This window comes from Dehalococcoidia bacterium (genome assembly GCA_040902535.1).
Taxonomy (GTDB): domain Bacteria; phylum Chloroflexota; class Dehalococcoidia; order DSTF01; family JACRBR01; genus JBBDXD01.
In genome coordinates, this window is record JBBDXD010000002.1 from 1 (window position 1) to 54,697 (window position 54,697).

Annotated in this window: 46 protein-coding genes and 1 pseudogene; 14 read left to right on the forward strand and 33 right to left on the reverse strand. The window is 65.7% G+C overall.

The features are described 5' to 3' along the window. Positions 1-172: 172 nt before the first annotated feature. The 8 genes from WEB52_01020 to WEB52_01055 form a co-directional block, all read right to left on the reverse strand. Entirely contained in the window at positions 173-859 is a 687-nt protein-coding gene (locus tag WEB52_01020) for a methyltransferase domain-containing protein (protein ID MEX2225010.1), read from the reverse strand. After that, positions 856-1,719, reverse strand: a complete 864-nt coding sequence (locus WEB52_01025; GenBank protein MEX2225011.1) for a class I SAM-dependent methyltransferase — start codon at positions 1,717-1,719, stop codon at positions 856-858. Before WEB52_01025 ends, WEB52_01020 begins: the two co-directional genes overlap by 4 nt. Before the next feature lie 15 nt (positions 1,720-1,734). After that, positions 1,735-2,961 carry a glycosyltransferase gene (locus tag WEB52_01030; protein MEX2225012.1) on the reverse strand — a complete coding sequence of 409 codons (1,227 nt, stop codon included), beginning with the start codon at positions 2,959-2,961 and terminating at the stop codon, positions 1,735-1,737. After that, positions 2,958-3,983 (reverse strand): lysylphosphatidylglycerol synthase domain-containing protein, encoded by a 1,026-nt coding sequence (locus WEB52_01035; protein ID MEX2225013.1) that lies wholly within the window; start codon positions 3,981-3,983, stop codon positions 2,958-2,960. Before WEB52_01035 ends, WEB52_01030 begins: the two co-directional genes overlap by 4 nt. 14 nt (positions 3,984-3,997) lie before the next feature. After that, positions 3,998-4,855: a hypothetical protein gene (locus WEB52_01040; GenBank protein ID MEX2225014.1), complete on the reverse strand. Its 858-nt coding sequence runs from the start codon at positions 4,853-4,855 to the stop codon at positions 3,998-4,000. Beyond that, positions 4,845-5,885 (reverse strand): glycosyltransferase family 2 protein, encoded by a 1,041-nt coding sequence (locus WEB52_01045; protein ID MEX2225015.1) that lies wholly within the window; start codon positions 5,883-5,885, stop codon positions 4,845-4,847. The genes WEB52_01040 and WEB52_01045 overlap by 11 nt, the downstream gene beginning before the upstream one ends. Positions 5,886-6,010: 125 nt before the next feature. Then, positions 6,011-7,978 (reverse strand): hypothetical protein, encoded by a 1,968-nt coding sequence (locus tag WEB52_01050; protein MEX2225016.1) that lies wholly within the window; start codon positions 7,976-7,978, stop codon positions 6,011-6,013. A gap of 187 nt (positions 7,979-8,165) precedes the next feature. After that, positions 8,166-8,561, reverse strand: a complete 396-nt coding sequence (locus WEB52_01055) for a hypothetical protein (protein ID MEX2225017.1) — start codon at positions 8,559-8,561, stop codon at positions 8,166-8,168. Between the two features lie 258 nt (positions 8,562-8,819). Here WEB52_01055 and WEB52_01060 point away from each other — a divergent pair, with 258 nt between their 5' ends. After that, positions 8,820-9,413, forward strand: coding sequence for a hypothetical protein (locus tag WEB52_01060; protein ID MEX2225018.1), 594 nt, complete (start codon positions 8,820-8,822; stop codon positions 9,411-9,413). A gap of 66 nt (positions 9,414-9,479) precedes the next feature. On the opposite strand, the gene WEB52_01065 is transcribed toward WEB52_01060, so the two are convergent. From WEB52_01065 to WEB52_01120, 12 genes and pseudogenes are all read right to left on the reverse strand, one after another. Then, positions 9,480-10,592, reverse strand: a complete 1,113-nt coding sequence (locus WEB52_01065; protein ID MEX2225019.1) for a nitronate monooxygenase family protein — start codon at positions 10,590-10,592, stop codon at positions 9,480-9,482. Between the two features lie 52 nt (positions 10,593-10,644). Then, the gene (locus WEB52_01070; GenBank protein ID MEX2225020.1) at positions 10,645-11,838 is read right to left on the reverse strand and encodes an acyl-CoA dehydrogenase family protein; all 1,194 of its coding nucleotides are present in this window, start codon (positions 11,836-11,838) and stop codon (positions 10,645-10,647) included. 64 nt (positions 11,839-11,902) lie between these two features. Continuing rightward, a complete protein-coding gene (locus WEB52_01075; protein MEX2225021.1) occupies positions 11,903-12,121 on the reverse strand; it encodes a hypothetical protein in 219 nt (72 codons plus the stop codon). Positions 12,122-12,259: 138 nt separating this feature from the next. After that, positions 12,260-13,075 (reverse strand): crotonase/enoyl-CoA hydratase family protein, encoded by an 816-nt coding sequence (locus WEB52_01080; protein MEX2225022.1) that lies wholly within the window; start codon positions 13,073-13,075, stop codon positions 12,260-12,262. After that, positions 13,072-13,389, reverse strand: coding sequence for a hypothetical protein (locus tag WEB52_01085; GenBank protein MEX2225023.1), 318 nt, complete (start codon positions 13,387-13,389; stop codon positions 13,072-13,074). The genes WEB52_01080 and WEB52_01085 overlap by 4 nt, the downstream gene beginning before the upstream one ends. A gap of 45 nt (positions 13,390-13,434) precedes the next feature. Then, a complete protein-coding gene (locus WEB52_01090; protein ID MEX2225024.1) occupies positions 13,435-15,039 on the reverse strand; it encodes an acyl-CoA synthetase in 1,605 nt (534 codons plus the stop codon). Positions 15,040-15,060: 21 nt separating this feature from the next. Beyond that, on the reverse strand, positions 15,061-16,218 hold the full coding sequence (locus tag WEB52_01095) for a thiolase domain-containing protein (protein ID MEX2225025.1): 1,158 nt from the start codon (positions 16,216-16,218) through the stop codon (positions 15,061-15,063). Continuing rightward, a complete protein-coding gene (locus tag WEB52_01100) occupies positions 16,218-17,273 on the reverse strand; it encodes a thiolase domain-containing protein (GenBank protein ID MEX2225026.1) in 1,056 nt (351 codons plus the stop codon). Before WEB52_01100 ends, WEB52_01095 begins: the two co-directional genes overlap by 1 nt. After that, a pseudogene (locus tag WEB52_01105) lies at positions 17,273-18,207 on the reverse strand (OB-fold domain-containing protein). Before WEB52_01105 ends, WEB52_01100 begins: the two are co-directional and overlap by 1 nt. A gap of 103 nt (positions 18,208-18,310) precedes the next feature. Further along, positions 18,311-19,156 (reverse strand): amidohydrolase family protein, encoded by an 846-nt coding sequence (locus WEB52_01110; GenBank protein MEX2225027.1) that lies wholly within the window; start codon positions 19,154-19,156, stop codon positions 18,311-18,313. A gap of 10 nt (positions 19,157-19,166) precedes the next feature. After that, positions 19,167-20,174: a Rieske 2Fe-2S domain-containing protein gene (locus WEB52_01115; GenBank protein ID MEX2225028.1), complete on the reverse strand. Its 1,008-nt coding sequence runs from the start codon at positions 20,172-20,174 to the stop codon at positions 19,167-19,169. Next, positions 20,171-20,842 (reverse strand): TetR/AcrR family transcriptional regulator, encoded by a 672-nt coding sequence (locus tag WEB52_01120; protein ID MEX2225029.1) that lies wholly within the window; start codon positions 20,840-20,842, stop codon positions 20,171-20,173. Before WEB52_01120 ends, WEB52_01115 begins: the two co-directional genes overlap by 4 nt. A 161-nt stretch (positions 20,843-21,003) precedes the next feature. On the opposite strand from WEB52_01120, the gene WEB52_01125 reads away from it, so the two are divergent. Next, positions 21,004-23,469 carry a PAS domain S-box protein gene (locus WEB52_01125; GenBank protein ID MEX2225030.1) on the forward strand — a complete coding sequence of 822 codons (2,466 nt, stop codon included), beginning with the start codon at positions 21,004-21,006 and terminating at the stop codon, positions 23,467-23,469. Here WEB52_01125 and WEB52_01130 read toward each other — a convergent pair. After that, on the reverse strand, positions 23,450-24,190 hold the full coding sequence (locus WEB52_01130; GenBank protein MEX2225031.1) for a response regulator transcription factor: 741 nt from the start codon (positions 24,188-24,190) through the stop codon (positions 23,450-23,452). The two genes, WEB52_01125 and WEB52_01130, sit on opposite strands and share 20 nt — an antisense overlap. Positions 24,191-24,458: 268 nt before the next feature. On the opposite strand from WEB52_01130, the gene WEB52_01135 reads away from it, so the two are divergent. From WEB52_01135 to WEB52_01150, 4 genes are all read left to right on the forward strand, one after another. Further along, positions 24,459-24,974, forward strand: a complete 516-nt coding sequence (locus WEB52_01135) for a DUF2231 domain-containing protein (GenBank protein MEX2225032.1) — start codon at positions 24,459-24,461, stop codon at positions 24,972-24,974. Between the two features lie 158 nt (positions 24,975-25,132). Further along, positions 25,133-26,233, forward strand: coding sequence for a DNA topoisomerase IB (locus WEB52_01140; GenBank protein ID MEX2225033.1), 1,101 nt, complete (start codon positions 25,133-25,135; stop codon positions 26,231-26,233). Positions 26,234-26,399: 166 nt separating this feature from the next. Beyond that, complete coding sequence (locus WEB52_01145; GenBank protein MEX2225034.1) at positions 26,400-26,906, forward strand: response regulator; 507 nt, start codon at positions 26,400-26,402, stop codon at positions 26,904-26,906. Positions 26,907-26,923: 17 nt separating this feature from the next. Then, positions 26,924-27,517, forward strand: a complete 594-nt coding sequence (locus tag WEB52_01150; GenBank protein ID MEX2225035.1) for an SRPBCC family protein — start codon at positions 26,924-26,926, stop codon at positions 27,515-27,517. A gap of 76 nt (positions 27,518-27,593) precedes the next feature. On the opposite strand, the gene WEB52_01155 is transcribed toward WEB52_01150, so the two are convergent. The 4 genes from WEB52_01155 to WEB52_01170 form a co-directional block, all read right to left on the reverse strand. After that, the gene (locus WEB52_01155; GenBank protein MEX2225036.1) at positions 27,594-28,460 is read right to left on the reverse strand and encodes a D-alanyl-D-alanine carboxypeptidase family protein; all 867 of its coding nucleotides are present in this window, start codon (positions 28,458-28,460) and stop codon (positions 27,594-27,596) included. Positions 28,461-28,682: 222 nt separating this feature from the next. Next, positions 28,683-29,777 carry a hypothetical protein gene (locus WEB52_01160; protein ID MEX2225037.1) on the reverse strand — a complete coding sequence of 365 codons (1,095 nt, stop codon included), beginning with the start codon at positions 29,775-29,777 and terminating at the stop codon, positions 28,683-28,685. Between the two features lie 368 nt (positions 29,778-30,145). After that, positions 30,146-30,781 carry a PRC-barrel domain-containing protein gene (locus WEB52_01165; GenBank protein ID MEX2225038.1) on the reverse strand — a complete coding sequence of 212 codons (636 nt, stop codon included), beginning with the start codon at positions 30,779-30,781 and terminating at the stop codon, positions 30,146-30,148. 111 nt (positions 30,782-30,892) lie between these two features. Continuing rightward, positions 30,893-31,330: a hypothetical protein gene (locus WEB52_01170; GenBank protein MEX2225039.1), complete on the reverse strand. Its 438-nt coding sequence runs from the start codon at positions 31,328-31,330 to the stop codon at positions 30,893-30,895. A 231-nt stretch (positions 31,331-31,561) separates the two neighbouring features. On the opposite strand from WEB52_01170, the gene WEB52_01175 reads away from it, so the two are divergent. The 4 genes from WEB52_01175 to WEB52_01190 all read left to right on the forward strand — a co-directional run bounded on the left by WEB52_01175 (position 31,562) and on the right by WEB52_01190 (position 36,136). Then, positions 31,562-32,098 (forward strand): zinc ribbon domain-containing protein, encoded by a 537-nt coding sequence (locus tag WEB52_01175; protein ID MEX2225040.1) that lies wholly within the window; start codon positions 31,562-31,564, stop codon positions 32,096-32,098. A 31-nt stretch (positions 32,099-32,129) separates the two neighbouring features. Then, positions 32,130-33,062 carry a YihY/virulence factor BrkB family protein gene (locus WEB52_01180; GenBank protein MEX2225041.1) on the forward strand — a complete coding sequence of 311 codons (933 nt, stop codon included), beginning with the start codon at positions 32,130-32,132 and terminating at the stop codon, positions 33,060-33,062. Positions 33,063-33,405: 343 nt separating this feature from the next. Beyond that, the gene (locus WEB52_01185) at positions 33,406-35,793 is read left to right on the forward strand and encodes a transglycosylase domain-containing protein (GenBank protein ID MEX2225042.1); all 2,388 of its coding nucleotides are present in this window, start codon (positions 33,406-33,408) and stop codon (positions 35,791-35,793) included. A gap of 133 nt (positions 35,794-35,926) precedes the next feature. Further along, positions 35,927-36,136, forward strand: coding sequence for a hypothetical protein (locus tag WEB52_01190; GenBank protein MEX2225043.1), 210 nt, complete (start codon positions 35,927-35,929; stop codon positions 36,134-36,136). Positions 36,137-36,207: 71 nt separating this feature from the next. Here the strand turns inward: WEB52_01190 and WEB52_01195 are convergent, their stop codons facing one another. The 5 genes from WEB52_01195 to WEB52_01215 all read right to left on the reverse strand — a co-directional run bounded on the left by WEB52_01195 (position 36,208) and on the right by WEB52_01215 (position 45,604). After that, the gene (locus tag WEB52_01195) at positions 36,208-36,918 is read right to left on the reverse strand and encodes a response regulator transcription factor (GenBank protein MEX2225044.1); all 711 of its coding nucleotides are present in this window, start codon (positions 36,916-36,918) and stop codon (positions 36,208-36,210) included. Continuing rightward, complete coding sequence (locus WEB52_01200) at positions 36,918-40,130, reverse strand: PAS domain-containing protein (protein MEX2225045.1); 3,213 nt, start codon at positions 40,128-40,130, stop codon at positions 36,918-36,920. Before WEB52_01200 ends, WEB52_01195 begins: the two co-directional genes overlap by 1 nt. Positions 40,131-40,290: 160 nt before the next feature. Further along, the gene (locus tag WEB52_01205) at positions 40,291-41,661 is read right to left on the reverse strand and encodes a M28 family peptidase (GenBank protein ID MEX2225046.1); all 1,371 of its coding nucleotides are present in this window, start codon (positions 41,659-41,661) and stop codon (positions 40,291-40,293) included. Beyond that, on the reverse strand, positions 41,658-42,206 hold the full coding sequence (locus WEB52_01210; GenBank protein MEX2225047.1) for a DinB family protein: 549 nt from the start codon (positions 42,204-42,206) through the stop codon (positions 41,658-41,660). Before WEB52_01210 ends, WEB52_01205 begins: the two co-directional genes overlap by 4 nt. Positions 42,207-42,217: 11 nt before the next feature. Beyond that, on the reverse strand, positions 42,218-45,604 hold the full coding sequence (locus tag WEB52_01215) for a carboxyl transferase domain-containing protein (protein ID MEX2225048.1): 3,387 nt from the start codon (positions 45,602-45,604) through the stop codon (positions 42,218-42,220). Between the two features lie 204 nt (positions 45,605-45,808). Between WEB52_01215 and WEB52_01220 the strand changes: the two genes are divergently transcribed. Continuing rightward, positions 45,809-47,308 (forward strand): glycosyltransferase family 39 protein, encoded by a 1,500-nt coding sequence (locus tag WEB52_01220; protein MEX2225049.1) that lies wholly within the window; start codon positions 45,809-45,811, stop codon positions 47,306-47,308. 118 nt (positions 47,309-47,426) lie between these two features. Further along, a complete protein-coding gene (locus WEB52_01225; protein ID MEX2225050.1) occupies positions 47,427-47,978 on the forward strand; it encodes a cupin domain-containing protein in 552 nt (183 codons plus the stop codon). 320 nt (positions 47,979-48,298) lie between these two features. On the opposite strand, the gene WEB52_01230 is transcribed toward WEB52_01225, so the two are convergent. Continuing rightward, the gene (locus tag WEB52_01230) at positions 48,299-49,105 is read right to left on the reverse strand and encodes a radical SAM protein (GenBank protein ID MEX2225051.1); all 807 of its coding nucleotides are present in this window, start codon (positions 49,103-49,105) and stop codon (positions 48,299-48,301) included. 166 nt (positions 49,106-49,271) lie between these two features. Further along, a complete protein-coding gene (locus WEB52_01235; protein MEX2225052.1) occupies positions 49,272-50,684 on the reverse strand; it encodes a hypothetical protein in 1,413 nt (470 codons plus the stop codon). Between the two features lie 403 nt (positions 50,685-51,087). On the opposite strand from WEB52_01235, the gene WEB52_01240 reads away from it, so the two are divergent. Next, entirely contained in the window at positions 51,088-51,912 is an 825-nt protein-coding gene (locus WEB52_01240; protein MEX2225053.1) for a type IV toxin-antitoxin system AbiEi family antitoxin domain-containing protein, read from the forward strand. Beyond that, entirely contained in the window at positions 51,909-53,087 is a 1,179-nt protein-coding gene (locus WEB52_01245) for a nucleotidyl transferase AbiEii/AbiGii toxin family protein (GenBank protein MEX2225054.1), read from the forward strand. The genes WEB52_01240 and WEB52_01245 overlap by 4 nt, the downstream gene beginning before the upstream one ends. 273 nt (positions 53,088-53,360) lie before the next feature. On the opposite strand, the gene WEB52_01250 is transcribed toward WEB52_01245, so the two are convergent. Continuing rightward, the gene (locus WEB52_01250) at positions 53,361-54,506 is read right to left on the reverse strand and encodes a hypothetical protein (protein ID MEX2225055.1); all 1,146 of its coding nucleotides are present in this window, start codon (positions 54,504-54,506) and stop codon (positions 53,361-53,363) included. Positions 54,507-54,697 lie beyond the last annotated feature (191 nt).

Below are 54,697 nucleotides of genomic sequence, written 5' to 3' on the forward strand. Positions count from 1 at the left end.
TGATGAACCGTCCTCTGATTGGTCGATATCGCCGGGTTGCGCGGCGATGCGCGCCGCAATCGCGCGACCGCGCTTGCTACCGGTGGCATAACAACGGGGACCAACATCAATACGAATCCGACGATGCGCGCCATCGCAGATGTAAGAGCCGTACGTTCAACGCGTTGATAAGTCATGCCGGTTGCTTCCGCAGCGTGACTACGAACGAAGGGAGCGCCCAGCGGAGCGGCGCCAGGTCGGGAAGGACTCTACCGATTCCCGGAAGCCTTCTGCGTGCCACTTCCAACGAGCAGTCGTCGAGCGCCAGGCTCGCTGTGCCGGCGAGCGCGCCAAGCTTTCCGAGGGTGAGCGGCTGTACGTCGAAGCGCGCTCCGCGTCGCGCCAGGCGGACGTACCGGTCGCGCAGCGATGCGGGCAGCCACGAAAGGATTGGCAACTTGAAATGCGGTTCGAGCAGCGCAAACCGGTTGGGTGTCGCGAGATAGGCGATCCCTTTCGGCCGCATCACACGCGCGATTTCCCGCAGGTGCAGCAGCTGATCGTCGACGTGCTCGATCACGTGATTCGAGAGCACGACATCGAAGGTTGCGTCTTCGGCGGGGAGCTTCTCCGAAGAGATTCGCCGAAAGTCGAAGTCTCGAACGACGCGCTCGTCTACAACATCGACGCTCACGAGCGAACGCGATCTTCGAACAAAGTACGATGCGATGTAGCCGGAGCCGGTGCCAATGTCGAGCACGTCGCCAAGACTAGTGGTGCGCGTGGCGAGAATGGCTTCGATGCGCCGTGCCTTTGACTCGCGCGACGCTTCGTTGGCATCGGCGTGAGACTGCTTTGCGACGGTATGTCCGGCGATCATCGTGCCGCCTCCTCGCGCGGCTTTTCGAGCAGGAATCCCGTGATGCGCGCTGTTCGCGGCGGGAGGAAGCGGCAAACGTCCTCGATGGGATAGCTCACCGCGACGGCCGCTCTCAGTACCACCCGCTTCGCACGATCAGCCGCCGTGCTTCGTCCCTGCTTAAACGCGCCGATCTCGTGGCGAGCCCGCGCGCCGTTCGCGACACGATGCACCCGGCTGAGCATCCGCAACAGCGGGATGTAGTGGTCGCCGATGGTGCGATGGACCGTCAGTCCGTGCTGCGCGAACTCTGACTGCCAGGCCGCGGCGGGCCATGGGAAGACGTGTGGGGCGTCGTCGTGCATGTCGGTCACTTCGAAGAGCACTACACGGCCGCCGGGGCGCAGCACGCGCGCGATTTCGGCGATCGCGCGTCGCTTCATCTCGTGCGGTACGTGCTGGAGTACGGTGACAGAGTTCACTACGTCGAACGACGCGTCGTCGAACGCAAGCGAATCGACGGACATCGTGTTGTAGGTTGGGCCGGCGCCGAGCGAACGCGCACGTTCGAGCCGTTCGGGTTCGATGTCGATGCCCGTGACTCGTGCATCAGGCCAGGACGCGTACCACCGCGCCCAGCGCCCAACACCTGTTCCGACGTCGAGGACGTCGCAATCGGCGAAGGACTGGTCGTGGAGCAATCGCGAGAACGCCTTCATCTGATATCGGTGGATGAACTTGTTGAACCATGGCGGCATGCCCGCGTAGCAGATCACCTCGAAGCCGTCCTCGCTTTGCTGCAGATGACGGCGGCTCAGGTCCTGCCAGTACGCTTCCAAGGCATCCCGGTTCATCCGCAGTTGCTTGCTTTCGGTCGCCATCTTCATTCCCTCCCGCTACGCCGCCAGGCGCTCGATGATGTCCGCGTACGATCGATGGATGCGCATGTGATCGAACCGCTCGCGCATTGCGCGAATGCCGCGAGCGCGCGCTGCTGTGTGTACTTCGCGATCTGATAGCAGTGCGCACACAGTCCTGGCAATCGCGTCGCAGTCGCGCTGCGGGACCATGCGCGCGAATTCGCCGTTGCCGGTGACGTCGCTTACGCCGCCGACATCCGTCGCTACGACGGCGCACCCGCTCGCCATGGCCTCGGCATAGACGACGCCAAATGACTCCGTATCGCCGTTTTCCTCGACAACGGATGGGCCAACGAACACGTCGGAGGACGCGTAGTAGGCCGGGAGATCCCGGTTCGGCACCGCGCCGAGAAAGGCTACGTTGCGTTCTACGCCGAACGCGCGCACGAGTTCTTCGAGCATCCGCCTTTCAGGTCCATCGCCGATTACGAGTAGGCGTGCATCGGGATGTGCGGCGGCGATCTCTGGCATTGCCTTGATGGCGTACCGCGCGCCCTTCTTCTCGACCAGCCGTCCTACGAAAAGCAGCACAGGTCCGGCTGGATTCAACATCGCGCGAAGCTGCGGGGAGCTTGCGTCTGGCGTGAAGCGCGACGTGTCAACCCCCATTGGCAGAACGTCGACGCGGCGCTCATCAATGCCCAAAGCGACGACCTCAGCCTTCAGCGCCGAACTGACGGCGGTGACGCGATCGCTCGTGCGCAACGCGAATCGCTTCGCGATCAGCGCCGCACCATCACGTAATGCGTAGATGTCGCCGCCGTGTGTCGTGATGACAACGGGCACGCCGAACCGGCGCTTCAGCAGCGACGCGACAAGCCCTTGCGGGATCGCCCAATGTGCGTGAATGATGTCGAAGCGCTCGCGCCGCATCAATCGCCACGCTGCCCACAGTTCACAGAGAACGAACAACGGTACCTGCGCGAGAAGCCAGCGATTTCGCTGAATGTTGGGCAGGATCGCGCCATTCGCTAGAAGCTGCGCTCGGGAGGGCCATGCGTAGCGAAAGCGTCGCACCGTAAAGCCGTCCCAGGCCTCGAGGGATTTCGCGCGATGGGCGCCGGGCGCAAGCACGGTGACATCCATGGTTGTCGCGAGGGAGCGGCACAGGTCGGCAACGAAGACCGGGCACGTGTCGTCCTCCCAGCGCGGGAACGTGCTGGTGAGGACCAGTATCTTCAAGCGAGCGCCGTTTTCGTTCACGCCGGCCTCCCATCGGTGACCGCAGCCTCAGCGCCGAAGGGCGCCTTAGCCGGTCCTGGCGCGGGTCGGTCGCGGCGGAAGGCGCCGGTGATCACACCGGCGCCGCTCAGCAGGTCGGCGGCAAGCGCGATCGCCACCAGTGTTATGTCGGCGACGATAGTGACGGCGCGAACCAGCACCGCGCCCAGCACGGCGAATTCGACGGCGAATCGCGTCGACAGCAGTGCTGTGAGCACACCGTCGCGCACACCGAAGCCAGCCGGAGCCAGCACGACGATGATTCCAGCCACGCCCGCGAGCGAGAGCGCGCCCGTCACAAGGAGCAGATCGGCGAAGCTTGCACCCGTGATGCAGCGCATCACAAGGAGCATCGCGACTCCGTTGAGGCACTGGTTTACAAGTGTGAGTGCGGATGCGAGGACGATGCACGGCATCGATGGGAGCGCTCCCTGCGGCAGCGGCTCGCGGCCGAATGCTCGCAGTGCGCGGTCCGCAAGCCTGCCGAAGATTGCCGGGTGGAGCGCGACGAGCCCGACTCCCGGCACCACCGCGAGCGCGGCGTACGCGCCCGCACCAGCCGTGAGTCCGAAGGCCAGCGCGATGCACATCGCGCCGAACGTGCCGCTCACCAGCACCTCGAGCAGGTTCTGCACGCCGGTTGCGAGCGCCACCTGCTTGGTCGAGTGGCCGGCGCGCTGGCCCAGGTAGACTTTGCCGGCGAAGAATGGGACGGTTCCGGGCACGTAGCGCACCAGCCATGCGTAGACGAACGCGAGCATCAGAGCGGGCCGCCGCCCTCGTCGGGGCGAGACGTCTTCGATGAGGACGATCCAGGCCGCGCCGAGCAGCAGCGTGGCGAACGCGGACATCGCAAGCGCGAGCCCCAGCATCGGTGCGCTGTCAACAATCGTCGATGCGTCGAGCGACGATGCGTCTCCTGCGAGGCGGCTGCCGGCGAACCAGACAATCGCGCACAGCAATCCCGCCGTGACGGCAATGCGAACCCATGCGTGATGGAGCACGCGCATCCGCATGGCTAGGCCGCGCGCTCTGTGTCGACGTCGTCCGCCTGCGCGACGCGGCGGAGCGGTGCCGCGATGATGCCGCCCGCCGCCGGGTGCAGCAGCGCGTTCACGCGGTCTGCCGCGCGCAGGACCTCCATCTCGACGCCGGCGCTGCGCGCCAGGTCGATCAGCGACTTACTGTCTTTTGGCAGGCATTTGCCGCTATACCCCCGGTAGCCGGCGTCGTGGACGTCCATGTGCGACGCGCCGATCCGCGCGTCCGCGGCTACGATGTCGCGCACCTGCGCGTAGTCGATACGGAGCCGCTGGCACAGGTCGAAAATCTCGTTCGCGTAGCTCACCTTCACCGCAAGGAACGAGTTCGCGACGTACTTGGCCATCTCCGCCTCGGAGGCGGGGCAGATCAGCTCGAAGGGCGCGCGCGGCATCATCGCCAGCACGCGCGGCCCCTCGCTCGCGCTCTCGACGGTCACGCCGACGATCTGGCGGTCCGGCTCGACGAAGTCCCGAAATGCGCTTGCTTCGCGCAAGAACTCCGGGTTGAAGATGAACCGATGCAGCGGGTAGCGCGACTGGAGCAATGCCGTCGTGCCGGGAAGCACCGTCGACTTGATGACGACGGTCTTCGAGCCCTCGATGCGTGCGACCGCGTCGAGCAGTTGCCGGTCGTCGAAACCGCGGCCTTGTGAATAAGGCGTCGGCACGCAAAGAAAGATCGTCGGAGCTTCATTCACAGGCCCCATGTCCGAATGGCCCTTTGGCGGGTCGTAGACGCGCACATCGAAACCACCGCGCTCGTGCAGATAGGCCCGTAGCGATCCGCCCACGACCCCCGCCCCGATGATCCCGATCAACTCACTAGGCTGCATCTTCGATCCTTCCGTCTGCTTGCTCCGGGTCCTCATCGGCGGGGTTCTGCACGCGCAGGACGGCCTTCTTAGGCGACCGTCGTAGCGCCGCCGCGCTCTCCGCGCGCTCTTCCTTCATGCGCAGGAGCACTTCCTGCATCATGCGCCGGTTCCAGCCGATCGCGACGGCAAGCAGCCCGGTGATGAACATCTGTCCACCGACGAACCAGAGCGCAGAACCGATGACCAATGACTGCACGTGGCCCTGGCCTTCGCCCTGCGCCACGAACCAGCCGTAGCGGGCAAATGGCACCGCGCCGAGCAACAGCAGCGCCGCACCCAACGCGCCGTACACCTGCATCGGCTTGTACAGCAGAAAACTCCTCAGAATGACGCCACCAGCGCGAAGCACGTGGCTCGCGATGCCGTGGATCAGCCGCGACGGCCGTTCGACGTGGCGCGCCGCGATGGGCACGTTCGCCAACGTCATGCGCTGATCCAGGGCGTTGATCAACGTCTCGTGCGTGTAGGTGTGGTCTGAAAGCACGTTCAGCTTCATCGCCGCTTCGCGCGTGTACGCGCGAAACCCCGTCGAGACGTCGACGTCGGGGATGCGTAACAGCCGTTGCATGATGTAGTTGGCCGCCTTGTTGCCGTATTTGTTCGCCGCCTTCATGGGCAATTCGTCGATCAGCCTGCTGCCGATGGCGATATCGGCCTCTCGTGCCAGCAACGGCGCGACCAGTTCCGGAATGCGCGCCTGGTCGTAGTGATTGTCCGCGTCGGTGTTGACGATGATGTCGGCGCCGCGCACGACAGCTTCCTGGAGCGCAAGCTTGAAGGTTGCGGCCAGCCCGCGGTTCATGGGATGCGAGACGACGTAGTCGGCGCCCGCGCGCAACGCTTCTTCGACCGTCGCGTCCCGGGAGCCGTCGTCGAGGACGAGCACCTCCACGCGGTCCACGCCCGGGATCGCTCGCGGGATCTCGCGAATCACATCGCCGATAGTCGGCGCTTCGTTCAGCGCCGGGATCGTGACGATCAGCTTCATGGCGGCGGGATCCTTCCTTGCGGCCGAATCGGCGGACGACAAGCCAAGTTTCGCGCGAAGCTGCCGCGATGACACTCAGCAATCCCCCTACGCACGCGGGGAGACCTCCCGAAGCGCAGGTTGAATTAGCGTGTGCCCGCCGTCACGGCGGCCTGCTCTTCACGTGGCGAGAGCCCCGCTTCGAGATCGCTCAGCCGCACCGGCACGCCCAGCTTCCCTGCCAGCGACGGCGGCGTCAGTCCGCTCTCACGCTGCAACGCGTCGTAGCTGGATGCGCTCGTCGTCATCGGGTAGTCGATGATGCCCAGCCGCGCACGATCGACGCGGTACACGAAGAACTGATCCGCCGCCGACCGCGCGTCGTGATAGATCAGTTCGAACGCCGGATGTGCGCTGAAATACGACGCATACGCGAGCGGACTGAACGTCACGTCGTCACCGCTCACGGTCACGTAGTCGATCTCGCGCGCCGCGACGTAGTCCATCAACTCGCCCTGCGAGAGCGCGATCCAGTACGCCTTGCCGGGATACTGGCGCAAGTACAGCCATCGATCGTCACGCGCGTACGGCCGAACATCGTGCTCGCCCCATCGGAAGAGATTCGACCGCGGCGTTAGCATCTCCCGTGCCGATGCATCGACATCCACCCGCACCGTGGGCACTTGATATAGCCGGAAGCGCGCATCCGTCTGCACGTGCAGGCTCGTGAAGTACAGCCGGCTTGTGAGGACGTGCGAACCCGCGGGCAGGTGCGCCGACATCCACGCGGCGTTCTCGCGCACGAACTCGTTGTCCCACGAACCCGCATCGACGCCCATCGCCGCCGCGGCGACGTTCTCGTCGCGGAACGTGCTTCCCTGTTGCACAACGAAGATCGTGCCAAGCACGGCGAGCGACGTCATGAGCAGCGGTTCCGCCGTCCGGTGCGCCAGCGTGCGGGCGAGCGCTTTCACGCCCCAGGCCGCTGCGAGCCCCAATGCCAGGTACGAGAGGTACACGAGCGGCAGCGCATCGCGGAGTTGTAGCGCCCGGTTGGCGGCGTGCATTGTGAATGCCAGGAAGAGCGTCGCGAATGCGAAGATCAATCGGGCGCTCTCGTCTCCACGCGCAGCGCGCCACGCCAGCCACGGCCACGCCAGCGCCAGCGCGAAATAGGGCTGCGCTTGCGGCGCCACCGTCAGCAGGTAGTCCGGCACCGTCCGAAAGTACGCTACGTCGGCCTTCCATCCCGCGGAAGCCTCGAGCCCATATAACACCAGCCCGCCCCAGGCGGCCACGAGCAGCCCAGCCGCGGGCATGGCTGCCCGGTCAATGCGCATGGCGCGCAGTGCGGGCGCTCTCGCGAGCCATGCCGTTGCCGCTACGAACGCCGCGATGATCAGCGAACCGGCGACAAGTGCGAAATGCGGCGCGGCGCCGCCGAGCAGGTAGATCGATGAGTCATGCACCCAGACCCAGGCCCACCACGGCGCGACGGCCGCGGCGAATGCGCCGGTGAACAACGCAGCGCCCAGCGCGCCGTCTCGCGTACGCAGGGACGGCACGGCGAGCCACGCGACGGCGCCGAGCGGCGCCCACTGGACGCCGGCCTCCTTCACGAGCAGCGCGGCACCAATGCACGCACCTGCGGCGGCAAACCATCGCGCGGTGTGGGAGCGCGTCGCCTCGTGCAGTGCTAACAGCGCCAGCAGCATAAACGTGCATTCGAAGGGATCGAGATATAACGTCGTGCCCAGACCGTTCAGGTACGACGCGGCCGCCGTCGTTACGCCCGCTATCGCACCGGCCAGCGCGCCGCCCATGCGAAACGCCAGCAGCATCACGAGCAGCGCGTTAACGACGACGATCGCTCTTGCGACGGCATAAGCCCCGTCAGCACCGGCCATGCGGACGAACGGCGCGAGCACCGCCGGAAACAGCGGCGCCCGATGCACCACCGCATCGCCCGACGGATAGGTCACGCCTTCACCATGCGCGATGTTGTACGCCTCGGCGAGGTACAACGACTCATCCGACGTGAGGTTCGCAGGCGCCGCCGCGAACAACGGCACCGTCAACAGCAGCACGACGACCGCGACCAGCGGCAACGCCATGCCGCGTGCAGTCGAACGAAGCGGCCTGGACGAGGCAGATGCGGGAATGCTGACGGCCACGAATCCTCCGTGCTTGCATGGTGCGGGCGCGGTGATCTTCTGGTAATCGGGAGGCGCCCGCATATGCGGACGCGAAGACGGCCCCGGCAGCTTGCCGGGGCCGTCTCGCATCTTGCCGATTTGGCGGTTAGCTGCGGCGGCTCCCCACGACCGTCGCACCGGCGCCCACGAGGGCGACTCCGGCCGCGGCCAGGACCAGCACCAGCATGTCCATGCCGCCATCCTGCGTACCGACGCCGAATCCGGCGTCAGGAAGCGCACCGGCTGCCGGGTTAGCACCGATGCCGCCCGGGGCGCCCGCGTTCGGGTCCGTCGTGCCGGCCGGCGTACCGCCCGGGTTCGTTGCCGGCGGCTCCACCGGCGAAGCCGGCGGGTTCGCGGCCGGCGCCTCCAGCGGGTAGTCCGGCGGTGTGAAGTCGGTGGCAGCGCCTGTGGTAGCCGTCACACCCAGCCCTGCGACAAGCAGGACGGAGGCCGCGACGACCGCGGCGATACCGACGACCGCGTTCTTCGACTTGATCATTCCCTGTACCTCCATGCGTTTGCTGGGCCCCTGAAGTGGCCGCCTAACGCGCCCCAAGAGGAGACCCCAACCGGTCTCGTGAGATGGTCGGCGGAGTCATGCCGCCACTTTAGGGCTGCACCGAAGCTGGCGAGTGAAAAACACTCCCACTTCGAACCTGTCACAGATTCGAGAAATCCCCGTTTGGATCGACGAGACCGGTCTACCGGACTCGCCATCGACCCGGCCCTCCTATACTGCCCCGCCAGGCAGCAGGAATTGTCCAGAATCGACGGATTTGCAGCCGCGCGAGCGGCGGCATTCGGCATCTTTTGCCTGTCTTCAGTCGCCTTCGTCGCCTGCGGCTCGATCCCCTACGCGGGCGATCCGGCCGCTGGTTATGTCTATAACTCCGGCGCGCCGCTCCACGTCGCCGTGGTCGACGAGACGGGCGGCAACGACTGGTCTCCCTCCCTGCAATCGGCAATCGACCAGTACGCCGGCGCCACGCCCCACCTGCGGTTCCAGCCCGCGCGCGCCGGCGCGAACATCGTCATCACGGTGCGCCGCTACGACGACGCGCGTCCGCCCGAACTGCGCGGCTACCGATTTCAGCCCGGCGTCGGCGGGTTCGCTGCGGTCTACGACGCCGACGGCACCGCATGCAACTTCCCGCCTTCGACGGTCCCGGTCGCGTGCAGCGGCGAGATCGCCAGCGCCCAGATCTATCTCAACGACATCATCCCCGCCGGCGAAGACATCGAGGCGCGACGGCTGCGCCTGATCCTGCATGAACTCGGACACGCGCTCGGTCTGACGCGGCACAGCCCCGAACTGGGCATTCCGCAGCTTACGCAGCGGTATGGGTGGTAGCTGGTGGCTGGTGGCTGGTGGCTGGTGGCTGGTGGACGTTACGTCCATCGTCCTGCCAGCAAAAACCTAGCTGTGTGCGGCGGCGGCGGTCGCGTTCAGCCGTTCGGTGACAGCGATGCACTCCTGCACCATGTCGAAGATCACGTCGCGCGCGGAGCGCACGCTGTTCATGCTGCCGACGATCTGACCGACCGGTGTCGTCGCGAGATCGCGCGCCTGCTCGAAATGCCGCATCCGCACCTGCGCGTCGGCGGTCAGCATGTACTGCAGCGGCATCGGCAGCGTGCCGGGCGATTCGGGGCCGTCCCACGCGTCGGTCCACGCCGTGCGCAGTTGGCGCGCCGGCTTGCCGGTCATCGACCGCGATCGCACGGTGTCACGCGATGTCGCGCCCAGCATGCGGTCGACGAGGAAGTCCGCCGTATCGGATTCCTTCACCGTCAGCCAGATCGATCCGGTCCACACGCCCTCGGCGCCGAGCGCGAGCGCTGCCGCCATCTGGCGGCCGCTGCCGATGCCGCCGGCGGCGAGCACCGGCGTCGGGGCAACGGCGTCGACGACTTCCGGCACCAGGACCATTGACGCCACCTCGCCGGTGTGGCCGCCGGCTTCGTAGCCCGACGCGACGATCACGTCGACGCCGGCTTCCTTCTGCTTGATCGCCTGCTGCGCGCTGCCTACCAGCGCCGCCACGACGACGCCCTGGCCGTGCGCCTTCTCCGTGACATCGGGCGGCGGCGGGCCGAGGGCGCTCGCGAGCAGCTTGATCGGATGCGACAGCGCGATATCGACCTGCGGCCGCGCGTTGTCGTACGTCCAGCCGAGCAGCGCCATCGGCGCCGGTGCATCTTCGGGCATTTTGGGCACGCGGTGGCGGTCCATCACCGACTCGACGAAGTCGCGATGCGCCTGCGGGATCATCGCCTGGAAGTCGGGCTCCTGCGCGCCTTCGCCGCCGACCGACGAGATCGGCATCACGACATCGACCCCGTACGGCTTGCCGTCGACGTGCGCATCGATCCACTTCAGTTCGATCTCGAGTTGCTCAGGCGTGAACGCGAGCGCGCCGAGCACGCCGAGTCCGCCCGCGCGGCTCACCGCTGCGACAACATCGCGGCAGTGGCTGAACGCGAAGATCGGAAACTCAATGCTGAAGGTGTCGCAGATCCTGGTCCTCATGGTGGTCTCCTGGTCGCTCGTCGTTGGTCGCTGGTGGCTGGTTGGTGGCCGGTCAGTACGACCTTGGCAACCCCAGATTCCATTCGCACACGTAGTTCAGGATCATCTCGCGGCTGACAGGCGCCGTCTTCAGCAGCCGCGCGCCGTACCACAATTGCACGATTCCGAAGTCCTCGGTGAAGCCGTTGCCGCCGTGCGTCTCCAGCGCCGCATCGACCGCCTTGACGGCGAGGTCGGCGGCGAGGAACTTCGCCATGTTCGCCTGGGTGCCGACCTCCAGCGGGTTGCCGCCCTGATCCGACGCCCACGCGGCGCGCATCATCATCAGCCGCGCCGCTTCGAGCTGGATCTTCACCTCCGCGAGCGGATGCGCGATCGACTGGTAGGCGCCGATCGGCGTGTCCTTGAACACGCGCCGCTCCTTGGCGTACGCCACCGACTTCTCGAGGCACTGCTGCGACATGCCGTTGCAGATCGCCGCCGCGAGCACGCGCTCGCAGTTCAGCGAGTTGAACATCGCCTGCACGCCCTGCCCCTCCTGCCCGACGATCTGATCCGCAGGCGCTTCGACATCGTCGAAGAAAAGCTGCCACTGCGACTGCCCTTCGTTCGACGGCGTGTTGACGCGTGTCTTGGTCAGCCCGTTGGACTTCGTATCGACGAGAAAGATCGAGATGCCCTCGGACTTCGGGCGGCCTTCGCGCGCGAGTTCGTCGGCGGGCGTCGTGCGCGCGACGAGCAGCATGTAGTCGGCGTGCTCGACGCCCGTGATGAAGATTTTCTGACCGTTGATGCGATACACGTCACCGTCGCGGCGCGCGACCGTCTCGATCTTGAACGTGTTCGTGCCGGCGTTCGGCTCTGTGACGGCGAAGCAGAGCTTGCAGGAGCCATCAGCGACCTTCGGCAGGAAGCGGCGCTTTAGCTCTTCGGAGCCGTTCTTCGTGATGCAGGCGGAGTCCATCGCGGTCACGAGCATGAGTCCCGGCAGGAAGCCCTGCGACGTCAGTTCTTCGAAGCCGACGGTCAGCGGCTGCAGTCCCATGGCGTTGCCGCCGTACTCCTCCGGGATCAGGCAGCCGAGCAGCCCGATGCCTGCAATATCCTCCCAGAGTTCCTGCGGGAAGACCTGCTGCTTCATCATCTGGCGATATTCGTCGCGGCGCGGCGCGTATTTCTGCAGCATCGACCTGACGGACGTGCGGACGAGTTCGTGCTCTTCGTTAACGGCGAAGTTCAACGCCATGGTGCAGCTCCAGAGAGTTGTAAGTTGTCAGTTTTAAGTTGTACGTGAGCCAACGGGAGCGCGATCATGCTCCGGCGCGTGGGCCTCTCCTGACGCGCTCCAGTCCCCACATTCCGGCAGGGATGACCACGGTGCCAGCGAGCCCGAGATAGATGAGGCCTACGACACTCGTTATCTCGTCGTTCGCGCTGTCCGCGAACCAGATGAGGTTTGCGATCAAGGCAGCGACCGCGACGTGCCAGACGACCGCAATCGCGCAACAGGCGCGGGCCAAAAGATCCATGGGCCAATTCTACGTTCGACGGGCTACCGGCCACATGGTTGGAACCTGCCGAAGTGCGTAGTCCGAATGAACCACCGTTCGCCGTCCCGGCGTCGAAGGCACTCCGCGCGCACGCGGTGTTCGATTCATACGCAGCCATCACCGCCCCTTGTACACCGGCTTGCGCTTCTCTTTGAACGCCTTCGGGCCTTCGCGGGCGTCCTCCGTCGCGTAGACCTGCATGCCGATCTTGAACTCCACGTCGAGCGCGTCCTGCTCGGCGAGGCACTCCGTGGCGATCACGGACTCCTTGATCTTCTGCACCGCGACGGGCCCGTTCGACGCGACGCGTTGCGCGACCTGCTTCGCGTGCGCGAGCGCTTCGCCCTTCGGCACGACGCGGCCAATCAGCCCGAAGCTCAGCGCTTCCGCCGCGGGGTACATGTCGCCGGTAAGCAGCATCTCCATCGCCTTGGTGTACGGGATCTGGCGCCGCAGACGGATCGTCGAACCGCCCTGCGGGAACAGCGCCCACTTCACCTCCGTGACGCCGAACACCGACCCTTCGCCGGCGATGCGGATGTCCGTCGACTGCAGCACTTCGGTGCCGCCGGCGACGCAGTAGCCTTCGATCGCCGCGATCAGGGGCTTCTTGAGCTGCCGCGACCGCAGCAGCCCCTGGAAGATCACGTTCGGGTCCTCGCGGCAGCGGCGCTCGAAGTCATCCTCCGGCGGCAGTTGCGCCAGCGAGCGGGACACCAGCTTGTCGAGGTCCGCGCCGGCGCAGAAATCCGCACCGGCGCCCGTGAGGATCGCGCATCGCACCTCCACGTCGCTGTCGATCATCTCCCACGCGTCGGCGAGGCGGCAGAGCATCTCCATGTTGATGCTGTTCTTCACCTCGGGCCGGTTCATCGTCAGGGTGACGACGTGGCCTTCGCGGTCTACGATGAGGGCTGGTTCGATCGCGTTCATGTCCACTCCAGATCGACGGTCTGGGCACCTTCTCGCGTGATGCAGAACGTCGAGCGTTTGAGCCCTTTCGGGGCTTCTCGTTCAATATGTTCGAGCTGCTCGAACGTGACCGTGAAGTACGGCAGATCGAGCATCTGTTTGGCATTGCCGCGGGGGAGTCCGGCGAGCTGGTAGTGCATCCGCACTCTGTTCTCGCCCACCATGATCTCCCCTACGAAGCGGTACTCCGGTTGCTCTCCCACAGCCCTCGTTTTAGCGCTGCGTTTCGTGATGAGATTCTCGACGCTGTTCAGAATGGCGCTTGTGCGTTCCACGACGAGATTCTTCGCTGCGCTCAGAATGACCCTGTTGGACATTCGTTACCTCGAACGTGCCGGCGGTTCGCCCATTGCCGTCGCCTTCGCCCACCGATAATCGGCCTTGCCGCTCGGCGAGCGCACGACTTCATCGACGAGGTGCAACTCTCGCGGCACCTTGTAGCCCGACACGTGCGTGCGGCAATGCGCGTCGATCTCCTCCAGCGTGAGCGCGTGGCCTTGGCGCGGCTGTACCACCGCCGCGACGCGTTCGCCCCAGCGCTCGTCAGGCACGCCGACGACCACCGCATCGAACACGGCGGGATGCGCCTTGAGCGCCGCCTCCACTTCTTCCGGGTAGATCTTCTCGCCGCCGCTGTTGATACAGATCGAGCCGCGGCCGAGCAACGTCACTGTCCCGTCGGCGTCGATGGTCGCCATGTCGCCGGGGATCACCCACCGGACGCCGTCCGCGTCGGTCATGAAGGTTGCGGCCGTCTTCGTCTCGTCCTTGTAGTAGCCAAGCGGCATGCGGCCGCGACGCGCGAGCCGCCCGACGATGCCCGATCCCGCCGCGACCGGTCGCAGATCGTCATCGATCACCGCCGTGTTCGGGTCGACGGTGAAGCGTGGCCCGGGTGAGCCTGCCGTGGCGATGCCCATGCCCTGGTGGCCCGTCTCCGACACGCCGTAGGCGTCGACGAGCAGAATGTTCGGCATGTGCTGCCGCAATTGCTGCTTCACCGCCTCCGACCAGATCGCGCCGCCCGACGAGATTACGAACGCCGACGATACATCGTAATCACGTTCGTTCAGCGCTTCAGCGAGCGGGCGCGCCATCGCATCGCCGACGATCGAGAGGACGTTGATCTTCTCCCGCTCGACGAGCGACCAGATCGCGTGCGCATCGAACTTCGGGTGGAGCACGACCTTGCCGCCGCCAAGCAGCCCGATCATGCACGACCAGAAGCCGTTGCCGTGCATCAGCGGCGCCACCGGGATCATCGTCGGGCCTTCGCGTGACGCGACGATCTCGCCGATCTGCTCCGGCCGCTCGATCGGCGCGCCGCCGACGTTGCCGCCCTGCAGGCCGCCGAAAAACACGTCTTCCTGCCGCCACATCACGCCCTTCGGCATGCCCGTCGTGCCGCCCGTGTAGATCAGGTACAGGTCATCGCCGGATCGCTCGCCGAAATCTTGCAGGTCCGACTCTTCGGCAAGCGTCGATTCGTAGTCGATCGCGTTCAGTCCCGAAGGATCCGCACCGCTCCGGTCATCGACCTGCACGAACGTCCGCAGCATCGGCGTCGAAGGGGCGACGGCGGCAAGCCGCGGCGCGAACTCGCGGCTGTACACGACGCCGGTCAGGTCCGCGTCGGTGAAGAGATAGCGCAACTCTTCCTCGACGTAGCGAAAGTTGATGTTCACGGGCACGGCGCGGATCTTGTACGCCGCCAGCGCCGCCTCGACGTACTCCGTGCCGTTGTACAGGTAGAGGCCGATGTGGTAGCCCTGCTTGACGCCGGCATCGAGCAGCATGTGCGCCGCGCGGTTGGCGCGCTCGTCGAGTTGCTTGAAGGTGAGGCGCCGGTCGCCGCAGACGAGCGCAAGGCGATCGGGCACCGTCTTCGCCACGCACTCGAAGAGGTCGGCCAGGTTGTACTGCATGATGCCTCCTCCGACGCTTCGCTACGGCTTTTCGCTGCTCACGATCCACATCGCGAAGAACTGCGAGCCGCCGCCGTACGCGTGCCCCAGCGCGACGCGCGCGCCATCGACCTGGTGCTCGCCCGCCTGACCGCGCACCTGCATCGCCGCCTCGGCGAATCGCAGCATGCCCGACGCGCCGATCGGGTTCGACGACAGCACGCCGCCCGACGGGTTCACCGGCAAATCGCCGTCGAACGCCGTCACGCCGTCTGCCGTCATCTTCCAGCCTTCGCCGAGCGGCGCGAATCCAAGGTTCTCCATCCACATCGGCTCGAACCACGAGAACGGCACGTAGATCTCCGCGACGTCGATCTCGCGGCGCGGGTCGGTCATGCCGGCCTGCTTGTAGAGTGCGGCCGCGCAGTCGCGCCCGGCGCGCGGATTGACCTGATCGCGCCCCGCGAACATCGTCGGTTCGCTGCGCATCGCGTTCGCGACGACCCACGCGGGCTTCGTGCTGCCGCGGGACGCGTTTTTCTCGTCGGTCAGCACCATCGCGCACGCGCCGTCCGACGCGGGGCACGTCTCCAGGAACCGGATCGGGTCCCAGAGCATCGGCGATTGCGCCACCTGCTCGAGATTGATGTCCGCCTGCTGCAAATGCGCGTACTGGTTGCGGCAGGCGTTGAGCCGGTCCTTCACGGCCACCATCATGCCGATGTGCGCCGGCGCGCCCGACCGCGCGATGTAGGCGCGAATGTGCGGCGCGAAGTAGCCGCCGGCGCCGGCGATCGTCGCGGGCTGGAACGGGATCTTCGGCGAGAGCGCCCACATCGTGTCGCTTTCGGACTGCTTTTCGAACGCCACCGTCAGCACGCGTTCGTGCACGCCCGCCTGCACCAGCGACGCGGCGACGAGCGCCGTCGAGCCGCCGACGCTGCCCGCGGTGTGCACGCGCATCATCGGCTTGCCGACGGCACCGAGCGCATCGGCCAGATACAGCTCGGGCATCATCAGCCCTTCGAACATGTCCGGCGCCTTGCCGATGACGACCGCGTCGATGTCGCTCCACGTCATCTGGGCGTCTTCAAGCGCACGCAGGGCGGCTTCGCGCACGAGCCCGGCGATCGATACGTCGGCGCGCTTCGACGCGTGCTTCGTCTGGCCGATCCCGGCGACGGCGCAGCGATTCGCCATCAGTCGGCCTCCAGCACGCAGACGAGGTTCTGCTGCAGGCACGGGCCGGACGTCGCGTGCGCGACCGCGCTCCTGGCGTCGCCATCGATGATGCGCTGCGCCGCCTCGCCAATGCGGATGAGTCCTGCGGCCATGAGCGGATTCGCCGCGAGCGCGCCCCCGGACGGGTTGATCGCGGTGGCGCCGTTCAGGCCGATCGCGTCGCGCAGGATGATCTCCTGGTGCGTGAAGGGCGCGTACAGCTCCGCGACGTCGAACGCGCGGCCGGTCGCGCCCGCTTCTTGCGCCGCCAGCGCCGTCGAAGGCGACTGCGTGAGATCGCGCATGCCGGGATGGTGCGCTTCGATGCGATGGTCGATGCCGCGGATCCACGCCGGCCGCTTCGAGATGCGCCGCGCGAGATCGCCCGCCGCAAGCACGACCGCCGCAGCGCCGTCGGTGATCGGCGCGCAGTCATGCTTGCGCAGCGGGGACGCAATGCATGGTGCGGCGAGCAGCGCGTCGGCGTCGAAATCACCGGCGAGCTGCGCATTCGCGTTGGTCTTCGCATCGCGGCGGCTGCGGACGGCGATGCCGGCCATGTCGCGTTCGCTGCAGGCGCCGGCGTCGAGCATTGCCCGTGCCTGCAACGCCGCCATCGCGATCGAGTCGGGCCACAACGGCTGCATGCAGTACGGGTCGAGCTGCATCGTCATCACGTCGCGGACGTCGCCGAGCGATGACTTGCCGAATCCGTAGACCAGCGCCGAGTCGATGTCGCCGTGTTGCAGGCGCACCCACGCTTCGTACAACGCCCAGGCGCCGTCCATCTCGACGTGCGACTCTTCGATCGGCGGCCAGGGGCCGACAGCGTCGAGCGTCGTGACGAATGCGAAGGGCTGCCCGGCGAGAAAGTCGCTGCTGCCCGAGCACGTGAATCCGACCTCGCCCTTTTTGAGGCCCGATCGCTCCATCGCTTCGCGGACGACCGGCATCACGATCTCGACTTCGTTGCGGAACGCGTCGCGTCGTACGTTCGGCGCCTGCGCGAATCCCACCACCGCGACCTCGCGCATCACAGGTGCTCCTTGTACGCGTCGAACGGCGCGTCCGGCTCACCCGTCGGGCGGAAGTAGCGGATGCTGTCCATCGTCGCCGCGCGCTCGGCGGGCGGCGCCCACACTGCTTCGACGCGCATGCCCATGCGCACGTCTTCGGCGTCCACTTCCTGCAGCAGGTGAAACAACGGGATGTCGGCGCCATCGAGCAGTACCGAGGCCGATGCGTACGGCGGCCGCACCGCCTGCCCCGCAAACGGCACGTTGACGATGCAGAAGCTCGTGACGATGCCCCTGCCAGAGAGTTCGATCTCTTCGTCCGTCGGCACCGCGCACGTCGGGCAGCCTCCCTTCGGGGGCACGTACACCTTGCGGCACGAAGGACAGCGCTCGCCGACGATCCGCCCATCCGCAATGCCCCGGAGAAAACGCGAGGTCGCCTGCCCGGCGATGAACGTGTACTCGAGCCGTATCGGCGACACGAAGGCGTAGATGATCTCGCTCTCCGCGCTCACGGAGCCTCCGGTTCGAAGCAGACGATGTCCGTGATCGCGCCTACGGTCTCGTCGCGCCAGAGCGCACGCACGCGCATGCCGGTGCGCATCGACGCCTCCTCGCCGCTATCGACGGCGTGCAGCATCGAGGTATCAGCGCCGTCGATGCGGATCAGCGCGAAGGCGAACGGATGCGCCAGCGGATGGTTACGTCTGGGCTCGGCGATCCACGTCCACGATGTCACGACGCCGCAGTCCGTGAGTTTGACCAACTCCGATAGCGCGTCACCGGTGACCGGGTCGTATTCGATCGGCGGCACGAGCACGCGTCCATCCGGCGCGCGCACGCCGCGAATGCGGCGATCGCGCAGCCCCGCGAGAAACCGCCCGATCACCGGGCCCACGCTGCGGTGGTACGGGTATTCGAGCACATGCTGGGCGGCGAGCGGTTCGTTCATCGTCACTCTCGCCCCCGCGAGAGAATCGAGATGCCGGACGCGGACAGAGCCGCCTCCGGCATCCCAACTGTGGGCCGGGCAGCGATGGTTGGCCGTACCATCGCTACGCGTGACGCGCGGAAACAGCCGCCTCGGCGGGCGCTTCCGCGCGGAAGAACAACCGTTGCGCGTTCGCGTAGAGGAACTTGTCGAGCACGCCTTCCCGCAGGTCGAGTTGCTCGGCTTCCCTCATGCAACGCTCGAACGAAAGTACCGGGTAATCCGTCGCGAACATGATCTTGTCCTGACCGCGCGTGTTCATGAAATGAATGAGTTGCGGCGGAAAATATCGCGGCGCGTACGCCGACGTCTGCATATACAGGTTGCGGTACTTGATCATCAGCCGTATCGCGACGTCCCACCATGGGTCCGCGCCGTGCGCCATCACGAGCTTCAACTCGGGAAAGAAGACGCACACTTCGTCCAGGTGCATAGGGTCCTGGCACTTTCCGGGCATCGGCGGCCCCGGCAGACCGGTGTTGATGGCGATCGGCAAATCAAGGTCGATGCATTTTGCGTATATCGGGTAGTACACGCGGTCGTCCGGCGGCAGGTTGATCATGAACGGCGTGATGCGCGCCAACACGACCGGCTCGCTGCGCACCAGGCTTTCGAGCGCCCGCAACTCGCTCATGCCGCGGCGTGGATCGAGCGACAACGACAGCACGAAGCGGTCAGGGTGCCGCTCCGGAAACGCCAGCACCCGCGGATCAGGCTGCTCGGCGTTCGTGGTGATGATGCACTTCCCTACGCCGCAGCGGTCCATGTCGTCGATGAGCTGTTCGACGGAGATGTCCTTGAAGATCTCGGCGCTGCGGTCGAAGTAGTCCTCGGCGACGCGCACGAGCCACTCCGGGCGCTCAATCGAGCCCATGTTGACGTTGACGAAGGTATCGATGGCGCGCGGCATAGGTCCCTCCTTATTCGCTCGCGCCGTTCGCCGGCTCGCCGACGTAGAACTGCTTCGCCCACCGGCGGAAGATGCCGATCGGGCCGTCGCCGTCGCAAAGCATCGGCGGCGTCTTCATCACCTTGTGCTCCCAGATCGGAATGTCCTGCCCCAACTGGCGCTCGATCTCGGCGATGAACGCCTTGGCCACGTTCTGCGTCATCGTTTCGTTGCCGACGCGCTTCGTCGTGAACGAAAAGCGCACGTCGACGTACTCGCCGTCGATCGGCGTCACGGAGGAGATCAACAGCGTCTCGACGATCCCGGTGAAGCGCACCAGGCTGAACCCGAATCCGTACGAATCGGATGCGATCTGCCCTTCGACATCGCCCTGCGGCGTCGTGTACTGGACGGGTGAGCGCACGCGGAACATGTGGCCGTCGATCTCGGCGCGCGTCTTCGGCTGTTCCGGCGTGCCGTGTACGTACTTGAAGTGCGCTGAGTCGACCGCGTTTTCCGCCATCTCCTGGTTATGCGTACGCACCTTCCAGCGCCGCCGCACATACGGCGTCCAGGCGTCGGAGTTGTACTCGCTGAGCTTCGGAAGCTCCCACCCCGGCTCGCCGCCGGCGATGTGGTGGTGCACCATGATCAGCCCGTTCGCCTCGAACACCGGCCACGCCCGCAGTTTCGCCTGCGACGGGATCTTCTCGGCATACGGGATCTCGACACACTGTCCCGCGCCGTCGAAGCGCCACGCGTGGAACGGGCAGCGGATGCAGTTGCCTTCGACCACGCCGCCGTACCCCAGGTGCGCACCCAGGTGCGGGCAGAACGCATCGAGCACCTGCGCCGTGCCGTTGGCGTCGCGGAACAAGACCAGGTGCTCGCCGAAATACTGGAGCGGCATCACACGGCCAACATCGAGTTCGTCGCTGTACGCCACCTGGAACCATCCCGTCGGAAACGGCGGGATCGGGAAACGATATCCCTCCGGCACGGTAAACATCTCTGTGCGGCTCTCCGCGGTCATGGTCATGCGAGCCCTCCCTTCAGCGCGGCGCCATCGGGGTCGCGCTCCGGCAGCAACTGCCGAAAAATCTGGTCGACGAGGTGATTGCGCCGCGCGATCAGCGCGTCGATGGAGAAGGGGTCGCCCGGCTTCAGCCGCTCCAAGAGCGGCCGGTGGCAAAAGTAGCCGATGAGCTGCACGTGCAGATCGTGGATGAAGAGCGCGGGGTCGATCCGCCGGATCAGCCCTGTCTCGATGGCGCGCTGCAGGCTGTTGAGTGCGGGCAAATAGATCGGTTCGACGAAGCGCTTCAGGTACGCCTCGGTGTTCGCCGAATCCAGCAGTTCGCGCGCCAGCAGCCGCGCCAGCGAGGGGTGCTCGACGAAAAACGTCTGCTGCTGGTCGATGAGATACGCCACGCGCTCGCGCTTGAAGCCGCCGCTCATGAACTCACGCATGCCCTCGGCCAGTTGCCCCAGGGCCGCATCCAGCACTGCCTCGTAGAGCAGTTCCTTCGTCTCGAAGTGGTAGAGCACCGTGGTCTTGTGCGTGCCCGCGGCGTCCGCGATCTCCTGCACCGACACGGCGCCGAATCCGCGGTCGGCGAACAGTTCGGTGGCGGCATCCAGGATCGCTTGCCGCCGGTCGGCGCGTCGCGGCCTGTCCTGACCAACTAGGGGTGCTTTTCCGACCATTTGGTGAGTATGCGCCCGTCCCAGCTTCGGTGTCAACGGCCAAACTGGTCAGACGTCGGCCCTCGCGGGGCCTTCCGCTCGCCGGTGTTACAATCTGTCACGGTCTCGCAAGGACGCTTATGCTCGGCAGTCGTCTCCCCGTAATCTTGCACCTTCTGGCTGTGCCGGCGGCAATCGTTGCCGTCGCGGTCGCTGTGGTCGCCGCCTTTCCCGACCGCTTTTCCGATGCGCTGGTCCTCGGAGCCTTCCTCCTCGTGGCCATAGCGGCGTTCAGCCAGGGCATCATGCACGCCCGCCGCGAGGACGCGAAGGTCCGCCACGCCGAAGCCGCCCTTGAGGAGAGTGAACGGCGCTTCCGAAATCTCGGCGATGGCGCTCCGGTGATGATCTGGATCACCGACGACGCGCTGATGCCCACGTTTGTCAGCCAGGCGTGGATGGGCTACACCGGCATCTCTCCAGCCGAAATCGAGCGGGACGCCTGGCATGCGCTCCGCAGCACGGTCCATCCGGACGACCTGGAAGGGACGACGCAGGCCTTCCTCAAAGCGCTCAAGAATCACGACAAGTTCTCACACGAATACCGGCTCCGCCGATTCGATGGTGAGTACCGCTGGGTGCTCGATTCGGGGATCTCCCGCCTCACCGACGCAGGCGAGTACATGGGCTACGCCGGCATCATCATCGATGTCGACGATCACCGGAAAGCCGAAGCCGCGCTTCGCACCAGCGAACAGCGCCTGCGGATGCTGGTCGAAAATGTGCCGCTGGTCCAGTACGTCACGGACAAGGATGGGACATTCCTCCTCGTGGAAGGACGCGCGCTGGAACAGTTGGACATAAGTCCCGAGGTCGAACCCGTCGGGCGGTCTGCGTTCGAGCTGTACGCGGACAATGAAGAGATCAAGGACAAGCTGCGACGCGCGCTCGCCGGCGAGTCCGTCACGAGCACCGTCGAGTTTCTCGACGTCTGGTGGGACGTCTATTACACGCCGATCTTCGCCGCCGACGGTACGGTAGCCGGAGCTACCGTCGTCGGGCTGGACGTCACCGAACGCGAACGCGCGAAGGGCGCCCTTGAAGAGAGCGAAATGCGCTACCGGCTGATCGCACGCGCCACGATCGATGCGATCTGGGACTGGGACCTCGCGACCGGCCACATCTGGCGGAGCGAAGGCTTCACGACGCGCTTCGGCTACCCGGCGGAAGCCATCGGCGATAACGTACAGTGGTGGGCTGAGCGCGTCCACAGCGATGACCTGCAGCAGGCCGTCGCAGTTCGCGACGCGTTCGTGGCGAGCGGCGACTCCGACCTGCACATGGAATACCGTTACCTGCGCGCCGATGGCGCCTATGCACGCGTCGTCAACCGCATCCACGCCGTGCGCGATGAAGACGGCAAGGCCACCAGGCTCGTCGGATCGCTCACGGATGTGACCGAGCAGCGCGAGCTTGAACAGCAGTTCCTTCACGTGCAGAAAATGGAGACGGTCGGCCGCCTCGCCGGCGGCATCGCGCACGACTTCAGCAACCTCATGACGGCGATCATGGTCAACGCCGAGCTCGACCTGATCGCCACACCTTCACCCGAGGTGCTGCGCGCCGACCTCGAAGAGATCAAGGCCACGGCAGAGCGGGCGGCCGGCCTCTCGAGACAACTGCTATCGTTCGCGCGCCGCCAGATCATCGAGCCGCAGGTCCTCTCGCTCAACGATCTCATGGAGAGCACCGAGCGCATGCTCCAACGGCTCATCGGCGCCAACATCGACCTGCGCGTTGAGCGCACGGAAGAACCGACGACTGTGCGCATCGACCCGAGCCAGTTGGAGCAAGTCCTCGTGAACATGGTCGTCAACGCCCGCGACGCCATGCCGGAGGGCGGCGATCTCACGATTCGTACGCAGCGCGTCGCACGCGCGACCGGCACGAGCCTCCCGCCGAGCGTGGATACCGGCGGCTACGTGCTGCTGGAGGTGCGAGATACGGGTATAGGCATGACCGAAGATGTGCGCCAGCACGTATTTGAGCCGTTCTTCACGACGAAACCCGTCGGCGGCGGCACCGGGTTGGGTCTGCCCACTTCCTACGGGATCGTCAAGCAGGCCGGTGGCGATGTGGTCGTCGAGAGCGAGCCCGGTCACGGCGCCATCTTTCGGATCTATCTGCCGTTCGTCGCCGCCGCCCTCGACGAGATCATCCCATCGTTCGACGGCGCCATGCCCGCCGGCAAGGAGACGATCCTGCTCGTCGAAGACGAGGCGGGTGTGCGCAAATCGGCGTCGCGCGCGCTGCGGCAACTGGGTTACTGCGTCATTGAAGCCGCGGACGGGAACGAAGGGCTCGCGGCGGCGACCGCGACCCCGACGATCTCGCTCATCATCACGGACCTCGTGATGCCTCAACTCGGCGGCAAGGAGTTGGCGCAACGGTTGACCAAGAGCCATCCCGGCATCCGTATCTTGTTTCTCTCCGGCTACACCGATGATGCGGCGATCCGGGCGGGGATCAGCGAGCACGCCGTCGACTTTCTTGCGAAGCCGTTCTCGCCGTCGGCGCTGGCGCAGAAAGTGCGCGACATGCTCGATCGCGCTCCGGCGGCGCGCCAGCCTACGACGACGGCGCGATGACCAGCTCGTAGCCAAGACCGGGCACCGTGCGGATCATCGTTTCGGCGTCGAGGCGGCTGAGTTTCTGGCGCAACCTGCTGATACTGACGTGCAGCATGTGATGCTCGCCGGCGTATTCGGCGCCCCATACGTGCAGCAGCAACTCGTCGTGCATCAGTACCTGGCCCGCATGCTCCGCGAGAAACGACAGCAGGCGGAACTCCGTCGGCGTTAGCGCCGTCGTGGCGCTGCCGATCTGGGCACGGTAGCTGCGCGCGTCGAGCCGCAATGCGCCGGCGGCGATCTGCGCGGGCTGCGCGCCCTCGGGCGGCTGCGCGCGCCGCAGCACCGATGCGACGCGCGCCGTCAGTTCTCGCGGACTGAAGGGCTTGCGCACATAGTCGTCGGCGCCGGACTCCAGCGCCCGCACGACGTCGGATTCATCGCCGAGGACCGTGAGCATGACGACCGGCAGCTTGTATCGTTGCTCGATCTCGGCGCAGAGGTCGAAGCCGTTGCCATCGGGCAGTTGGACGTCGAGGATGGCGAGGCTGAAGCGCTCTTCTTCGAGCGCCGCCAGGGCCGAAGCACGGTCCGCCACCGGCCGGGTCGCATATCCGGCCTCGGAGAGGGCGCGCGCTACCACCCTCCGGACGGAAGGCTCGTCATCGACGATCAGAATTGGAAGCTGGTCGCGCTTCATGTGACGCGCCACGTTCTGGGGCGAGAGGCGACTGGCCAAGAGACGGTCTCCGAACACGATCCCCATCGATCCGGCCGAGCACGCCGTTGCACCGGGCGCGGCTGCGACTTGGGCAGTGTCGCGCAGAACGAAGCAAAGCTCAACTGCGACCGACCGGTCGGAACGTGCTCGACCGGCTGGTCGCCCGCCGGGCGGCTTCGGCCCATTTGCACCGGATCTACCGTTGTGCCCGCTGCCGCGTCACGCCGCTGCAACGGGCGCTCGCGTACAGTCGAATCAGACTGGCGCACACAGGAGGAGGCTGATCATGCGAAGCAAGTTCGCCATTGCGGGCCACCCGCTCCATCCGATGCTGATCGCGCTCCCGATCGGGCTCTTCACCTGGGCTGTCGTCTGCGATGTCGTGTATCTCGCCACCGACCGCGAGAAGCTGTGGTACGACATGGCGTTCTGGGCGGGCATCGGCGGCGTTATCACGGGGCTCATCGCGGCGCTGCCGGGCGTGGGCGACCTGCTGACGATGGCGAAAGAGACCGACGCCCGCGACATCGCGATCGTACACGGTGTGACGAACGTCGTGGTCGTGGGTCTGTTTTTCGTCGCGATGCTGCTCATGCTCGATGACGGTGCGACCAGCGGCGCCGCCCTTAGCGTCGTCTTCGTGCTGCACCTGGTCGGGCTTGGCTTGCTCGGGTTCGCCGGCTGGCTCGGCGGCGAAATGGTGTACCGGCACCACCTGGGGATGGAGCCTGACGACGGGGAATTGGAGCGCGCCGAGTCCGCACGCCACTCCATGCGACCGGCACGCGCGACGCGCCGCTGAGGCGTCACGCCGCGCGCGTTGAGGCGCCCGGCTGGTTGCGCAGGCGAAGGGCACCGCAGGCCGTCCCCATGACGATTGATACGGCGTCGTCAGATCGGCCATCGCGGATGTGACGGCGCATCCTCCGCCGAGCGCATACGGTAATCGCGGAGGATCCCTTGGTCGTCGCAGTCGCACCGCCGGGCAACGGACAAACCCCCGCCACCATCGCTGCGCCGGCTGTCGCAAAGGCCGCCGGCCTTCGCTATGTGTCCGATGCCACACCTGGCATCACGCGGAAACAGGAACGCAGCGGTTTCGCATACGCACATCCCGACGGTCAGCCGCTACGCGACGAGGGTGACCTTCGCCGCGTCAAGGCGCTGGCCATACCGCCGGCGTGGTCAGATGTGTGGATCTCGCCCCACGCCAACGGGCACCTGCAGGCCACGGGGCGAGACGCCCGTGGCCGCAAGCAGTACCGCTATCACACGACGTGGAGCGAGGTTCGAGACCAGGCCAAGTTCGGCCGCATGCTCGATTTCGCAGCGGCGCTGCCGGGCATTCGCCAGCGCGTCGAAGCCGATCTCGCCCGTCCGGGCCTCCCGCGTGAAAAGGTGCTGGCAGCCGTCGTGCGTCTCCTCGAGATCACGTTAATCCGCGTCGGCAACGAGGAGTACGCGCGGCAGAACAAGTCGTTCGGCCTCACGACGTTTCGCAACCGGCACGTCAGCGTCTCGGGCGCGACACTGCGGTTCAAGTTCACCGGCAAGCATGGAAAGACCCATGACGTCGGCATCCGCAATCGCCAGCTTGCCGGGATTATCAAGCGCTGCCAGGAACTCCCAGGGCAGGAACTCTTCCAGTACCTCGACGACGATGGGCAGCGACAGGCGATCGGCTCCAGCGACGTGAACGACTATCTGCGCGCGATCACGGACAGCGACTTCACGGCCAAGGACTTCCGCACCTGGGCAGGCACGGTGCTCGCGGCCCTGGCGCTCCACGAGTTTGGTGCGCCTCAATCGGAGACGCAGGCCAAGCACAACGTCCTGCGCGCGATCGAGTTTGTCGCGGCGCGTCTCGGCAACACGCCGGCGATCAGCCGCAAGTGCTACGTGCACCCTGCCGTGCTTGACGCATACAACGAGGGCGCGCTCGAGGGCGACCTCCTGGACATCGGCGACGAAGCACGGGACGCGGTGGACGGCGGCCTCACGTCGCAGGAAGCCGCCGTGATAGCGCTCTTGCAGCAGCGAGCCAGCGCGGCCGCCGCATGACCGTCGCCATGCCGCGCCGTCAAGCATCAACCTCCGACATAATCTTGATATGGCCCGTGATGCCGTCATGCCTTCGTCGATCCGCGGTCGGGGATACGTTGAACGCAACAGGTTCGAAACGACCCGGATCGTCGCCAGATGGGGGTGGCGCCGCAGGAAGGCAGCCATGACAGACTTACTTAATCCCAGGCCGGTTGCAGTGCTCGACGACGACGTCCAGTTCATCCGGATGGTCGAGCGAATCCTCAAGACGGACGGGCTCCAGATTCAGCCCGTGACGACGCCGGACCTCGACGAGGCGGCCCGAGTCGTGGCAATGACCAACTGCCGCGTCGCGCTCGTGGACATCTACATGTACGGCGAAGCGGCAGGGTTCGAGCTTATCGAGCGCCTCCGCCAGCAGCCGATGACGGCAAACCTGCCGCTCATCGTCACCAGCGGGGCGTATCGCGAGATTGCGCGGCACGTGCCGTTCCTCCAACACCACAGGTGCAGCATCCTCCCCAAACCGTTCGAGGTTGATGCGTTAATCAGCCAGATCCACCATGCCCACGCCGGCGACGCGCCGCTTCAGACTCCCGCGCCGGAGGAGTCTGATGAGTGGAGTGACCGTCACCCGGGCAGTTGGCGCTTTCTGGCGAATCCGCTTCGCCGGGTAGAGCGCACTGCCTGACCTGAAAGGAGCCCCTCGTGCCGAAGGTCGAAGACGAGATCGTCGTACGCGCACCGGTCGATACGGTGTACGGAGCGTGGCATAACTTCGAGAACTTTCCACGCTTCATGCAGAACATCCACGAAGTGCGCGTTGTCAGTGGCGGCCGTTCGCACTGGAAAGCGAAGGGCCCGCTCGGCGCCGCTGCTGAGTGGGACGCAGAAATGACGCTCGATGAGCCGAACAAGGCGATCGGTTGGCGCTCGATCGAAGGCAACAGCGCCGTCAAGACGGCGGGGCGCGTCAACTTTGAGCCGCAGGGCGACACGACGACCAGGTTGAGCGTTCTCCTCGACTATGACGCGCCGACAGGCGCCATCGGCAACGTCGTCGCGAAGATCTTCGCCGACCCCGAAAAGCTGATGAAGGAAGACCTGCAGCGTTTCAAGGAAACGATCGAACAGGGCTGGGAACTCTCAGGGTTCTCGTACGGCGAAGGACAAACGTCGGGGAGCGGTGAGACGCTCGGCGGGTCGATGGGCCCGACGACGGCGCAGGACCTGGAGGCGCTTGACCGCACGAACACTGGCGACACGTCGCCACAAGAGGTCGACGACCCGGCGGAGCGCTGACGCACCATCACTCGCTGATACAAGAAAGAGGGTCTCGCATCGAGACCCTCTCGTCATGCCTGCCAACGACAGACGATCAAACAGGAGTGCCGGCGCATACGCCTAGCGACGCGATCAGTTCGTCGTCCAGCCCCATCCGCTCGGCCAGTTTCATCGTCATCGCCATGCGCGGGCTGACGCCGATCCAGTCATGCGAGGAGTACGCCCAGTCGAACAGCGCGCCGGCGTCGGCATTGCGGTCCGCGCTGTTGAGCACGGACACGACCAGGCGGCGGCCGTTGCGCACCATGCTCGCGACGAACGTCCAGCCGGCGCGGTTCGTCCAGCCGATCTTGATCCCATCGGCGCCGGGCGCGCCCTGCAACAGCGTATTACCGTTGTACAGCGTGTAATCTCCCGCCGCCGGCGCAAGGTGCCACTCCTGCGCGCCGACGACGCGTCTAAACACGTCGTTCCGCATCGAGTACGCGCCCAGGATGGCCAGGTCGTACGCGGTCGAATAATGCTCCTGGCGGTCGAGGCCGTGCGGATTGCGGAAGTGCGAATCGCGCATGCCCAGTTCGCCGGCCTTGGCGTTCATCCGCTCGACGAACCGGCTGACATCGCCGTCCATCGCCCGCGCGATCTCCAGCGCTGCGTCGTTACCGGATGGCAGCATCAGCCCGAAGAGCAGATCCGTCATCGAGATCTGGACGCCGGGCCGCAGCCCCATCACCGAACTGCCCACCATTCTCGAGGCGTCCGTCTCCGCTACGACCATCTGGTCCAGCGGCGCCGATTCCGCCGCCAGGATCGCCGTCATGATCTTTGTGGTGCTCGCGGGCGAGCGCCGTTCGTGCTCGTTGTAGCCCCAGAGCACCTCCTTCGTCTCCGCATCGATGACGACGGCGGTAGCGGCGGAGACGAGGGGCGCCGGGGCGGCGTTGCGCAGTTTTCTTGCCATGGTGCTCTGCGGGGCGGTGTTGTCTGCGACGGGAATCGCACTGCAGTTGACGTTGGCCTCGGCGAAAGCGGGACTCTCGGCTTTGAAGGACACCGCCATCGCGAGGCTACTCCCTGCAACAAAAATGAAGATTGCGTTCCTGAACATCGGCACCGCCGGTTGGGACTACACGCTCACCGTTCTGTTGGACTCGCACGTCGATCACCTCATGCCGCCAAACTCCTACTGGTACATCACCATGTCGGGCATGGGATCGAGCGCGAGCACGTCTTGCTCCGTACCGACGGGCCGATCCTGCTTGAGGAAGATGTTGAATGAGCGTCGCTCCGCGTACGGGCGAGCCATGTAGTGCCGATACTTCTTCACCTTCTCCGGGTAGTCGCCGAACGCGTCCATGTTGAGCACGACGTCCACGTTCGGAAGATCCGCCGTCACCTCGCCTTCGATGATCGTGCCGTCCATGAACTGGTGGACGATGAGCATCTTCGGCGGCAGATTGTGCTTCTCCGTCAGTTCCTGCAGGTACAGTTGCGCGCCGTTGATGTCGTGGCCGCTGATCACGCCCGAGGTATGGATGGGGTAGCCGTTTGGTCCCACCGCGTACTCCGGGTCGATCGCCACGTGTACGCGCGGATTCAAGAGGAAGCGTTCGATCTTTGCGATCTCGGCGGCCACGGTGCTGCGGCCGATCTGCAGATCCAGGATGACCTGGAGGCCATGCTCTTCCGCGAGCCGCAGGTACTCCTCGACGCGATCGTCCGGCAGGTAGCTGAGGTAGAGGCCGTTGCCGGTCGGCTCGCTCTGCACGATGCCGTAGATCAGGTCAAGCGTCGGAACGGCTTTGCGATCGCCGTTCAGGTCGTCGTAGAGTCGCGCGTGCTCTTTCAGTCGCTGGGCCAGGTCCTGTGGTGACATCGTGCCGAGCACGCCCAGGCCGGGCGCGAGCGGTGTGCCGTAGTACACGATGAGCTGGTTCGTCTCAAACAGCGAAGTCGGTGCGGGGGGGACGGGCGTCGGCGGAACGTCTCTCGGAACGGCGGTGGGGGGAGCGGGGGGCGCTTCTGGCGGCGCCTGCGGTCGCCTCAGCTCCAGGCGCGGCGCCAGGGGCTTCGGCGTCGGGCTGACGGTGGGCGATGCCCCCGGCGCGGCGCCCGCATCTTGCGTGTAGATCTGCGTCGTGCCTGCGGCGGCGTGTACGGTTGGCGGATCGCCGGGATCACCCCTTGATGCAATGCCGACGAAACCACCGAACGCGATGGCTGTTATGGAAATGAAACATGGGACCGCATAAGCGCGCCAAGGCCGCTTGTTGAACAAGTGGATTCACCTCAAAAATGCGGGAGGTTGGGGTACTGCGCACTATAGGGCCCGCTCTTGAAGCAGGTCAACGCTTTCGACATGCATCCGCGCGCCTTTTGATACTTTTGAAACGAGTTTGACAACGTTGAAATCGCCGTCTGCGTCACTAACGGAGGCGCACGTGCGCATACACCGCGATGCAACCCAACGCGACGCGCAATCGTGCGCGTGCTCGCCCGGACTACGTCGTGCTAGCGCTAGCTCGCCGGATCGCGAATCTTGCGAATTTCAGGACCGTATCAGCGACGGATTTATGCGGGGAAAAACGGCGGAAGGATGGCCCGGGCGTCCCGCCCGGGCCTGGCCCGCTCGATGGCGCCTCGGGGTCAGGCGGTGGTCGTCGGCGGCGGGAACGTCTGTGGGTCGTTGCCTCGCATCACCTCGTCCGACGATGCGGGCTCGTCGCTGATGTCACCGTTTCCCATCGCGCGAGATCCTGCCGTCGAGGCATCTGTCTTGTCGTCTTCGCTGTCAGCGCGACGCTCGGCGGACGCCATGACGATGATCGCGTCGTCGCCGATCGAGACGACTTCGTGCGGCATGATATCCGTCTTATCGCCGAACCCGAGGAGGCCGCTGCTCGCGTGATATGCGGTGATGTTGCCGCCGTCGTCGATCAGGATCTTGTCGACGGTCCCAAGGGAGTTTCCCGTCTCCGTCACGACTGGCGTACCCCGTAGATGGAGACCGGAGTCGATGATCTCTTGCGCCCGGGGCCGCGACGCCAGTTCGTCGAGCACGCCTGAGACTCGTACGGTGATGGCGTTATCGCCGATCGCCCGAATGTGCGCGCGTTCGAGGAACATCAGGCCGTTCATGCCGCCCGCGGGCGAAACCATCACGCCAAGCAGCGCGTGCTCCGCCGGGTCGAAGAGCACGTCCTTGACGCGCCCCAGTTCCTTGCCCTCAGTGATCGCGATGACCGGCATCGACAAAAGCTCGTTGGCATCTCGTCCTTGCATAGTCGTCTCCTTCAATCGTTGGGTTAAGCGCAGATGGCAAGCGGCCGAGCGCTGTCGCTCCGCCGCCGGCACATGATACCTGCGTCACAATCGCAAGTCAGCCGTAACCGCTTAACGGTTGCGGCCTTCGCGCTTCCGGATGTCGTCGCTTCGCATCGGCTCGTCGGGCGTGACGTCGGGGCGCAGCCCCGAGCCCGTGCGCGGCTCGGCGTCAAAGGACGAGTCGTATCCGCGACCCTCGCTGCCGCCCTGGAGCGGTTGCCTCAACGCGGTCAGATCGGGGTCGACGACGTGGTGCTCGCGCCGGAAGACGTTGGCCGTGATGCCGAGAATGACGCCACCCAGCAGCCAAACGATGCCGTCCTGGAACGAGTTTGTCGCGTCCTCGTTGATCTGCCCGAATGCCACGAGCAGGCCAATGACCCCTGCCGCGATGGCGAGCCCTGAGAGAATCGTGGCCAGCCCGTTGCCCAGCCACGTATCGACGTCTTTGGCCGTCCGGCTGCGGTCTTTCCGCACGGAACCCGAGTAGGCCTCTGTCCTGTTCATGATTCCTCCTTTTCGGAACCTGCACCTCCATGCTGCCACTGGCCGGATAGCACCGTCATTACAGGCCGTCGAAGCTGTATGTCGCGTCGCGCACAGATGCCGGGGCCCTTGACGCCCCGCCCCGCGTGCAGCGCATCGCTATGTGCGCGAGAACGGACTTTACGGAGGCGTAACAGCCGCCCGCGCATACTGGAGCCAACCAGACACAGGAAACCGACCGGAGGCGGCACCATGGATCAACTGACCGACTGGCAGAACGCACTCATCCTCGTCGCCGTGCTGTTCGCCCTCTATATCCTCGTCATGTGGGCCGCCGCGGTTGTCTGGACCTACCGCGATATCCGCGCCCGCACGAACGAGCCGTTCGAGCAGGCGTCGTCCGTGTTGCTCGTCGCGATCTTCAACATCCCGGGGTTGCTGCTGCACGTGCTGATGCGGCCCAAGACGACCATCGAGGACCAGATGGACCGCCGCCTCGAGGCGGAAGCGATGTTCCAGGACATCCAGGAGCGCCCCGCCTGCCCGCAGTGTGCCGCTCGTATTCAGCCGGACTTCATCCTGTGTCCGCAGTGCCGCGCGCAACTCCGGACGCCATGCGCCGATTGCAGCCAGCCGCTGGCCGTCGATTGGGTGATGTGCCCGTACTGCACCGCCGACCGCACGCCGGCGCCGCTCACGGTGCCGCGCCGCCGACCGGCAGCGAGCACGCTCAGGCCGAGCGTGCCGGCGCCGCGCACGGCGTTTGCCGCGGGACGGCCGCGGGCATAGCCGGCGGCTCGCCTGCTAGAACGGTTCTGAGATGGCCATCATCGGCGAGCGGCTCCAGCACTTGCGCGTCGGCGAGTTCGACGTGACGGGGATCGCCCGCGAGACCGCGCGCGAAGTCGCCGATGACGACGTCTCCGGTCTCAGCGCCGAAATGGCGTATCACGCCATCCTCGCGATCTTCCCGTTCCTGCTCCTGCTCGCCGGGCTCACGTCGATCGTCGACAACGTGTTTTCAGTCGGCAACCTCACTGACCGCATCGTGGACAAGGCCGCGCAGGTGATGCCCGAAGACGCCGTCTCCGTCATCCGGTCGTTCACGCAAGAAGTCGTGAACGCTGACGGCGGGATCGCCATCGTGGTCGGTCTGGTCGGCTCGTTGTGGGCCGCATCTTCCGTGATCGGGTCAGCGATGAAGGCGCTCAACCGCGCGTACGACGTGAAGGAAGACCGCGGGCTTGTTCGGCGCAAGCTGATCGCGCTTGCCCTCACGTTCGTGTTCGGCGGTCTCATGCTCGCCGCCGCCATGCTCGTCGCGACGGGCGGCATCATCGCCGGTGGCGTCGGCGAGGCGGTGGGATGGGAGTCGCAATTCGTGCGGCTGTGGAACTGGGTGACGTTGCCCGCCGCGCTCATGCTCGTGGTACTCGCGGTCGCGTTGTTGTATTGGCTCGCACCCAACACCGGGCACCAGTTTCGATGGATCACGCCCGGCGCCGCGTTGTTCGCCATAGGCTGGGTGATCGCGTCGTTGGCCTTCGCGTTCTACGTCGCGAACTTCGCGTCCTACAACCGGACCTACGGATCAATCGGCGCGGTGATCATCCTGCTCGTCTGGCTGTACTGGACGAACTTCCTGCTGCTGGTCGGCGGCGAACTCAACGCCGTCCTCGCACGCCGGCACGATGAGGAGTACCAGCGCGAGAGCGGGTCGCAACCGCGCTCCGGGTCGCGCGCGCAGCCCTGAGCGCGCCGTCGCACGCACAGCCAACCGCCGATCATCATTCGCCGCGTAGGGCGCGCACATCTGATCGCAGAACCCGGCCTATCGTCGCTCCTGCGCCTGTCAGCAGCACCAGCGCGTGCGCGTTGTCCGTCATCTGGCAGCGCGATGATCTTGCCGGACGGCGTAACAGTTTCGTGACGCGCGCACCGGCGCGCTCACAGATCGGCATACGCTCCGTCGCCGCACTGCGACCGCCGGATCGGGCTGACACGCAACTGAAACAGCGTCGCGTCGAGTTGCGGCGGTCGCCTTGCGTGCCGTCAGGCACGATAGATGCCGTGACAGGCAAGAAACGGGGAGCCACATGATCCGCAGCTACCGATACCGGCGATGGCGCAAGGACCGCCGCAAGCGCGCGACCCACATTGCGACGCGCCCGCTGATGATGCTGTTCGCGTTCCCGCTGCTCCTCGTGGCGTTTGCGGGCCTGGTGGGCACGACGATCGGCATGGGCTACTACGCCGACATCGGCCGTAACGCCGATCCGCCGGAGGAACTGATCAACGCCCGTGGCGGCGGCGCCCGCATCTACGACCGCAATGGCACGCTGCTGTACGAATTCCTCGACCCCGAGTACGGCATGCAACGCGAGGTGGCGCTCCAGGAGATCTCGCCCTGGGTGCTCGATGCCACCATGGCAGCCGAGGACGCCAGCTTCTACTCCAACCCCGGCGTCAACGTCCGGGGGCTCGTGCGGGCTGCCACCGAAAACCTGCGTCCGGGCGAGGACTTTCTGCAGGGTACGGGCGGCAGCTCCATCACGCAGCAGCTCGTCAAGCAGATCTACTTTACGAAGGAAGAGCGCGAGGAACGCAGCATTGAGCGCAAGGTCAAAGAGGCCATCCTTGCGCTCGAGATCACGCAGCAGTACGACAAGGATCAGATCCTCGAGTGGTACCTGAACGAGATCCCCTACGGCGGCGTCCTCGTCGGCATTGAGGCCGCGTCGCAGGGCTACTTCGGGGTCGCCGCGAAGGACCTGACGCTCGGACAGGCCGCGTTCCTTGCGGGATTGCCGCAATCACCCGGCCAATATGACCCGTTCACGCAGTTCGACGCCGCCATCGCGCGGCAGCGCCAGGTCATCGACCTGATGGTCAAGCACGACTTTATCGATGCCGAGACCGGTCGCTGGGCGAAGCTCGAGGTCATAACGCTGAACCCGAAGCCGCTGCCGTTCCTCGCACCCCACTTCGTGCAGTACGTCGCCGAGTACATCCGCGCGACGTTCGGTGAGCGCGCGCTCACGCACGGCGGCCTCGACGTCACGACCACGCTCGACCTGGACCTGAACACGCGCGTCAACGAGGCGCTCGAGAAGTACCTGCAGACGTACGAGGGTTCCAGCAACGGCCACAACGGCTCCGTCGTGATCATCAATCCGCCGACCGGCGAGATCCTCGCCATGGTGGGCAGCCGCGACTACTTCCGCGAAGACATCGATGGCACGGTCAACAACGCCGTCGCCCTCAACTCGCCGGGCTCGACGCTCAAGCCCTTTACGTACGCCACTGCGTTCATGCAGGGTTGGGGTCCCGAGTGGCCAATCGTGGACACGCCGATCGACTACCGCGAAGCAGACGGCAAGGTGTTCTCACCGCGCAACCCGGACGGCAGGACGCGCGGCGTCATGCCGGTGAAGCAGGCGCTCGGCAACTCGTTCAACATTCCTGCTTTCAAGACGATCCTCTGGGCCGGCGTCGATAACGTCGTCGCGACGGCGAAGTCGATGGGCATCACGTCGCTGGACCGCGACCTCGGCCCCGCGCTCACGCTCGGCGGTGTCGATGTGAAGCTCCTCGACATGGTGTACGCCTACGGCGTGTTCGCGAACAACGGCGTGCAAGTCGGCGTCCCGGCGACCGGCGCCCTGCCGGCAGGCAACCGCGAGCTCGATCCCGTCCCGGTGCTCAAGATCACGAACCGCGCCGGCGAGACGGTCATCGACAATTCCGAGCCGGTGCACAAGTTCGTCATCGACCCGGAGTACGCCTACATGATCACGGACGTCCTTTCCGCCGACGAGAACCGGCAGATCACCTACGGCCGCGGCAGCAATCTGAACATTCCCGGCCACCGCGTCGCCGCCAAGACCGGCACGAGCGAGCCCTACGAGACCAGCCGCCTCATCGGTGACACCTGGACGTTCGGCTACACGCCGGATGTCGCCGTCGGCGTTTGGATCGGCAATAGCGATAACTCGCCCATGGTCAACATCCTCAGCACGACGATCGCCGGCAGCACGTGGCACGACGCGATGCTCCTCGCGCTCGAAGGCCGGCCGCCGCGTGACTGGGTGCGGCCTGACGGCATCGTCGATGCGACGGTCTGCGTGCCGAGCGGCATCGTCGCGCAGCCAAACAGCGGCTGTCGAACCGTGACGGGCCGTTTCGCGCGGCAGGCGCTCGAGAACCGCGCGGCCAACTGGTGGGGTGGCCAACTCGTCTCTGGCGCCACGCAGGTCAGCGCGTCCGCCATACCCGCCGACATCGGCGGCTGGAAGCGCTACCTGGCCGATGAGTACCTGCGCCGCTACGGAGGCTCGCGCGCGCCGACGCGTGCGCGGCAGTCGGCGCCGCCACCACAACAGCAACCGCCACCGCAGGACCCACGCGCACCCGACCTGCCCGATGGCATCGGCAACGGTGCAGGAAACGGAAACGGCAATGGCAACGGTAACCGGCGGCAATGACGGTGGCCCTGATACCAGCCTGCAACAGATACCCCGACCGCGTTAGGCGTCTGCGGCGGCGCCATTCGTAGGATGCCGTGATGCATGCAATGCGCTCCATTGGAGCTGGAAGCTAGGACGGGAGGATGAGGACATGAGCCAACAGGTACCACCGCGACTGGACGTCAGGGCCGTACCGACCACCGGCGTCGAAGTCGAGTACTTCTGTCGCGGTTGCAAGGGACACTACGCGCGCACCGTCCCGGTCAAGCACTTCAGGGAGACCGCCTGTCGCTGCGGCTCCCACGATCTTTTGGTGTACTCCGTCGCGAGCGAGGTCGCGGCGCCCCTGCGCGCACACTAGGGCGTGATTGCACAGACAGCGTGAGGGCCTCCGCATGGCGGAGGCCCTCAGTTGTTGCACCGCGTTGCCGCTCAGGCCGTGACGGCGGCCGGTTCCGGAATGTCGAGCATGTACCCGATGCCCTGGAAGGTCTTGATCAGGCGCGGCTTGGAAGGATCCTTCTCCAGCTTGTGGCGCAGCCGCGATACCCACACACGCAGGTACTGCAAGTCGTTGCGGTACTCCGGCCCCCAGACCTTGCTCAATAGCTCCGCATTGAGCATGACCTTGCCGGCGTTCGCCGCCAGGTGCTGCATGAGCATCCATTCCGTGCGCGTCAGGGAGATCAACTCGCCGCCGCTCCGTACAAGCCGGTGGTTCAGGTCGATTTCCACGTCGTCGGTGCGGACGATGTTGTCCACCGCCGTCGATCCGACGGCCCGGCGCAGCACCGCGCGCACGCGTGCGCTCAATTCGTCCGGGCTGAACGGCTTGGCAAGGTAGTCATCGGCCCCCATCTCCAGACCGCGCACCTTGTCGGTGTCACTGCCCTTCGCCGTGAGCAGGATCACCGGCAGGTCGCCCCGCTCACGCAGCTCGCGCATCAACTCAAGCCCGCTCATGTCGGGCATCACGATATCGAGCAGCGCGATGTCCGGGCGGTATTCCTGCGCGATCTCCAGCGCCTCCGCGGCGTTCTCCGCGGTGAGCACGCGGAAGCCCTGCGGCGTCAACTCGAGCTTGATCAGCCGCAGAATGCCGGGTTCGTCGTCGACGGCCAGTACCAGGGGCCCTGTGTTCATCACGTCACCTCTTTCACTAGCGGAAGCGCGAAGCCGATTTCGGATCCGCCGCCTTCCCGCGGTTGCGCCCATACGTAGCCGGATTGCGCTTCTACCAGCCGCTTGCAAACCGCGAGTCCCATACCCACTCCCGACGCCTGGCCTGACGTGCGCCGTGAGCGGTAGAACGCCGAAAACAAATCCTCCACCTCATCCGGATCGATGCCCTCTCCCCGGTCCAGCACGCTGACCAATACATACCCGTCCCGAGACTCGATAGAGATGTCGATCGGCTCGTCCGCCGGGCTGTACTTCTCCGCATTGCTGAGCAGGTTGCGGATCACCTGCTCTAGGTACGTCGGCTCGGCCATCGCGGCAGAGAGCCGGTCAGAACCTTCGACATTCACGCGCCGCCGCGGGAAGCGCAGCATGTGCGCGTCAGCCAGCCGATGCGCGACGCGCCGTAACAACACCGGCTCCGTCACCAGCTCCTGCCCCGTCTCGATGCGCGCCAGCGTCAGCATGTTCTCGACGATCCGGTGCAGCCGGTCCGCCTCCTGCTCGATATCGCCGATCGCCGTCCGCTTGCTGTCTTCGTCCAGTTCGCGATCGCGCCGCCGCAGCACCTGCGCGTTCCCGAAGATCGTCGTGATCGGTGTGCGCAGCTCGTGTGACACCAGGCCCAGGAATTCGTCCTTGGCTTCGTTCGCCTCGCGCAGGTCCTCGACGCGCTGCTGCACCTCGCCGAACAGGCGCGCATTGTCCATGGCGATCGCGGCGCGTGACGCAAGGTCGCGGAACAGCGCGAAGTCCGGCTCGGTGAGCTTCCGCTTGGACTCGGCCGTGATGAACGTGATCGCGCCCAACACGCGCCCGCGCGCGATCAGCGGTACGCACGCGAACGAAACGATCTGGGCCCGCTTGAGAAGTTCTGCCTGCCGCTCGTTCTCGGCGCTCTCATCGATCACAGCGTCGGTCACATCATCGAAGAACTGCGGCGTGCCCGTGCGCATCGTCCTTGCTTGCACCGAGTTGCCGCCCGGATCGATCGGGAATTGCCGGCCGATCTCCCGCACGCGCCGCTCGCGCTCAGGATCGGCGTTCGCCAGCATCAGCCGGCGGATGCCGCCTTCGTCGTCCAGGATGTCGATACCACACCAGTCGGCCAGCTCCGGCACAACGACGCGCGCCAACTGGCGCAGCGTGTCCTCGTAGTTGAGCGTCGAATTGAGCACGTCCGAAGCGCGCGCAAGGAAGCGGATCGAGCGGTCGGCCTGCGCGCGTTGGCTGATATCGACGAACGCACCGACGCTCCCGATGATCGCTCCATCGGCGTCACGCATCGGTGATGCGTACTCCAGCAGGTGTACCATCGTCCCATCCTCGCGCAGCACGTCGAGTTCGACATCGGCGATCGTCTCTCCGCGTAAGGCGGCACGCTGCATCGGCAAATCTTCGGGTGCGACTTCAAGGCCATGATGCATCGGTGTGAAGGGCATCTTCGCGTCGGGGGCAGACATCGACGTATTGGCGCTCGGCGCAACCCCGAGCAGGCGCGCGAAGGCCGGGTTCGCCCGTATGACGTGGCACTCCGGGTCCTCCGCGATGCCGATGCCTACCGGCACCACATCGAGGACGGTCGTCAGTTCGGCCAGCCGCCGCTCGAGCGCCGCGTTCAGTTCCGCGATACGCCGTTCCGCTTCCATGCGGTCGTGAATATCGACGGCAGTGATGAGCACAGCAGTCACGGTGCCAGCGTCATTGAACATCGGCACCGTGCGGCCCAGGTGCCAGCGATATTCACCATCGTGTCGGAGCAGCCGCGCCTCGATCTCGATCGGAGTGCCGCTGCTGAGCGAAGCTTCCCACCGGGGGACGATCGCGTCGCGGTCGTCCGGATGCAGAATCTGGCGCCAACTCTGCGTCTTTGTGTCTTCTTCGCTGAGGCCGCTGTATTCGTACCAGCGCGTGTTGAAGAACACTCCCCGCCCGTCGGCGCCCGTGAGCGACACCATGGCGGGAATCGCGTTCGCCAGCGTCCGGTACTTCTCTTCGCTCGCTTCCAGCGCGCGCTCCGCGGCACGCCCCGCGCCGATATCCCTCGAGACGCCGATCATGCCGATCACGTGGCCGTAGTTATCGACGATCGGCGAGTCCGTCACGCGGACGAGCACCTCGCCGCCGTCCTTCGTGCGGCACTCGAACTCGCCGGTCCACAGGATGCCCCGCTGCACGACATCGATGATCTCATCCGCGCGTTCGACCGCCGTCAACGGCACCGTCACGTCAATGATGCGCCGGCCGGCGACTTCGTCGGCGCGCCAGCCGTAGAGGGACTCCGCGGCGCGATTCCAGTAGCGGATGCGGCCGTCCATGCCGGTGGCGATCACCGCCTCGCTGATGACGTCGAGGAGGTGCGCCTGGAAGCGAATCGCATCGTCGGCTTCGTGACGGGCGGTGGCATCCATGCACGTGCCCGCGAGGCGCACGACGTGCCCCTCGTCATCCTTGATCGCCCGCCCGTTTCCTTCGACCCAGCGCATCGTGCCGTCGGGCAGGATGATCCGATAGTCGATGCTCACATCGCTACCGGCGGCAACCGCCCCCTGGATCGACGACACCACGCGATCCTTGTCGTCGGGGTGAATGTCCCGCAGATACGCCTCGAACGTGCCGCCGAAGCTGCCCGGCGGCAGTCCGTGGATGGATTCAACACCGTCCCAGACCAGTTCGTCCGTCACCACGTTCCAGTCGAACGTGCCGATGCTGGCGGCGCCCTGGGCGCGTCGCAAGCGCTCCTGGCTGCTCGTCAGGGCGAGTTCGGCCCGCTTGCGCTCGGTGATATCGAGCATCACGCCATGGAGCCGCAACGCGTCGCCCGGCGCAAAGCTCACGACATCGTGAAGCCAGACCTCCGAGCCATCGGCGGCGATCATGCGGAACTCTTGTTCGAATTGGCGGCGGTCGACGCAGGCGGCGAGGCATAGCTGGATGGCGCGTTCGCGGTCGTCGGCGTGGAGGTGATCCGCCCAGAACTCCGGACCCCGGTACCAGGCGGCGATGGGATAGCCAAGGATCGTCTCGGCGCTATGGCTGACGAACGTAAATCGCCAGTCCGCATCGCACTCCCAGACGATCGCCCCAATGCCCTCTACGAGCGCATGAAGCTGAGACTCACTCTGCGGCTCGACGGTCGCAGGACGTCCGGTCCCGGGATGTGACGTTCCTGGCATGCTGGCTCCCTGAATGCGTGCAGTCGCAAGATGCTAGCAACCGGCGCACAGGTGGAAGCGCAACGGCCCTGCGAGGACACATTACAGGTGCATATCAGAGGGCGGTACAAGCGCATACGCCCGGTCGCGCGGCTGTCAAGCTGGCTTCCGGAGCGTCCCGTCAAGCCGGCCTTCGACGGTCCTCCTGCCGGAACTGCGCGGCGGAGACGCCGGCCGTGGACTCGACGATCCGGATCGCCGCACGGGTGATCGGCACGAGGCCCGGACGGTCGATCTTGTCGAGCGTGTCCATCGCGTCGAACAGGTAAAACGGCGCCACCAGGAAGTTCACCACCGGCACGCCCGCCGGGTAGAAGTCCGCGGCGTCCGTCGTCGGCTTCGGGCCGAACGCGTCCGGCGGCAGGATGTACGACCGGCGCAGATCTTCCGCCTCGATCGCACCGCGCACGGCTGCCTCCAGCCGCTCGATGCGCGACGTGAACCACCAGCGCGCCTCAGGCCGGCCGGTGGCGCGCAGCACGCCGTCCACCTCGGCGAATTCGTTTGCCGCGTGCTCGAGGTGCAGTTCCAGCACCAAACGCTCGAGGTCGGCGGCGTGCGACTGCACGAATGCGAATTGCCCCGCCCCACCCGCCATATGCCCGGCGTTCAGCAGAAACGTCAGCCGATGCGGCCGCTCGCGATCCGGCACGCGCGACCAGTACGCCGCCTGCGCCAGCACCATCGCGACCCCCGATGCGTCTTCGACCGCCGACGACCAGGGCCCGTCGTGATGCGACCCGATGATGACCGTCTCGTCGTCCGCGCCCGCCAACTCGCCGATGATGTTGTACGACGTGATGCGTTCACGCCGCGCCCGCACGACGACCCGCGCCTGCACCCGCCCCGCAGCGAGCATCGCGCGAACGCGTACGCCATCGCTGCCGCTGATCCAGACGCCCGGGACCGCACGCTCCTTCCCGTCATAGGGCACGTAGTATTGAAACGAGTCGCCCGGATACTCCCTCAGCACGCCCACGAACCCGATCGCACCGGCCGCCATCGACGGCTCCATCGCATCCTGGAACTCGCGGCCAAACGGCACCATCTGCCATCCGTCGTCGAAGCTGCCGTCCGGATCGAATGTCCACGTGGCGATGTGCCGGTAATAGCCATGCGGCACGCGCACGAGCGGCATATCATACAGCGAGATCGCCCCCCGCACGCGCTCCGGCGCATCGGCGTCATACGCCATTAGTCGCGCGTCGAGCCCGTCCGTGCGCGCACAGTGCGGAAGCGCAAAGCACGGCGCGTCGATCTCGGCGCCATCGTCGCCGCGCACCAGGAGCGATGTCTCCTCTGGCTCCCACGAGTGCATGTCGACGGGCTCCGCGCGCACGCGTTCCAGCCCGAACGCGCGAAACCGCTCCTGCGCCCACTGCTCCGCCCATCGATCGGCCGGATAGCCCGGACGGCGCACGCCCTGCGCGAACACCTCCTCGATCCAGGCGTAGATCCGCGTTTCGTCCGGGACATGTTCGCCGGCGATCACGACGGCTTCCGCCCTTCCGCGGTGGCCACGCCTTCCTTAATCCATCTCCAGTGCTGGCGCCCGTGATCGGCGTTGGTCGCGAACACGCCGCCGACGCTACCGTCGCTCCACGGCGCGCCCGGCAGTTGCTCCGCGATCTGCTCGTCGGTGAGGCTCACGAGCAGTGCCAGCGTCTCGCCACGCGCGGCTTGCCCGAGCGCCACAACTTCGCTGAACGATGCGTCCCGGTAGCGCGCCACCCAGTCTTCGTTCATGGCGTGTACGGTCGCCATGATCTGCTCGCGCGTGCGCGCCGTGCCGTCGTCGCTGTTGGTCAGGCCCACCGGGTTGGCGTCGCCCTCGAAGTGACGGCGGATCATCCGGTTGAAGTTCCGCTCGATGCCCGCGAGATGCACCAGATGGTCGAGCGCGCTCCACCGTGTCGACGGATCGTGCTCGCTCGCGGTCACGGCGTGGCGCAACTCTGGATCGGAAAGCGCCGCATACGTCTCCAGCAGCCACGCGCGGTCCTTGTTCAGCTTCGCTTCGATCTCAATGCGGTTCATCATCGTCCTCGCTACCACGTGTCGACGTGCGGGCGTTTCTTCGATGCGCGCGGCGCTGCCGGCGGCACGGAGCGCAGAGCGGCGCTGATCCAGCGTCGCGAGTCCGCCGGGTCGATCACGTCGTCGATCTCGAAGTGCGACGCGGTGTTCACCGCCTTGCCGTGACGGTACATCCGCTCCACCATCTCCTCGAAGGTCGCCGTGCGCTGCTCCGGATCTTCGATTGCGGCGAGTTCGTTGCGATAGCCGAGCTTCACCGCGCCTTCGAGGCCCATGCCGCCGAACTCGCCCGTCGGCCACGAGACGGTGAAGAACGGCGCTTTGAAGCTGCCGCCCGCCATCGCCTGGGCGCCGAGGCCGTAGGCCTTCCGCAGGATGATCGTGAACACCGGCACCGTCACGCTGGCGCCGATGACGAACATCCGCGCGGCGTGCCGCACAAGTGCCGTCTTCTCGGCTTCCGGCCCGACCATGATGCCCGGCGTGTCGCACAGAAACAACAGCGGCACGTCGAACGCGTCGCAGAGCTGCATGAAGCGCGCGGCCTTATCCGCACCGTCGCTGTCGATCGCACCGCCGAGATGCATCGGGTTGTTCGCGACGATGCCGATCGGCCGCCCCTCGACGCGCGCCAGTGCGGTCACCATGCCGCGCCCGAACTGGCGTCGCAATTCGAGCACGGAGCCTTCGTCGGCGAGCGTCTCGATGGCCGCGCGGACCTCGTACACGCGGCGCCGGTTCTCCGGGATGACGTTGCGCAGCAAACGCTGGTCGGCGCAGGACCAGCCGCTCGTCGCGCCCTGGAAATACGCGAGGTACTTGCGCGCGACGGCGACGGCCTCCGTTTCGTCCTCCACCAGCACGTCGATGACGCCGTTCGGCGCCTGCACTTCGACCGGCCCCACCTCGTCTGGACGGAACACGCCGAGGCCGCCGCCCTCGATCATCGCCGGCCCGCCCATGCCGATATTTGCGTCTTTCGTCGCGATCACGACGTCGCAGCAGCCGAGCAGCGCCGCATTCCCCGCGAAGCAGCGGCCGGAGACGATGCCGACCAGCGGCACAAGACCGCTCAGCTTGCCGAAGTAGTTGAACGCCATGCAGTCGAGCCCGGCCACCCCGAGGCCGTCCGTGTCGCCCGGCCGCCCACCGCCGCCTTCCGTGAAGAACACGATCGGCAGCCGCCACTTCTCGGCAAGCTCGAACATGCGGTCCTTCTTGCGGTGGTTCTGCGCGCCCTGCGTGCCCGCGAGCACCGTGTAGTCGTACGACATCGCGATGCAGCGCGCGTTCGCCTCGCCGAACAGGTCGGCGTTCACGGTGCCGATGCCCGCGACCAGGCCATCGGCCGGCGTGTTGGCGATCAGGTCTTCGATCTCCCGCCGCCGGCGCTGCGCCGCGATCACGAGCGGCCCGTACTCGACGAACGACCCCGTATCGCACAGATCGTCGATGTTCTCGCGCGTCGTACGCTGGCCGGTCTTCCGCCGTCGCTCCACGGCGTCCGGCCGCGCTTCATCGCGACCTGCACGGTGACGCGCACCCACCTCCTCGAGGTCCGCGCGCGCGTGGTCGAGATCCATCTCTGCGCCGGCCGCGCTGTCTGATTCCTCGACGTCCATCTCGTCGATCAGCATCAGCACAAAGCCCTCGACTACCGTATCACCCACAACGACGCCGATGCCGCGCACCTGCCCGCTCGCGTCGGCCGCGATCGTGTGCTCCATCTTCATCGCTTCCATTACGCACAGCCGCTGGCCCGCGCGCACCAGGTCGCCTTCGCCGACGTCGATCGCCAGGATCGTGCCCTGCATCGGCGCGCGCACCGCCAGCACGCCGGGCGGCACCTCCAGCGGTGCGACGCGCCCGCCGCTTCGGCCGCCCGCCTTGCCATGCTCCAGCACCGCGAGCGGATCGCTCGCGTCGATGCGCGCGCCTGCGAGCCCTGACCGCCCGGCGCCCGCATCTGCGAAGTGCAAGACGTCACCGCGGTCGTCGGAGATTCGCGCCAGTTCGCCCAGACGCGCGTCGACGAACCCGGTGTCGATCGTTCCCGCCGCGACGTCGGGATGGGCGAGCAGCGTACGCAGCAGCGGGATGTTCGTCCGCACGCCTTCGATGCGGAATTCCCGCAGCGCGCGCTCGGCAAGCGCCAGCGCATCGCCAACTCGCTCCGACGAGGTGTGCGCGATCACCTTCGCGAGCATCGCATCGAACGACGGACCGATGGCGTATCCCGCGTACCCGTGCGTCTCGACGCGGACGCCCCGGCCCGAAGGCGGGTCGAACGCCGACAACGTGCCACTCGCCGGGCGCAATTCGCCTGCCGCGTCGATGGTCTCGGTGTACACGCGAACCTGCACGGCATATCCGTCGGGCCGCCGCACGGCGTCCTGCGCGAGCCCCGATGCTCGCAGCGGCCGCCCCGCGGCAAGCTGCAGTTGCCCGACGACGAGATCGACGCCGGTCACCTCCTCGGTCACCGTGTGTTCGACCTGCAAGCGCGGATTCGCTTCTATGAAGTAGAAGCGCGCGTCGGCACCCGCTTCGCTATCGCCGTCGACGAGGAATTCGAAGGTAGACAGGCTGTCGAGCCGCGCGGCGCGGGCCAGCATCAGCGCCGCGTCGATGATCCGTTCTCGGAGCACAGCGGCGATCCACGGGCTCGGCGCGATCTCTATGAGCTTCTGGTGCCTTCGCTGGAGCGTGCAGTCCCGCTCCCAGAGATGCGTCACTTCGCCCGAGCCGTCGCCCGCCATCTGCACTTCGATGTGGCGCGCCCGTCGTAGCCCCTCTTCGCCGTACACCTCGCCGTTGCCGAAGGCGGCGCGCGCCTCGGACTGGCAGCGCTCGAACGCCGCTTCGATCTCGTCTTCGCGATCGACGATGCGGAGGCCACGTCCGCCGCCGCCGGCCACCGCCTTGATCGCGATCGACGATCCTGCCGGCAACGAAGCGAAAAACGTCCGTACATCATCGAGCGAAGCCGCTCCCGACGTCCCCGCCAGCACCGCCACACCGGCATCTGCGACGAACGCGCGCGCTCGCGCCTTATCGCCGAACAACTCCAATATCTCGGCGCGCGGACCGACGAACGTGATGCCGGCCTCACGGCACTGAGCGGCGAAGGACGCACGCTCACTCAGAAATCCGTAGCCCGGGTGCAGCGCGTCGCAGCCGGACTTGACCGCCGTCTCGACGATCTGGTCCGCATCGAGGTACGCCGCGGGGCCGCGGCCCGCGAGCGGCAGCGTGCTATCGGCGCGACGGACGTGCAGCGATCGCGCATCGTCCTCGGAGAACACCGCGACGGTCGGTATGCCCAGGTCGGCGGCAGCCCGTGCGATGCGCACGGCGATCTCGCCGCGATTGGCGATCAGCAGGCGTGAGAACGGCATGCAACCCCCTGGGGCGGTCGGTGCTTCGCCTCGACGAGCATTATCGTAACGCGCGGCCGTCGCCACGCCACGTGCGGCTTCGCTAGTGGCGCGGGCGCAACGAGCACGCCACAGTCGCGTCCGTTGACGGCCGGGCACGCTTCGATGCTCGCCCCGGCATCGGTCGAGTATCGTAGGGCAGTGCCGCTCAGGGGGATGCTTCGTTTGGCCCGGCTCACAAAGTCCGACGCGATTACCGCCGTGACGCTCGCGGCGGGCTTCGTCGCCGCCGTCTTCGTCCGCACGTGGCGCCTCACGCCGCATGCCAGGATCCCGGATACGTACGAGCACATGTCGGCCACGCGACGTCTGCTATCGGGCGAATTTCCACTGTCAGACCTGTACCCGCCGGGCGTGGCGCTGGTGCTGGCGCCGTTCTTCGCGATCTTCCCCGATACGGTCACGACGGTGCAGGCCGCCGTCGTGCTCTTCTCGCTCGTGCTCATCGCACTCGCCTACGTGACCGCTCGACGCGCTGGCGCGGATACCGTCACCACACTCATCTTCACCGCCGCGATCGCGTTCTCACCTGCGTTCGTCACCATGTCGCGCGTCGGCCTGTTCGACGCGATCGGTACGGCGCTGCTGGTCGCGTCGATCGTCGCCGCCCCCTCCGCCGCGAAGGCGCGCTGGCCTGCATGGCTGGCGTTTGCGTTGCTCCTGTCCGTGGCGATCACCGTCCGCTCGACGAATGTCTTTGTGCTCCCTGCGGTCATGATCACGTACGCGGACCTGGGACGCGACGGCGCGAGGATGCAGCGGCTGCGAGCGCACGTGACCTCGCCGCCCGCGCTCGTCATCGGCCTGCTGACATGCGCGCTCTTTCTATTGCTCGCGATTCCGGGCCTGATCTCCGGGTCATCGAATCCAGTGAACTTCGCGTTCGGAGACGTGCCGCAGCACGTGCTCTTCTACCAGGTTGTCGCGTTCGGCGGCTTTGCCCTGCCTATGGTGGCTGTGCTGCTCGCGTTCGGCGTGTCGCCGCTCTGGCGGCGGGCGCCTTCGCTCGTACTCGTGGCGATCTACCTGCTCATAGTTTGGCCGGTCGCCCACGCCCCGTTTCCGTTCGTCAACGAACGGTACATGCTGCTGCCATGGTTCTTCACGCTGCTCATCGCCGTGCATGGCCCCATCGAGGTCTGGCGAAGCACTCGCGACGCTCAATCGCCGTTCCGCGCGCTTCGTCGGGCGACCGGGATCACCGCGCAGTTCCTGATCGTGGCGTTGTTCGCCGTCGGTGTCTTCCAAACCTTGAGCACGTGGCCTGATGACGTAGGGCTCTCCGACGAATCGGCGCTGGAAGAGCTGCGCCCGGTCGTCGCGAGCTTCGACGACGATGCACTGATCATCACGGCTCTGGCGCGGGGATTTGATCACGCCAGAGACGACCGCGCGTACCTTGACCTCATCGATCACCGGATTGAAATGCGCGACCGTTCTTCATCGGTCGCCGAGATCGTCGCCACGATCGAACAGGCGCTAGACGATCGTCGGGCCGTGTACTACGTGTACAGCCGGTTCGAAGAAGCCGGCGAGAATGCCGGCCTCGGCGGCGATGGCCTCGACATCTACTTCACCGGCGTCGAAGCGCGATTTCGCGTCAGCGAGATGTTCCGCGCGCAGCAGCCGGAGTACCGCATCTATCGCGTGACGCAGCCGCCATGACGCACGACTACGTTAGCGTCGTGGAGCCGGAGATGGGACTCGAACCCACGATCCGGTTACCATCCGCGCTGAGGCACGCCCGCTCTTCGAGCCGATCTGTGACGAGGGAGGAATGAGCATGACCGAAGAGCATGACGCGATTGACAACCCGGTCACGGGCGAGAGGCTGGTCTTCCTGAAGCGCGCCCGCGACACGGGCGGTGAGGCGCTCCACATGGAGCTGCTGATGACGGCCGGCGGGCCGCGCATGCTTGAGCACGTCCATCTGCGACAGGAGGAACGCATCGCAGTGTTGTCAGGCGTCCTGCGTTACCGGCTCGGCGGCGCGGAACACGAACTTGTGGCGGGGGAGGCGGTCGTCCTCCCGCCTGGCATTCCGCACACGCTGTGGAACGCGGGTCAGGATGAAGCGCGCTGCCGCTTCGAAGTGCGTCCGGCGCTGAAGGCCGAGGCGGCGTTTGAGACGCTGTTCGGGTTGGCGCGAGAGGGAAAGACCAACCGCGAGGGTATGCCGAATCCGCTGCAGGGGGCGGTCCTGGCACGCGAGTACGAGACGTTCCTGCCGCGGCCGCCCGTTGTCCTGCAGCGGGCGGGTCTGGCGGTACTTGCGCCGATCGCGAGGCTCTTTGGATACCGGGCGCGCTACGCAAAGTACAGCGGACCGGAGTAACAGCGGCCACCCACACCCGGCATGGGCATATGCCCTCCAGCCGCGCGCGCCGCACCCCTGACCTGGGAACGTTGTTGGAGCGGGAGATGGGACTCGAACCCACGACCCTCTGCTGGGAACAAGCTAGGCGTTCTGCAAGCTGCTCCAGATTCGAAATCAGGCCCCGAAATCGATGCAAGCTGCACCTAATTAGGCGCACATCTCGCAGCACGTTGCCAACTCTATCTTACCAAGTAGAACGCCCCGATGATCCCATAGTTTCACGCTCTACGCGACAGCGAGATGGCACCCTGGATCCAGTGTCACGACGCGCATTTCGTTCACCACGCTGCCACTGGTTCCGGGACTGCGGTCGCGTCCGGCGTCTCCGCGCGGACTCTCGCTTCGACCGCCAGCGCGTTGAACCCGTCTTGCGACCAGACCACGCGCTCTTCCCCCAGCCGTCCACGCACCGCCTCGAACAGTCGCTGGGCTGCGCTGATGTCCTGCCAGTCTCCCCAACCCAGTTCCGCAAACCGCTTCGGGAGTGGACGATGCCGAGTGCGCCGGCCGTTAGCACCGTCGCCGTAGAACGTATCCACGATCACCCGGTCCGCGGCGGACTCCAGAGCGTCCGCGAATCGCTCCGGGCAATGGGGCAGTGTCGGGCTGACGGCGGCTTGCACCTTGATCCCGCTAGCGCGGGCTCGGCGCATAGATGCAAGCCGGCGCTCGATGCTCGGGCACGTGGGCGTGAGCGCGCGCCGCACTCCATCGTCATCAGTCTCGATGGTCATCGACAGCCAGACGAACGGCAGGTCAGCGAGCAGATCGAAGTCTTTCTCGACCCGTGGTGATCGTGTCTGGACGACGAGCAGGCCAACCGGACGCTCCCGGAACACCTCAAGGATCGAGCGGGTGATCCGTAGCTTCCGCTCGGCCGGCTGGTACGGGTCCGTCGCAGAGCTCATGAAAACCCGTACCGATGCGGCGTCGCGAACCTTATCAAGATCGCAGTGGAGGGCGTCGGCCGCGTTCGTCTTCGCTCGCAGCCATTGTCCCCACGGCTTCCCCGCGTACAAGCCGATGGGCGACTCGGCCACATAGCAGTAGACGCCACAGCCGCCCTCGCCGAAGGCACACCCCATGTACGGATTCAGCGTGTGCGTAAACGCGTGAAGGAAGCCGCTCGCCGGAGTGAGAATCCGACCCGTTTGGACCAACTCGGTGTCCACAGGCTTGAGCACCGTTCACCTCGCCTGATTGATAGCACGGATGTTCTCTTGGCGTCAAGGCCCCGCGCAACGTCCTGGCTCAGATCACCCGCTCCCCGCCCAACTGAAATCCATTCCGGGCTTCTTTCCTCGACAGGACGTAGGCATAGTTGCCGGCCAGACGCATCGCCGCAGTCATGTCCTCGACCATGATGTCGTGGAGTTCGAATTTGCGCATGTGCTCTGCGAGTTCGCGCGGGCGGAGGTCCGCATCTTCGATGATCAGGAAGTCGCAGCGCTTCAGCATCTCGGCGAGGACGCTGGCTCCCGCCGAGGTGATCAGCGCAGATGGGTCGAATCGTCGCACCGGCAAGTAGAGTTCGCCGCCGATCTGCGCGTCATCAGCGACCAGAGTCAGCGCGGCGAAATACCTGGAAAGCGCTGGCTGTGCCAGAACGTGCCCGTCGGCGACCTGGAAGCGCACCGCTGACGTGAGGAGGTCGTCGGGATTCGTTCTCAGCGTCGCCAGCCATTTCGCGGGCGATCGCTCGGCGGGACTGAACCAACGATCGCTCGCCGATGGCGTCGGCAGTTCCGAACGACGCAAGGGACGGACCTCAAACGCGCTCGACATGTCGAGTATCTTGCATGCCAGTCCGAGCCGCATGCCGCGGCGACTTGGCGGGTCGTGCCGCTGTGCGAGCCATGCGCGGTAGTCGACCGGCATGCGCGACAGCCCTTCCGTCGCTGCCCTGACAGCCGGATCCGCGAACGTATCGGACAGCGCGGTTCCGCTGCTGTCGATGAGGATGAACCGAAGGCGCGGATCGATCCCCTCCCCCGTTGCCCAGGCCACGAGTTTCCTGCACAGCTCCGCCGTTAGCGCGCCCGTACCTGCACCGAGATCGAAGAAGTCGAACGTCGCTGCGCCTTGTTCCGGAGCATGTTGCTCTAGCAGCGGTCGGACGGCGTGATCCCACAGTCGATGCGAGCGATCCGCCACGAGCGGATCCGACGACGAGCCAAGACGATTCGCAAGCCCCGAGATCACCGACATGCTCGCACGATCCCCACCCGCCTGGTTCGTCGGATAGACGAGCAGGGACAGATCGCCGTCATCCGACAACGGATAGCGTCGATAGTGGCCGAACGTCGATGGCGCGGCGTCCTTCAGCGCGATCAGCGGAAGAAACCGCATGGTGTGAGGTACGGTGGGCCACTTCAGCCGCGCGAGGAGATAGACCGGATTGCGCAGCGTTGTTGTTGCAGCCGCGAGCCGTTTACCTCTAACGTCGATCACGCTGAACGACTCGAACGTAGCGGCGGCAGTGATCGCTTGTCGCACGGCTGGCGACGTGTTCGCCGCGGTCGCAACCTCTACGAGATCCTCCAGCAAAGACCAATACGCGAGGCAATACGGTTGGACGGTCTCGGCGCCGAAGCCGGACTCGATGTAGGCGTGCCATCTGCTCCGAAGCTCGCCGCAGTTCTCGATCAGGCGGGATGATCCCATCGCCTGAATCGGCCGCCAATGATCCCACCAGTCCGTCGTAGTGACGGACAATGCCCCAGCCGCGCTTAGCGCGATGGAGCTGACGATCCGCGGGCGGCGAAGGCTCGCATCGAGTAGCGCTCGGTCGTACGGGACGGCCCGTCGCTGTTCGTGAGCCAGAACGGTCGGCATCCTTCAAGCTCCTGATCTTCCCAGTTCGTGGCTGACGCGATGAAATCACACGTGGCCGGGCATCTCCCAAGCGCTTCATGGCACTTTCGCCAAAATCGAGCGGCGAAGCCGGAAAGAATTTGGGTTGCCCCGCGGCCGATATCGGAGAGCCAATACTTTGCACGTCGAGTCAACTGCTGGACTTGCGATGTCGTATATTGTGAGTCCGGCAGTTTGCACGGGGAGTAAACAAATGGACTCGGGATATTCAAGCTCTGCGGGAATCTCAGGCGCGACAAGGAGCGAACTCGCGGCCGTGACGGGGCGCGGGCATAGGCTCATCGGCGTTGCGGACGCGGTCAATGCTCTCGGGATCGACGCTCAGGCTGCGGCCATGAAACTGGCACGCTGGGCCGATCAGGGGTGGCTCCGGCGGGTCCGTCGCGGCATGTATATCCCGGTGCCGGTGGACGCGGAAAACCCGAAAGCTTGGACCGAAGACGCGCTCATCATTGCTACCGCGATCTGGTCTCCCTGTTACTTCACGGGCTGGACTGCGGCGAATCATTGGGGTCTGTCCGAGCAGGTCTTCCGCACGGTCGTGCTCAAGACAACTGCCCGGGTGAGGGCCAGCCGCGCCGAGATGCTGGACCACGAGTACCTCGTCGCGCACACCGACAAACGCCATCTGAGTTGGGGCATGGAGTCCGCGTGGCAGGACGGAGTGCGGCTCAACTATGCCGACCCGACGCGCACGGTCGTCGAAATTCTCGACGCACCGCGCCTCGCTGGAGGGATACGCCACGCAGCGGAGATCCTCGGCGCGTATCTTGGTGATCATGATCCCGATCGGCTCATCGACTATGGCGATCGCTTGGGGAATCGCACGGTGTTCAAGCGTCTGGGTTACCTCACCGAGGCGATCGGAGCTGAACAGCCCAGCCTGATCGAAGCATGCCGGCACCGGCTATCCGCAGGTGTGTCCCTGCTCGACCCTGACGGCCCGCGTGGTGGCCTGCGCGTACCTGAGTGGAACCTCCGAGCCAACGTCCATGTGTCTGAGACGAACCCGTCGTGATTCCGTGGCGCGAGATCCTCGCGCTGCGCTCCGAGTGGCAGCTCGATGCCAACGTCATCGAGAAGGACTACGCGCTCGGATGGCTTCTCGCCGGCATCGCCCATGACGATGACCTGTCCGAGACCTGGGTGTTCAAGGGCGGCACTTGCCTCAGGAAGTGCTACTTCGAGACATACCGGCTCTCGGAGGATCTCGACTTCACGGTCACAGACGATGGACCGGAGACACCTGAAGAACTCACACCGATCTTCACCCGTATCGCCGAGTGGATGCGCCGCGAGTCCGGGATCGAAATCGTCGTCGAGGACGGCTCATTCGTCCGTCAACGCAATCGTCGCGGCCATCCGACGACGCAGGGCCGCCTGACGTATCGTGGACCGAACCCACCCGCGCAGCCACCGAAGGTCAAGATCGACATCACGGGCGACGAGTTGTTGGTGGAGGCGCCGGAGATCCGGCCGATCGTGCATCCGTACAGCGACGCGCCACTGCCCGTAAACGGCGTCCGTTGTTACACGCTCACCGAGCTGTGCGGCGAGAAGCTCCGAACGCTCGCCGAGCGCTGCCGACCTCGCGACCTCTACGACGTGGTGCACATGAGCCGACATCCTGACCTTCTCGATCAGCCGACCGCGATCGCGGAAGTCCTCGCACGCAAGTGCGAATTCGTCGGTATCTCAGTACCTGACCTGGCTTCGATCCAAGCTTCACCCTTCCGGGAGGAGATCGCGCGTGAATGGGGGAACATGCTCGGGCATCAGCTGCCGCGCCCCCTCCCACCGTTCGCTGACTTCTGGGGCACGCTCGACGACGTGTTCGCCTGGCTCGCCGGAGAGGCGCATGTCATGCCACTGCCGCGGGCCGAGCTGGGACAGCTCGACGATACATGGATTGCACCGCGCGAGATGACCTCTTGGCGCGGCGGAGCACCGCTCGAACTTGTCCGTTACGCCGGCGCCAACAAAATGAAGGTTGAGATCGACTATCGCGCAGAAGAGGGACTGCGCGGTCCGCGCACGGTCGAACCGTACTCGTTGAGGCGAACGCAGGACGGCAACCTCCTGCTGTTCGTCGTCAACGATCGCAACCAACTACGAGTCTATCGTGTAGACCGGATCGCCGCGGTTCGGCCGACCGGCGATTCGTTCGTGCCGAGGTTCCTTGTCGAATTCTAGTGCTCCGAGGCTCGCGTTGACGACTGCGGCGCGCTACGGTGGCTGCACGAACGTCGAAAGTTGCACCGCCTCTCGGTGAGTTTGACTCGCTGCTAGATCCGTAGGCGCAGGGGCTTGGGAACAAGCTAGGGCTTCTGCAAGCTGCTCCAGATTCGAAACCAGGCTCGAATTCGATGCAAGCTGCACCTAATTAGGTGCACATCTCGCAGCACGTTGCCGCGTCGATCCTACCATAGAGAAGAACGCTCCCCGCGTTCTTGAGTTTCGGTTTCATCACCATCGCTCGAACTCAAAGCTCACGGTCTTCCCACCGAGTTCCAGCGTCTGAGGCTCCGCAGCGTCGCCGAGCGAGGTCGCTTTCAACTCAGGTGACTCGCGGCACAAGGCATCGTGCAGCGCACCCACGACCTCCGATGGGTCTGAGTGCTCCAGCCCCAGCCGCATAAACTGTGGCCATGTCCCCCAGGCTGCTCGCGGATCCATGGTTGCACCTGAAAAGTGACTGAAGTGTCGACCGAGGATGAATAGATAAACGTTGCTGACGGCGGCGTTCTTGAGGCCTAAGTGGCTCGCGATCTCACCGTCGCTGGCCCGGTCGAGCCACGACGTGACAGCGTCCAACCACTTCGCCGCCTCACGAGCCAGATTGGCTTTCCGAGACTGGCGGCGCCTCAACGATGCTCCAAATGGGTCCTGCCATTTCAGTTGGAACAGTCCGACGCTTCCCGTTTGCCTGTCGCAGACCGCAGCGTCGATATCAGTGGCGATCGACCCATCACTCGACCTGATTCGGATTGGACTCGGCGCTCTGACGAACCGATAGTCGGGAAACAGATCGTACAGGTCCGCCCTAAACAGTTGCTCCCGCCCGGCGATGGCGCGATCCCAGTCCGAGGGATACCGGCGCTGCAACTCGTTGAGGAGGAAGTGCGTCGGCTCACCGAGCATTCCAAGCAACGGTCGGGCTACGGATCGGGGGCCACCAATCTGAATCATCGGAATCAGGTAGCCTCCCGGTGCTGAACAGTGAAACTCCCGGTTCTCAGGCGTGAGGGTCAGTGCTGACAGAAGGGAGTCGGCAACGGACTCCGGTACGTCGAACATGTGAGATAGCGACTCCGCCAAGACTGGCCTTTCGGAGACTATCGAGATCACATTCCGGTGAGAAATCGTGGAGTCCTTGCTCATGAGCACCTGCGCGAAACCCAAGTGCTTAAGCGTCCAACCGGCTATGGCTACCAGTGCGCTTCCATAGAGCGAATAGGGCAGCCCTCCGAACTGCGCGTCGCCGGGGAACGCATCCAGGCTACCCCATTGCCTCGCCCAAAGAACTCCCGCTTCTTGGTAGTGTTCGTCGATCTCAGGTGCGGTCGTGTAGCCGATGTACTTACCCAACCACGGATAGACATGCTGCTCCATTGTCCTCATCACTGAGGCACGCCTTTCCTCGTTTCGGCTCCGACGGCGAGCGTCGAGCCTGCGCGCGAGGTCACTGTAGTAAAGGTCATGCTCGCGCTCTACAGCCTCCACGCCGGCGGCGCGAGAGATCGAGAAGATGACCTGCCCCCCGAAAACTGATCCAGTCTAAATGAGCGTCCTCCGGGATAATG

Coding starts and splice junctions, on each gene's coding strand:
- WEB52_01240 (MEX2225053.1), top strand. CDS start 51,088: ATGGACTCGGGATATTCAAGCTCTGCGGGAATCTCAGGCGCGACAAGG.
- WEB52_01250 (MEX2225055.1), bottom strand. CDS start 54,506: ATGGAGCAGCATGTCTATCCGTGGTTGGGTAAGTACATCGGCTACACG.
- WEB52_01135 (MEX2225032.1), top strand. CDS start 24,459: ATGCGAAGCAAGTTCGCCATTGCGGGCCACCCGCTCCATCCGATGCTG.
- WEB52_01225 (MEX2225050.1), top strand. CDS start 47,427: ATGACCGAAGAGCATGACGCGATTGACAACCCGGTCACGGGCGAGAGG.
- WEB52_01025 (MEX2225011.1), bottom strand. CDS start 1,719: ATGGCGACCGAAAGCAAGCAACTGCGGATGAACCGGGATGCCTTGGAA.
- WEB52_01090 (MEX2225024.1), bottom strand. CDS start 15,039: ATGCAGTACAACCTGGCCGACCTCTTCGAGTGCGTGGCGAAGACGGTG.
- WEB52_01190 (MEX2225043.1), top strand. CDS start 35,927: ATGAGCCAACAGGTACCACCGCGACTGGACGTCAGGGCCGTACCGACC.
- WEB52_01020 (MEX2225010.1), bottom strand. CDS start 859: ATGATCGCCGGACATACCGTCGCAAAGCAGTCTCACGCCGATGCCAAC.
- WEB52_01210 (MEX2225047.1), bottom strand. CDS start 42,206: ATGAACCGCATTGAGATCGAAGCGAAGCTGAACAAGGACCGCGCGTGG.
- WEB52_01185 (MEX2225042.1), top strand. CDS start 33,406: ATGATCCGCAGCTACCGATACCGGCGATGGCGCAAGGACCGCCGCAAG.
- WEB52_01110 (MEX2225027.1), bottom strand. CDS start 19,156: ATGCCGCGCGCCATCGATACCTTCGTCAACGTCAACATGGGCTCGATT.
- WEB52_01230 (MEX2225051.1), bottom strand. CDS start 49,105: ATGGGGTGTGCCTTCGGCGAGGGCGGCTGTGGCGTCTACTGCTATGTG.
- WEB52_01200 (MEX2225045.1), bottom strand. CDS start 40,130: ATGCCAGGAACGTCACATCCCGGGACCGGACGTCCTGCGACCGTCGAG.
- WEB52_01175 (MEX2225040.1), top strand. CDS start 31,562: ATGGATCAACTGACCGACTGGCAGAACGCACTCATCCTCGTCGCCGTG.
- WEB52_01055 (MEX2225017.1), bottom strand. CDS start 8,561: ATGATCAAGTCGAAGAACGCGGTCGTCGGTATCGCCGCGGTCGTCGCG.
- WEB52_01180 (MEX2225041.1), top strand. CDS start 32,130: ATGGCCATCATCGGCGAGCGGCTCCAGCACTTGCGCGTCGGCGAGTTC.
- WEB52_01075 (MEX2225021.1), bottom strand. CDS start 12,121: ATGGATCTTTTGGCCCGCGCCTGTTGCGCGATTGCGGTCGTCTGGCAC.
- WEB52_01215 (MEX2225048.1), bottom strand. CDS start 45,604: ATGCCGTTCTCACGCCTGCTGATCGCCAATCGCGGCGAGATCGCCGTG.
- WEB52_01115 (MEX2225028.1), bottom strand. CDS start 20,174: ATGACCATGACCGCGGAGAGCCGCACAGAGATGTTTACCGTGCCGGAG.
- WEB52_01235 (MEX2225052.1), bottom strand. CDS start 50,684: ATGGGATCATCCCGCCTGATCGAGAACTGCGGCGAGCTTCGGAGCAGA.
- WEB52_01165 (MEX2225038.1), bottom strand. CDS start 30,781: ATGCAAGGACGAGATGCCAACGAGCTTTTGTCGATGCCGGTCATCGCG.
- WEB52_01045 (MEX2225015.1), bottom strand. CDS start 5,885: ATGAAGCTGATCGTCACGATCCCGGCGCTGAACGAAGCGCCGACTATC.
- WEB52_01195 (MEX2225044.1), bottom strand. CDS start 36,918: ATGAACACAGGGCCCCTGGTACTGGCCGTCGACGACGAACCCGGCATT.
- WEB52_01040 (MEX2225014.1), bottom strand. CDS start 4,855: ATGCAGCCTAGTGAGTTGATCGGGATCATCGGGGCGGGGGTCGTGGGC.
- WEB52_01100 (MEX2225026.1), bottom strand. CDS start 17,273: ATGCGCGAGGTCGCGGTGGTGGGATTCGCGCAGGCGCCGAACGTACGA.
- WEB52_01050 (MEX2225016.1), bottom strand. CDS start 7,978: ATGGCGTTGCCGCTGGTCGCGGTCGTCGTGCTGCTGTTGACGGTGCCG.
- WEB52_01065 (MEX2225019.1), bottom strand. CDS start 10,592: ATGAGGACCAGGATCTGCGACACCTTCAGCATTGAGTTTCCGATCTTC.
- WEB52_01170 (MEX2225039.1), bottom strand. CDS start 31,330: ATGAACAGGACAGAGGCCTACTCGGGTTCCGTGCGGAAAGACCGCAGC.
- WEB52_01095 (MEX2225025.1), bottom strand. CDS start 16,218: ATGGCGAATCGCTGCGCCGTCGCCGGGATCGGCCAGACGAAGCACGCG.
- WEB52_01120 (MEX2225029.1), bottom strand. CDS start 20,842: ATGGTCGGAAAAGCACCCCTAGTTGGTCAGGACAGGCCGCGACGCGCC.
- WEB52_01080 (MEX2225022.1), bottom strand. CDS start 13,075: ATGAACGCGATCGAACCAGCCCTCATCGTAGACCGCGAAGGCCACGTC.
- WEB52_01070 (MEX2225020.1), bottom strand. CDS start 11,838: ATGGCGTTGAACTTCGCCGTTAACGAAGAGCACGAACTCGTCCGCACG.
- WEB52_01155 (MEX2225036.1), bottom strand. CDS start 28,460: ATGGCAAGAAAACTGCGCAACGCCGCCCCGGCGCCCCTCGTCTCCGCC.
- WEB52_01145 (MEX2225034.1), top strand. CDS start 26,400: ATGACAGACTTACTTAATCCCAGGCCGGTTGCAGTGCTCGACGACGAC.